Here is a 57,671-nt window from a genome sequence, read left to right as displayed (position 1 = left end):
AGCGTTTCGGCTTTATCAATGAATACCCCTGAAGGTAAGCCAGAATCTAGCTTTAAAATTTCACCGCCAGCAGGAGAGGGAGTTTGTTTGGCAATACCTGCAAGTTCCATGGCTTTTGAGTTAACCCACACAGCATGACCATCAACGCGAGAAAGCACCACAGGTTTGTCTTTTACGTATTTGTCTAAATCAGCTGCAGTTGGAAACTCACCGCCAGGCCATTGCTCTTGGTTCCAACCGCGACCAATGATCCAACTTTGTTTATCTTTGGCAAATTCAGCCAGCATTTTGCCAACCTCATCTGCCGAGCGCGTATTCCTTACATCAAGTTGTGAAAGATTATTACCTAAACCAATAACATGGCCATGAGCATCGACTAAGCCAGGTAACAATGTGGCTTGCTTGCCATCAATTGTGGTGGCGTCAGGGAAGCTATTTTTAATTGAATCATTGCCCGTTTTTATGACTTTACCGTCTTTAAAAACTAGTGCAGAAAAGTGTTGGGTTTCGCCTTTATAGGTAGGCGTATAGCCATTTACATTATAAATAACAGTGGTGTTGGCAAAACAGCTAAGTGAAGCTGTTGCGAGTAAGCTGATGATGAGTTTCATAATCTTCTAATAGTTTTTATTGATTTATGAAAACAGTATCAGAGTTGCAGTAAACTGCAACTCAGCAGAGATTAATAGTTAACTATAACTCTTTATTTGCTCGCATAAATCTTAAACTCATTGAGGGATAATTTATTATCTTTATCACTGTCGTAATTTTTAAATCGCGACCACAGAGCTGGGTCTCTCGCAGACTCTGAGCGAGTCAGGTAACCATCGTCATTACGATCAAGTTGTTTAAATTTTTCACCAATACTATCTGCAGCAAAACTCATTGTGCTAAATGCACAACTTAAAACTAGGCTGGCAAAGGTTAATTTTGACATTACTTTAACTCTTGTTTGTTAAATAGTGTTTAAACTCAAGGAGCGAGATTTGTTGATCTTTATCTGTATCCCACTGCGCTATGCGTTTTTGCAAGTGCGGTTGCGATGACAGTTCCTGCTCAGATAAAAAGCCATTTTTATCTTTATCTAGGTGATCAAAGCGTTGTTTTACGTCCAATGCTAAGCTATTGAAGCTTATAGTAATTAAGGTGCATGGAGCAAGCCAGAAAATTCTCATAATTGCCTCCTAAATAAAAGTGCTTGCCATAATTTAACTCCCAAAATTTAAATCCGTTTACACATTCCCTCTGGGATTATGGCAAGCACTTTAAGCCGTTAAGGTTTGAATTTTTCAAACTCTTGTTCAGACAAAACCTGATCGCCGTTTTCATCCAGATCGGCAAATTGCTTAAGTAAGTTATCGTGTTTGGTTGCTTCAGTTAATGAAATCTCGCCATCGGCATTTGTATCAAATTGAGCAAATCTAACATCCATTTGTGATGCTAAAACGGTGGCGCTGATAACTAAAAACATCAGCGAGAATGCAGCTAAAAGTTGTTTCATTACAATCTCCTATTGAATAAACGACTGAAACTCAGAAAATGAAATTTGGCCATTTTGATTACTATCAATTTGCGTAAAGTTGCCGTGCAACAAGGCATCTTCAGATGCTTCTGCCTCACTCAAAAAACCATTGCTGTCTTTATCTAGCTCATTAAATGTTGTCTGCAAATCAAGTGCGTAACTATGAACTGAGAACAGACTTATAAGCAGGGTGGCTACCGGGGCCGTTACTTTCATTTTGTGTCCTAAATAACTAATTTGCTTAGTACTAATCAAAATCAGTGCCAATATTAAAAGTTATTAATTATCAGGTGGTTATGGTTTTTGTGTGGTTTTGAATGCGAAATAGTTACAGGGTGTTGTGTCTTTTTTGCAACGATTTTCAGGTGTTAAAAGTTTATCTATTTTATTTCAATGAGTTAGTTTGTTGCCAAATAGCAACTTTGTATCGGTTTTTGGGGGGAAATCAGTACTTTTTAAGGTCGGATTCAGCGAGTGTCTAAGTTTGTTCACTAATAATCAGCATCTGCAATTATGTTGAGAGTGAATATGCAAAATAAAGTAGCGATAAAAATAAAACAGTTACTCAATTGGCGACCTAGTCTTATTGGCCAGTTTGTTTGTAGCATTTTGCTGTCTTTACTACCGTTATCTTTGGTGGTGATTTTATTTTTAAATGCGCTTAATAAGCAGCTTGCGGTGACTCAAGAAATCGTTGGTGACAATTACGAGATAACTAAAGCATTTAATAACCTCAAACAAGACTTAAACAGCCTAGAAAGGGCAACTCGACAAAACTGGGTGCTTAAAAGTGAATCCCTCGATAGCTTGATTGCCAACAAGTGGCAATCGTCATTGCAAAGTGTTGATGAGCTCATTTTCTTAAGCCCAACCGCTGATTATGTCTCGCAGTGGCGGCAATTGGCTGAGGTATTACAATTTGCGCATCAGCATTTATTAATAGAACAAAAGCAAGATGGTGAGCTGTTTGCACCCGCTAGTAAGCTTATCAGTGAGCAAACAAATTGGCTCAAAGAGCAAAATGAATTGCGCATCACAAAAAATCAGCAGCAATTAAAAGCACTTCAAGCTTCATTTATTAATTGGTTAGTTGCGTTAATTCCACTCACGTTATTGGTCGGGGGCGGCTTTCTTTGGCGGATCAGCGGGCGGCTCAGAGAACTCACACATGTGATTGATAAACTTGGACAAGGTCACTGGCAGCAAAAAATTCAAGTTCGCGGCTCGTCAGAGTTAGTTGAATTAGGTAATAAATTAGAGTGGGTTCAAGCGCAGTTACATATGCTTGAGCAGCAAAAAGATACGTTTTTACGCCATGTGACACATGAATTAAAAACGCCCCTAGCTTCGATGGTTGAAGGCACAGACTTACTCGCAGATGAAATTGTTGGTCCTATCAATAGCGAGCAACAAGCCGTTCTTGAGCTAATAACGCAAAGTATGGTGCGACTCAGAGCCATGATTGAAAGCTTATTGAGTTACAACGCCATTCGCACGAGTAAGCAAAGCCTAAGCGAGCTTAATTTTAACTTGATGATGAATAAAATTGAGCGTCATTTTGAGCACCGATTATCAGCGCGTGACTTATCCATTGTGTGGGTGAACGAGTTACCAAATAAAGCCTTGTTTATCTCAATTGAGCTACTTGAAATGGTGCTCATTCAGCTGACTTCAAATGCGCTAAAGTTTTCGCCAGAACATGAGTCAGTGACAATAAAAGCAAGCTTAAAGCAGGGACAGTTAATTTTGAGTGTCAGCGACTTAGGGGTAGGGATAGAGGATACAGAAAAAGCCGCTGTGTTTGGGGCTTTTTACCAAGGTAAGAATGCAAAACAACATACTGAAATGGGCAGCGGGCTTGGTTTAACCATAGTTAAAGAAACCGTTGAACAATTAAACGGTAAGCTCTCTATTACTGATAATGAGCCGCAAGGATGTGTATTTACAGCCATTTTACCAATTCAATTAACCCAAGGAGTTAACTGATATGGGCTTAGCGAATAAAGCCAGTTTTATGCTTGTTATAGGCACACTTTTTATAACAGGGTGCACGATCACGCAAAAGCATGTTGAGGCAGAGCAAATAGAGCCGACAGCAGATGTGAAATCTCAAGGGCAACCTAATCCAAAGCCTCGGCCGAAAAGTGAGCCGTTATACCCGCCTGCAAGTACAGTCATTGCTTGGCATGCTGCCAAGTGCGGTGGCTTTAAAGCAAGCTCTGATAAAGCAAATTATGTTGGCGAAAATGAGCTAAAGCGTCTGTTTGAGTCGATTTGTTTACTCGGTGCTTCAGAGCCAGAAAAAGCTCTTAGTCAGCTTGAAAAAAGTGATCACGCTTTTTATTGGCCAGATGATATTAAGCAGTATCTATGGTTACAAAAGCAATATTTACAACAGAATTTAGCAGCAAAACAAGCTAAGCAGGCGCTAAGTGATGAAATGGAAAAAACCTTATCGTCGCTTGCGACTATCGAACAACAACTTCTGCTACGTGAAGAAACCAAGGAGCAGTAACCATGAATGAAGTAACAAAACCACGGGTTTTATTAGTAGATGACGATGCGAGTTTATTAAAGTTACTGGCGATTAGAATTGAGTCTAAAGGCTATTTGGTAAGCACAGTCGAAAGTGGCATTGAGGCATTACAAACGTTAAAAAACCAAACCTATGATGCGGTGATCACTGACTTAAGAATGGATGAAATGGACGGCATGGCTCTACATCGCCAGTTACAAAGTCGTTACCCTTCAATGCCGGTGATCATGATGACAGCACATGGTTCGATACCTGATGCAGTGGAAGCGACGAAGCAAGGTATTTTTGCATTTATTACCAAACCAGTTGATAAAGATGAGCTGTTCGACAGCCTTGCTAAAGCTATTGAGATCCATGGTGTACACGGTGATGAAACACCGACACAAACAAATATTGTCACCCGTAGCGGCGCGATGTTGCATTTACTTGAGCAAGTTAAATTGCTTGGTCCAACGCAAGTGAATGTGTTGATCTCCGGTGCTAGCGGCACAGGTAAAGAGCTGCTTGCACAAGCGATACATCAACATAGCCATGTTAGTGATGGGCCATTTGTGGCAATTAACTGTGGCGCTGTGCCGGGGGAGCTTTTAGAGTCTGAATTGTTTGGGCATAAAAAAGGCGCGTTTACAGGCGCAGTAAAAGACCATCAAGGTTTGTTTCAACAAGCTCAAGGTGGGACCCTTTTTCTGGACGAAATTGGTGATATGCCGCTAAATTTACAAGTAAAGCTGCTGAGGGTTTTACAAGAGAAAACCATTCGTCCTGTAGGCTTTCAAGAAGAAATCCCAATTGATGTGCGGGTGGTGTCAGCGACTCATAAGAACCTCCCAGAGGCAATCAATAATCAGCAGTTCCGTGAAGATTTATATTACCGATTAAATGTGGTGAACTTAAAACTGCCTCCGCTTTGTGAACGCCGAGAAGATATTAGTTTGCTAGCACAGCATTTTGCAGGTCTAATTGCTAAACGTATGGGGCAAGAGCAAAAGCAGTTTGCCAATGATGCGATGCATGCTTTGGTGCGCTATGATTGGCCGGGTAATATCCGTCAATTACAAAATGTGATAGAGCAGGTAGTAGCCCTTACACCTGGTAAAGTGATAGCTGCTCAGTTAGTTGAGAGTGCATTAAATAGTAATGTTAGTATTGCTGAGCCACTTTCGTTAAATGATGCAAAAAAAGAATTTGAGCGAGATTATTTAATTAATACGCTGAAAATGTCAGCGGGTAATGTTGCCGAAGCCGCAAAGCTTGCGAAACGTAATCGCTCAGATTTTTATAAATTAATCAAAAAGCACAACATTAATGTTGAAAGCTTAATATAAGGAAAAACATGGCGCTTTTTTTAGTCTATCTGGGCGGTCGTATTCAAGGTTGCCACATTGAAATGCACGACGTTCGATTTGTCGTAGGCGATAGCATTGAGCAAACCTACTCAAAACTAAAAGCACAATGGGTGGGTGATAAAAGCAACGTACACATGGATAGCTACATGCAAATTCAGCACATTGATGGTTATCAGGTCGAAGTGGTTGATAGTGCGCATCACCAAGCCGAAAAACTGTATTTTGTGAACTTAGGTGCCTATAGAGCTGATAGCCTTGCAGAGCAGCATGATTTTGCATTGTACGTTGCGCGTAGCAGTGAAGAAGCAAAGCAACGCGCTAAAGAGTCTTTATTGGCGGGAATGACTCATCTTCATAAAGATGATTTACACGATGTAGACGATTGTTTTGCGATTGACTTGTTAGATAGCAACTTATCAATCAAATTAACGCCAAGCGGGCAAGCACAAGCAATGAAGCCCGATTGGTTTGGCTATCACGTGTTGTGATCTATTCTTGGTTATCGTTTTTACTGGCAACTTTAAAGGCGATAATCACCAATCCAAACAAGGCAAATGGCAGTGCAGCGAGTAAATACTCAACGGTATGGCTGTCTTGATAGTTGGGCTGGAGTAGGAAGTGACCTGCAACACAAAGTAAAATAGCCACGAATAAAACGGGCAGTAAAATCAGTTCTTTTTTAGGTGAGTGTTTTTTCATTACAAAGCGTTATATTCCAAAGGTGCGCCATTGTAATGATCTCAGCTTACTCAGGTCAAATAAGTTGCTTTGTAGTTTGCTTTATATTGCGCTGTATCAACTTTTTTTGTGTCAGCTTTTACAGGCTGCTTTTTTGGAGCCACTGGTTTATCGGTTGCTTCATTATAGCTAAATAGCCCCATAATGAATTCAATCTCTTCACGTTGTAATCCAGATCGCATGATGCCCTCCAAAGAATAATTTGCCTTTTGTATTACAAATATTACGTCCTGTAATCTGAATTATCGGTGAATACCTAGTCATTAAACTGTAATCATATGTAACGCAAATATGCTTATTTAATAGGCAACTCCACAGTAAACACAACACCTGTGCCATCATCTAAATTTTCTGCCAATACTTTACCGTGATGGTAATCGCAAATAAGCCTTACAATATAAAGACCTAAACCCAAGTGTGGCTGCTGCTGATGTTGCTGACTTCTCACCGAGACCATTGAGTCGAAAATGTGTTCAACTAAACCGTCAGGGAGCAGAGGCCCTTGGTTGCTGATTGTTAATAATGCATGCTGCTCTTGCTTGGTTAAGCTAACTGAGATAGTGCTTTGTGAAGTTTTAAACTCAAGTGCGTTGTTGATGAGCTTATCGAGTAATTGGGCAATAAACTCTGGTGCGCCACTAACATTTAACGGCTCTTTATAAAGCGACAAGGTAAATAGGCTTTCACCGTAGGTTATTTGATAGCCCTGCATGCAGCCAGTGATCACCTTGGTCAGGTCAAACTCTTCTGCCTCGGCACTTTGAATACTTTGTTCAAGGCGCGTTGCTTCACTCATGGTGGTAATAATTTTACCTAACCGCTCAACCCCTTCACTGGCACGGTCGAGGTATTTTTGACTCAGTTCAGATTGCGGCTGCATTTGTAAATTTTCAAGCGATGAGCGCACAACAGCCACGGGCGTACGCAGTTCATGGGAGAGTCGTGATGACATATTTTCTAAGTAATCAGTATAACCACTTAAACGGCTAACAATGTTGGCAAAGCTGCGAGAAAGATCGCCAATTTCGTCATTCGAATCGGCATAAGTAATTTTGCCGGTGATCCGCCCTTGAGCATCAATGGCTTGTTCGGCGTTGTCACGTAAGCGGCGAATACGGCTGGAAATTCTTGAAGCAAAAAAGAACAGTGTCACAGTACCAACAAGCATCACCGCTAAAATGACATTAAATAGCTTTTCTAACGATTTATTACGCAGAGTACGCACGCCGTTGGTGGTTTCTTCTGCGATTACTGCACCTATTACTTTGTCTTGGATCCAAATAGGGTAGGCCGCCGATAAAATAACGGCTTTGTTATCTGGGGTTAAGCGCCATGATGATGCGGGTTTACCATTTAAAGCGCTGGCTATGTGTGTACCTTGCATCGCTGCGACATCATGTAAGGTATCAATAAACTCATTTTCTGGGCGAGTTAAAATTTTATAGTAAAGTGGGTGTAAGTAATCTTGCTCAAAGCGTTGCCACCAGGTTGTTGCGGGCGCATCTTTTAGGCCGTCTGCCCAAACGCCATCGGCATGATGAATTGAGCCAGATTGTGCAAGTACACGATGATGGTTATCGACGACCCAAATTCGGCTGCCACTGTGGCCCATGCCTTTCAAGATACGGTTAATTTCTGGCGAAGGCACTAAAACAGAGCCGATATCATTGGGGTTTTGTAGATTTGAGGTCGACATAAGCTGAGGCTCAACCTTGTCTTCATCCCAATCTTCAATAGCAAAACCAAGCTTATTACCTAGCATCGAAAGTGGAAAACGCAGCTCTATGTTGTAACCCGCGTTGGTGCTTTTAAAATAGCCTTGGATTTTAGTGACCGGCTCTTGTGTAGCAGCATCAAAGGCATTAACCCAACCATCTTGGCGGGCGGCCACCACATAACGTTTAAATTCACCTTCAGGTGTTTTTAACATGATCTGTAAGTGATCATTACGGGTAAAGCTAAGCACATTTTTAGCACGATACACCAGTGAGCTGTCAGTGACTTTAAAAGCCGCATAGAGGTAGTTTTCGTATTTGCCCACCATATGATCAAAACTTAGATCACTATCATGATGCTCATGGCTTAACCCCTGTAAATAGCGCTCGTCGTAATGCCAAAATAGGTTTTGATAAGGCTGCCACTCTGACAATTTACCATCAAGTTGAATCGGGTTATTTAGGTTATAGGCATATAAATCTCGGCCTTTTACAACTTGATCTAAAAAGTTGGTTTGCGAGTCAAACAAAGCAGGGCGCTCATGTAATGCGGTTGCGAGTGCGCGGGTGGTGCCCACTAAGGTTTTTTCTTGCCCTTGTCTTAAGAATTTTTCCATTTCCCAAACATATTCATAGCCAAGCCAAGGCAATAAAAATAAAAAGCAGGATAAGAAAATAAACTTTGTTCTAAGCCCCAAACGCAGCATTAAGCTTGCTCCCAGCGATAACCCATACCGTAAACGGTATCAATGCAGTCAAATGCACCATCTAAAGCAATAAACTTTTTACGAATGCGTTTTACGTGTGAGGTAATAGTGCTGTCATCAACATAAATTTTCGCATCACTCATTAATTCGTTGCGGCTTTTTACATGGCCTGGACGCTGTGCAAGTGAATGTACCATCCAAAATTCTGTCACAGTTAAATCAACCAGTTGCTCTTGCCAAAAAACCTGCATGCGCTGGGTATCTAACTTTAACGGGCCACGATGCAAAAGAGCAGTTTGATCGGCGGGTTGATCGAAAGCATCAAGGCGTCTAAACAAGGCACCAATGCGAGCAGCAAGATGCGCCATACTGATGTCTTTGGTTAAGTAATCGTCAGCACCCATGCGCAGGCCACATACGGTATCAATTTCACTATCGCGGGCGGTTAAAAATATAATCGGTAAGGTTTTAGAAAGACCGCGTAATGTTTGGCAAAGTAAAAAACCACCATCTACTTCATGGCCAAGGCCAATATCAACAATGGCTAAATCTGGTAAAGATTGACTAAATGCTAATTCAGCACTGGCTCTGTCAGCAAAGCCTACAACCTGATAGCCCTGAGCGCTGAGCATTTCTGTGTAGTTTTCGCGGATTGCTGTTTCATCTTCAACGATTGCTATTTTCTTCATTGTTAATACTTACTTAAATTCTTTCTATAGCGAACTATACCTAATTTTTTGCCTTGCGTACTGGCAAAAACGCGATTGCCATTTTTCTGCCACAATTGCTCAGCAGTTTGCCTTTTTTGCTCCCCTTTATTGCCATTTCGACTTGTTTTAATAGCTCCATACCAAGTTCGCAACACCAACCAATGTTGCCAAGCAATTAAGTAGAAAAAGGATTAAACCATGAAAAAATTAATTATTGCCGCTGTTATCACGTCTGCTGTATCTGTAGCCCCTTTTGCAGACGCTGCGAGTCAAGCTAAACAAGAAACACCAAAAGAAACAGCCATTGGCTTAGGTGCAGGTGCCGTTGTTGGCGGCCTAGTCGGCGGCCCAGTGGGTGCATTTATTGGCGCGTTTGCTGGTGGCTTAATTGGCGAAAAAGAAGCGGCAGACAACACCATTGATGAACAAGCACACGCATTAGTTGTAATGAAAGAGCAAACCGCTGATTACCAACAAGTAATTGCCGATAACGCCGCCTTAAGTGAGCAGCTTGAATTATTAGCTGACGAAAAAGAGCAGTTACTACAAGCCCAATTGAACACCTTATTGGCCATGACGGTACAGTTTAAAACTGGCTCTAGCGAAATTGCCCCACACTTTGCTAACCAGCTCAATAAAGTCGCACAGTTACTTATTGCTCAGCCAAATCTGGCTATCGACTTAAATGGCTTTGCAGATCAGCGTGGTGATGAGTTGGCTAATTTAATGCTCTCAAAACAGCGTGTAAATGCAGTGCAAAGCTACTTAATTAAACAAGGTGTGCCTCATACGCGCTTAACCGCTACCGCCTTTGGTGAGCAGCAAAGTGTTGCCGATTCAAATAACTACGAAGACAACGTGTTTGACCGCCGCGTAACCTTAACGACACGCCCTGTTTCACAAAGCAGCTTACGCACAGCACAAAGTAACCACTAATTCATCGGTCGATGGAGTGACATATTATGTTGAGTAACCGTACCAAAAGGCTCCTTTTTGGGAGCCTTTTTATCCTCTTATTAGGTTATGCAGTTAACCCTGCATTTGCAGCCAATGCCAGTGCCGAACTACGTTTTTATGATGATTCTAATAGCCAAGTGTCGTCAGGCTTATTAGTGAAAAACGATGTCACTATGACGCTCACTGGGCTTATTAATCATGTTGTTGTTAAACAGCGTTATCAAAACCCGCACCCGTTTGCGGTTAATGCCCGATATGTGTTTCCGTTACCAGATGAAAGCGCAGTTCATGCCATGCAAATGCAAATTGGTGAGCGCATTATCACCGGTAATATTGTCCTTAAGCAGCAGGCTGAACAGCAATTTGAGCAAGCCCAAAAACAGGGTAAACGCGCCGCTTTAGTACGTCAGCAACGCGCGAACATTTTCTCTACTGATGTAGCAAACCTTGGAGCAGGGGAAGAGATTGAAATTACCTTGCAATACCAAGAGATAATCGGTTTTCGAGATGGTGTGTTTTCACTGCGTTTTCCAACCACTATTACTCCGCGCTACGAACCTTTAACGGCAGAACTGCAGCAAAAAGTGAATCTAGAAACAAAAGACACAGAACAACAGAGCGACGCAACAGCTGATACAGCGCAATTGGCATCAGCGTGGCTAAAGCCTGTTTTTCATCGTGCACAAAGCCAAGAGTCTGATGCGAGCCTAAACCTTGCTATTTCGATGGATATTGGCCTTGAGCTGAGTGATATCAGCGCTAATTTAGCGGGCATGCAAATCGATAACCCAAGCTTTGGTCGGTACCAGTTATCACTTAATCGTGATGTTCCAATGGGTAGAGACTTTGAGCTGACATTTAAGCCCCTTGATAAAGCCCACTCTCAGGCTGCATTTTTTACCGAAACAGTAGCAGGGCAAGAATATGGTTTACTGATGTTAGTACCGCCAAGCGATCACTTTACTTCGCAAGCTCGTCTGCCTCGCGAAATGGTGTTTGTTGTAGATACCTCTGGCTCAATGCATGGCCAATCAATGGAGCAGGCTAAACAAGCCTTGTTTTATGCCCTTTCATTATTGGATGAAAATGACAGTTTTAACATCATAGGCTTTGATAATGAAGTGTCGGTATTAAGTGACACGCCAATGATTGCCAATGACTTTAACATTCGCCGTGCAGAGCGCTTTATTTATGGCTTACAAGCCGATGGCGGCACCGAAATAGCAAAAGCACTGACTCAGGTACTTGATGGTAAACAGCATGATGGCTTTGTACGCCAAGTGGTGTTTTTAACCGATGGCAGTGTGGGTAACGAAACGCAGCTATTTAAACAAATTCAAACAGATTTAGGTGACAGCCGACTCTTTACCGTCGGTATTGGTAGCGCACCTAATAGCTTTTTTATGACCAGAGCTGCTGATATTGGCCGTGGTACATTCACTTTTATAAGTAGCACCAGCCAAGTACAGCCCAAAATGCAGCTGCTATTTGATAAATTAGCGCATCCCGCGGTTACAGAACTTGCACTTGAAGGCGACAAAGCAGCCCTTGAGTATTGGCCATCGCCATTACCTGACTTGTATTTTTCAGAGCCGGTTTTGGTTGCTGTGAAGCTTGATGGCAGTCAGCACTTAACATTAAAGGGGCAAACAAACACAGGGCCAATGACGATTAATTTAGCAACGGCCAATGCCGCAAACGGCGAAGGTATCGCTAGACTCTGGGCAAGACAAAAAATTAAGTCACTACTGCTCTATAATGAAAAGGATGCGGTACGCGCAGAAGTCGAGACATTAGCACTTCAGCATCATTTACTTAGCCCTTTTACAGCCTTTATTGCAGTTGATAACTATGCGGATAATGAGATTGCAGAGCGTTCAATGCAAGTGAGAAACAAACTTCCTAACGGCATGACGCTACCGCAAACCGACGGACAAAGCCGCGTGTTTATGCTAATCGGGTTACTATTACTCGCTTTTTCGTGGTTATGGCAATGGCGACGCTAAAAAAAGTGCTGCCAGTTTGCAGCGCCTTACTTGGCATGGCATTGTTTGTGAATGGTGGCTATATGCAGGCGAAAGCTTGGCTGGCTCAGGCTCTGATTGAATCTGCTTGGCAGCAAGCTTTGCAAAGTCCTAATCAGCAAGTGAGGCCTTGGTTTTACGCCGATGGTTATGTCACTGCACACATAGAATGGCCAAGCCAGCAGCAAGAATTGACTGTACTTGCTGGTGCATCGGGGCGAAACCTCGCGTTTGCCCCCGGGCATTTTTTGCCAAGCGGTGAACTTGGCAGCACAAATGGGGTGTTGATTGCGGGTCATAACGACACCCACTTTGCATTTCTAAAACATGTCAAAGTGGGTGAGCAATTCAGTATGCAATTGCAAAATGGCCAAATTGAGCACTATCAAGTTCGCAGCGTTGATGTTATTCATCAAAGCGAGCAAGGGTTTTTAGCACAATCAGGCCTTTATTTATTAACCTGTTACCCTTTTGACTCGTTAGCTTCTGGGACTGAGTTTAGGCTATTGGTGTCGGCTGATAAATTATCGTCTACGTCAACTTTGAGTTCTTGATGACGTTGGCTAACAATAACACCGGCAAATACCACCGCAATACTCACCCATTGCCAAAGTGTGAGTACTTCGCCAAGTAAAATGGCAGACAAAATTAACGCAAAAATTGGAATGAGGTTTGAGTAAGCAGCAGCGGTTAATACCGACACCTTACTGATGGCGTAATTGTACATGCCATAGCCGCCTAAAGTGACACATGAGCCTAAATATAAAATGCTCAGAAGGGCACTTAAATCGTGCTGATTTTCGCTGGGTAGTTCGATAAATAATAAAAAAGGCGCAAAGAATAAGCTACCGCTAAACCCTTGTATTGCTATTAAGGTCAGCGGTGAGTAACGTGCGACTAAGTGTTTTACGCTCACGGTATAAAACGCGGCGCACACCATTGCCATCAATTCTAAAAAGTTACCAAGTAGTGGGTTAGGGGCTTGCTCAGTACTTGGTGATAATAGCGTTAATAAAATACTGCCGCCAATACATAAGGTAAAACCAACGACAATGGCTTTACTGATGTACTCTTTTAAAATTAAGAACGCCAAAATAGCGACGATAATTGGTAAACAAGAGACAATCACCCCAGCTTGCGATGCCGAAGTGTATTCAAGGGCATGCCCTTCAAATAAATAATAAAAGCAAGGCTCAGCCAGTGACATACCAATTAAGTACTTCCAGTCGCCTGGTTTGAACTCAAAGCGGATTATATAGCGCCATAAACATAAGCTAATCAATAGGGTGGTTAGCATTCTTAAAAAAATCACTAACACAGGATCATAAACATTGATTGCATGCTTTAAAGCAATGTAAGAGCTACCCCATAAAAAGGTCGCGATAATTAAGCATAAACTGGCTGGCATAGGTGTCGCTATTGAGTAAAAAAACGAGAGCGCGATCCTAGCATGAATTTTTTTAACTTGTTCAAAAACTGTTAGCTGGTATAAATATACCCAAACTACCTCAATATGCAGAATATAAGAATCAAATGCAAAGGCCACACGTCGTTGTTGTAAAGCTGGGCACAAGCGTGCTGACAGGCGGTACCGACAAATTAGATAAAGCACACATGGTTGAACTTGTTCGCCAATGTTGTGAATTAAAAAAACAGGGTTATCAGGTTGTTTTAGTATCAAGTGGCGCGGTTGCTGCTGGTCGCGAGCAACTCATTACCCCCTGTGGTCGCTCTTTGATTGAAAAACAAATGCTTGCCGCAATTGGCCAAGGGCAGCTTATTCATATTTGGCAGAGTCTGTTTGCTTTGTATGGTGTGAATGTAGGGCAAATGCTACTGACCCGCGCCGATGTCGAGGACCGTGAACGTTACTTAAACGCCCGCGATACCTTAAATGCACTACTCGCTCACAATGTGGTGCCAATTATTAACGAGAACGACGCTGTAGCCACCGCCGAAATTAAAGTGGGTGATAACGATAACTTATCTGCTTTAGTCGCAATATTAGCGAATGCTGAAAAGCTGTTATTGTTAACTGACCAAGAAGGCTTATTTACAGGCGATCCTCGCTCTGATGCCAATGCAACACTTATCAATGAAGTTGAGCATATTAATGATGAGCTTAGAGAGCTCGCTGGTGGCAGTGGCACCACCCTAGGTACCGGTGGTATGGCAACCAAACTGCAAGCAGCCGATATTGCACGTCGCGCCGGTGTTGAGGTAATTATTGCCAAAGGCGCAGGCAAAAATGTGATTTTAAATTGCATGGCCGACAAGCTCCCTGGTACACGCTTTTTAAAACTCACCGCACCAAAAGATGGCCGCAAAAAATGGTTACTTGCAGGGCCTAAAAGCACGGGGCAATTAGTGATTGATGATGGCGCAAGCCTTGCGCTTAGAGAACGTGGCGCAAGCTTACTGGCAAAAGGCGTAAAGACTGTGAAAGGGCAGTTTGAGCGTGGTGATGTGATTGAAGTGGTGACCTGCCAAGGGCAATGTATTGCTAAAGGCCTTGTTAACTTTAACCATCAAGAAATTGATCAAATTAAAGGCTGTCATTCATCGCAAATAACTGAGTTGCTTGTATTTGCACCAAGCAGTGAAGTCATTCACCGAGATGATATGATTTTGTTATAGTTTTTTAGTAATTCTAGCAAACTTAACTAAACTAAAGTTATGTTTTATTTTTGGGGCTTCTAAATGGCTTCTAATGCTTGCGGGCATGACTGGGTAGTCACTATAACGCAACAGGAAGAAGAGCCTGAGTTAGACAGTGCACTGATAAATGCTGTTGCTGAATTAGGTGAGTTTACACGTTTTGCAATCTATATTAATAAAACCTTTAATATTGGTCTTCCCGCACGGCTGTTAAATAAGAACACAGCCATTGAGGAGCTTAGCGAGCAAGAAGTCCTAGACTTATTGGCAAAAGTCAGTCGCAATAAAATTCGGATTAGCCGTGATTGTGGGGTGATATCGACATATGTGCCAATTTATTACACTGGCAATGTCGTCGGTATACTTGTTGTTGAATCTGATAAAGAGTTAACCGAGCGCTGCAGTATGCTAGCTATTTATATGCTGAATATCTATGCGAATCAGCTCTCTTTATTACATAAATCACAGCAGGATCCACTTACTGAACTTCTTAACAGGCAAACATTTGATAAAAAAGTGATTGAGATAGCTACCAATACAGCGGTCGAGCATGACTCTAAGCAGTGTCATTGGTTCCTTGCTATGGTCGATATTGATCATTTTAAACGTGTTAATGATAACTATGGTCATGTAATTGGTGATGAGGTTATTTTACTTGTGGCACAGCTTTTAAAAAATAACTTTCGTATTGAAGATTACGTTTTTCGCTACGGCGGCGAAGAGTTTTCTGTGTTATTTCAAGCAAGTGACGAGCTAGATGCACGAAATGCACTTAATCGTTTTCGCTCCTGTGTTGCTCAATACCCATTTCCTCAAGTAGGCAACTTAACAGTGAGTAGTGGTTTTATGCCAATCTACGAGTTTGAAATGGTTGCCAGCCTTGTGCAAAAAGCCGATCAGGCCTTATACCATTCTAAAAACAGCGGTCGTAATTGTGTCACTGCCTATTCCGAACTAGATATTCAACAAAGCCAACCTCAAGATGATTCAATTGAGCTGTTTTAAGGTGTTGCAGCGCGCTTAGCTGTGTTAAAATTGCTCACTATTTTTTTGAACCCTATGAGAAGGTAAGATGAAGTTTGTTCGTTGGTTGTTAGGCCGCATCATTTTGTTTTTTGATTTTGTATTCACGCCACGTAGTAAAAAGCGCCCGGCAGCAGAGCAAGCCGCGCTTGATTCAGTGACATCACAATTTAAACTATATCAATTTAAAGCCTGTCCATTTTGCGTGAAAGTACGTCGTGCCATAAAACGTCAAGGCCTTTCAGTTGAAACCCGTGACGCCAAAGATAACGAGCAATTTCGCCAAGAGCTATTAGAGCAGGGCGGAAAAGTAAAAGTTCCTTGTTTACGTATTGAAGAAAACGGCCAAGTGACTTGGTTGTATGAATCAAACGATATCACTGCTTATTTAGATAAAGTCGCGGCATAAAGCGGCTTTTCACTTCGATTATAGCCCGTGCTGTGCTAGCATTTGGGCAAATTTTTTAATTGTCTTTTGAGAGATATAACCATGACAATTCGCACCCGTGTTGCTCCGTCACCGACTGGCGACCCGCACCTAGGTACTGCATATATCGCATTGTTTAACTACTGTTTTGCTAAGCAGCAAGGCGGTGAGTTTGTGTTACGTATTGAAGATACAGACCAAGTTCGTAGTACGCCAGAATCAGAGCAAGCTATTATGGATAGCTTACAATGGTTAGGCTTAAACTGGGATCACGGTCCAGATGTAGGCGGTGAGTTTGGTCCATACCGTCAATCTGAGCGTAGCGATTTATATAAGAAATTCGCGCATCAGTTAGTTGAACAGGGTAAAGCTTTTTACTGTTTTGCTACGAGCGAAGAACTAGACCAAATGCGTGAAGAGCAAATGGCCGAAGGCCTACGCCCTAAATACGATGGTCGTGGTTTAAATCTTTCTGAAGATGAAATTAAAGCAAACCTTGAAGCGGGTAAGCCTTACGTAATCCGTATGAAGATCCCAAGCGAAGGCACGTTTAAGTTTAACGACTACCTACGTGGCGAAATTGAGATCCCATGGGAAAATGTAGACATGCAAGTGCTACTTAAAGCAGATGGTTTCCCAACTTACTTCCTTGCCAACGTTGTTGATGATCATCACATGCAAATTAGCCACATTTTCCGTGGTGAAGAGTGGATCAATTCAGCGCCTAAGCTATTAAAATTATATGAAGACTTCGGTTGGGAAGCGCCAGTACTAGGTCACTTACCGTTACTGCGTAACCCAGATAAGTCAAAATTATCGAAACGTAAAAACCCAACTTCAATCAACTACTATAAAGAAATGGGTTACCTTCCAGAGGCACTATTAAACTATTTAGGCCGTATGGGTTGGTCAATGCCTGACGAGCGTGAAAAGTTCACCTTAGCAGAGATGATTGAACACTTTGATATGAAACGAGTGTCGCTTGGCGGCCCAATTTTCGATATCGATAAGCTTAGTTGGTTAAACGGTATGTGGATCCGTGAGAACTTATCGGATGCAGAGCTAATGCAGCGTTTTGTTGATTGGAAATTTAATACCGAGCTATTCGCTAAAGTATTGCCAGAAGCAAAAACACGTATTAATACGCTTTCTGACATGGTTGACCTTGCGGGCCACTTTGTAGGTGGTATTCCAAGTTATGATCCTGCGCTATTAACAGCAGGTAAAGCTGATGAAGATGTAATCCGTCAAGCATTACAGTTCTTCATCTGGCAATTAGAAGGTTTACGTAGTTGGGAAAAACCAGCGATTTTTGCTATCGCAAAAGAAGTAGCGACTTTCCATGAGTTGAAGATTAAAGACTTCCTAGAGCCAATCTTTGTGGCTATCACAGGTAAGACATCTTCAACATCAGTACTTGATGCGATGGAAATTTTAGGCTCTGACTTATCGCGTGCTCGTTTACGTGTTGCTTTAGCACATCTTGGTGTGTCTAAAAAGCAAGCGAAAAAAATTGAGCGTGCATACCGCGATTATCCGCAAGCTTAATCATCCTTTAGTTTTATAAACCGAGCTTTATGCTCGGTTTTTTTATATTTAAATCAAAGTTACCCCAGATTTAACTTGTAAATAGGGACTGCTCTAATAGTATTAAACATGCACAATTTATCACTTGTATGAATATCTTAAGAAAGCAGTATAAGGTGACTGCAAGCGAGGGGTTTTTGAAGCTAAGGCAAATGCTTTAGTCAGTTTTCAAGGAGAAAGTGATGTTTAAATACATACTGGCCTGCGTGGCCATTTTAGGCTTAAGTTTACCAAGTGTCGCTGCAGAAAAACCCAATGTACTTGTTATTTGGGGCGATGATGTTGGTATGTGGAATATTAGTGCTTACCATCGAGGTATGATGGGAGGCAGTACCCCAAACATAGATAGCATTGCGAATGATGGCATGATATTTATGGACCATTACGCACAGGCCTCGTGCACTGCTGGCCGCGCTGCATTTATTACTGGTCAGTATCCTATGCGTACAGGTCTCAGTACCGTAGGTCTTCCTGGCGCACCACAAGGTTTGCAAGAGAAAGATCCAACCTTAGCAACCATGCTCAAATCAAAAGGTTATGTTACAGGCCAATTCGGTAAAAATCACTTAGGTGATCGTGATGAACACTTACCAACTAATCATGGCTTTGATGAATTTTTTGGTATTTTATATCACCTCAATGCCGGTGAGTATCCAGAACAACAAGACTATCCTCAAGATGCCAAAACACAAGAAAAGTTTGGTTTAAAAATGCGTGGAGTCATTCATTCAAAAGCGCTTGGAAATGGCAAACAAGAGATTAAAGATCTTGGCCCATTTGGGAAAGAGCGTCAGCGTAATTTAGACCAAGAAGTACTTGTAGAGTCAAAACGCTTTATTCGTGATGCAGTAAAACAGAATAAACCTTTCTTCGTGTGGCATAACACAACTCGAATGCATTACCAAACTAACCTTAATAAAGCTTATGACGGTAAAACTGGCTTTGGTCTATATGCTGATGGTATGGCCGAAATGGATGATGATGTAGGTGAGTTACTTAACTTACTTGATGAACTTAAAGTCGCTGATAACACAATAGTGATGTTTTCTACCGACAACGGTGCCGCATCAAACTCATGGCCAGATGGTGGTAATCAGCCATTTCATGGTGAAAAAGGCGTTGGTGGCTGGGAAGGTGGCTTCAGAGTACCTATGGTTGTTAAATGGCCGGACCATATTCCTAAAGGTGTGAGCACAGGTGAGTTCATGACAATGGAAGATTGGATGCCAACGATTATGTCGTGGGTTGGCGATAAAGATTTAAAAGCTAATTTATTAAAAGGTACCAAAATCAACGGTCAAAAGTATAAGGTTCATTTAGATGGTTTCGATCAAAGTGATATCTTACTAAACAATGGTAAAACAAAGCGTAAAGAGTTCTATTACTTCACCGAAACGACCTTTCATGGAATGCGTTACGGTGACTGGAAGTTAATCTTTACTGAACAAAATCATTGGTTTAGGTCTACACAGCAAGCTCTTACTTCACCTTACATTATTAACTTAAAAATGGATCCATTTGAGCGTTTCATTGATGCTAGGGGGTATGATGAGTGGGCTGAAAACCGTAGTTGGATTTTAGGCCCTGCAGGTAATCAAATTTCAGAGTTTGTAAAAACCTTTAAGGCATTTCCGCCTAGTCAAGAGAGTATGTCAGTACAAGTGGGTAGTGTTGCTGAAATGATTTCTCAGCAAGCGTTAAACCGCTAAAAACGATAGGCTTTACCAGAACACAATGTTGCAAAATGACAGTTTTGCTCATCGCTGGTAAAGCCTTTACTGCTTCGAATTTGAAAACCATGAGCCAGCTCAAGTAATAGTTGCATAAGAATTATGCGATTTACCACTGCATAATCATAATTAATTGATTAATAAATAAATTTTATCTTCATTTCTTACCTAAATAAAATATGCTACTTCTATTTTGTACTCAGAGATATTGTATATAGAAACGCTATATTAGCCCACCTTTGGTAACTTTAATGTTAACAGTGTGTACAAAACGCTACACGAATGTACGTCATTTTTGATTCTCCCTGTGGTTATATTGTTACTACAAGCGTTGAAATGGAAATTCAAAAAGCTTGAATAACTATTCAAACTAACTATCCAGGGGATACTTTATGAAAGTCAAAACACTTTCGATCGCTGTTGCTGCAGCTCTCTATAGTGCTAGTGCTGCACATGCAGTCGGTGTTGAGAACAATCAAGTTAAGCACCAATTAAAAGCACCAAATATTACATTTGAAGAAGTGAAAGCATTTTCCAAAGAGTTCGAGCAAGGTAACTCTTCAAGCATGCTACAAAACGATGGTTTAAATGTTCAATTAAATAGCCAAGCAAGCAAATTTAAAGAAGAAGGTCTGGGTGGCGAACATATTTATATTATTCGTTTACGTGATAACTCTGTTGCTCTTGAAGCTAGAGACTTAACTTCGTCTTTATCAAAATCTATGCAAGCTCAAGGTATTACCAAAGTTTTTGAAAAAGGTCAGGCTGCAATTTCAGCCGTTACAGAATATCAAAACAAGCTTTATTCGAAACAACGTGCTGTTATGCAAAACGTAACGGCAGTTACAGGGCGTACAGAGATGCGCCGTCAATTCACTAAAGCGCTAAATGGTTTCTCTGTAAAAATGACAGAGCAAGAGGCATTACAGGTCGCTTCGCTTGGCTCTGTTGTATCAGTAATGCGTTCTAAAAATTATGATTTACTTTCAGATGAAGGCCCTAAGCACATCGGTGCTGATCAAATTTGGGATGGAACAAGTGTTCCAAGTGGGATCAAGGGCAAAGGTGAAGGCCAAATCATAGGTATTATTGATACAGGTATTAACTCAGATCACCCGTCATTTGCAGCTGTGGGTGCTGATGGTTATGAGCATGAAAACCCATTTGGTGCGGGCGTTTATGTTGGTGACTGTGTTGAAGAGCCAGAAGAGATTCAATGTAATAACAAACTAATTGGTGTACGTTCTTACGATGTGATCACAGATGCGTTTGATGCCATGATCCCAGGCTGGCCGGCGATTGGTGAAGATTATCAAGGTCATGGTTCGCATGTTGCGTCAACTGCGGCAGGTAACGTAGTCAAAGACGTTCCATATATGCTACCTAGTTTTGGTGAAAATACTGATGGCAATATCTTGAAAGAGGGTTTATTCCCTGAAATCTCAGGTGTTGCACCGCATGCAAATATTATTTCTTATCAAGTATGTTACCCATCAAGTGAAGAATACGCAGGTTGTCCTGGTGAAGCGTTAGTTGCTGGTATTGAAGATGCAATTTCTGATGGGGTTGATGTAATCAACTTCTCAATTGGTGGAGCCGACTCAAACGTTTGGGCCGATCCAGTACAACTTGCATTCTTAGCAGCGCGTGAAGCGGGCATCAACGTTGCCGCGGCAGCAGGTAACAGCGGTCAGGGGTGTGGCGCAGCTGAATGTTTTGGCTATTTAGATAACTCGTCGCCGTGGCTTGCGCAAGTTGCAGCAACAACACATGGCCGTACTGTTGTCGTTGAAACTGCAGTTGAATATGCGGGCTTTGCTGATGAAACGATGGGTTCTGAAGTACCAAGTTGGTCAGATATGGGGTTAGTTGGCGGTGCCATTAATAGCGAAGAAATTACCGGCGTTGTTGTCTGGGCTAAAGACTATGAAGACGTCAATGGCTTTAAAGACTCTGATGGATACTGTACTGCCGATTATCCTGAAAATACGTTTAATTTCTACAAAGATGGGACAGAAATAGCTGGTGCGGCTGATGGCAGCACGAATGTTATTGTAATCTGTCAACGTCACTCAGCTACAGATACAGCTGCCAATGCCCGTACCGCAAAAGTAGATCATGTAAAAGCCGGTGGCGCTGATGGTTTCATTATGTTTAACCGTGACAGTGATCAAGCTACAGTACCTGAGGCTTACTCATTACCAGGCGTTCATTTTACCTATGATCAATGGAATGGTGTGTGGCCCGATGACGGTTTAGAAGATTGGGTTGATAGCACATCAGAGAAAGGTCATATGATCACTATTAAGCCAACAGTGATTGAGCGCCGTGTTGATGCTGAAGATGCTGATTGGTTAGCAACCTTCTCATCGCGTGGTCCATCTTATTCGAATGTTGAAGTACTAGCTCCAACACTTGCAGCTCCTGGTGTTGATATTTATGCGGCATACTCTGATGAGCATCCTTTTGTGGCACCACATGGTCAAGATTATGCAGCGATTAGCGGCACGTCTATGGCATCACCTCATGTTGCCGGTGCAATGGCATTACTGCGTCAGATTCATCCTGAGTGGAGTGCAGCCGAGATTCAATCTGCACTATCAATGACTGCCGAAAACGTAGTTAAGTACCATCGTTTAAACAGTGAAAATGATGTTGTTGCTGATGCTAAAATTTACCGTGCTGGTGCAGGTCGAATCAATGTTGCATTAGCAGCTGAAGCTGGTTTTGTTATGGACGAAACAGCCGACAACTTCTTAGCGGCTGATCCATATAATGGCGGTACACCTCACAAACTTAACTTACCAAATTTGGTTAACTTTTCTTGTGCACCAGAGTGTCAATGGGTTCGAACTATCAAAGCAACAGAAGATGGAACCTGGACTGTAAGCCATGAAGATGTTGAAAACTGGGCATTTGATGTTAATTCACAAACCGCTCAAAATGGTGTGAATATTGATATCTTCCCGAAAACTTTCTCACTGAAAAAAGGTGAAACGCAAACAATCATTGTTAAAGCATCAATCATGGATACCCAAGATTGGTTTAGTAACTCAGAAGTTGAGCTTCATACCAACCTTGTGTTCCAAGCTGAAGAAGCTGGTATCCCAGATGCACATTGGCCAGTAGCGTTTAAATATGACCGCGGTAATTTACCATCTTCATTAGAAACAACTGCTCATTCAAATGTAGGCACTTATGTTGCTAAAGGTATTGTATTACCGAGTGTTGAAGCACCTGTTGCACGCGCATATGAGCCGGTTAAAGCAGATATCACGACAGTAACTTTGCCAAAAGATGATGAGCGTACTTTCCCGTGGGCCATGAATCGAACAGAAGAAGTTGATGCTAGTGATATTCTAGATGAAGCAACATTTACTAAGTTTGTAACAGTGCCTGCGAACACAAAACGTTTTATTGCTGAAACTGTTGGTGTTGAATCAGAGCTAGAAGGTACATTGAATGTGGGTAACCCAATTATCTATGTAGGTAAAGATTATAACGGTGATGGTATTGTTCAGCCACAAGACGAGATCTTATGTGTATCTAACCATTTAATTTATAAAAACTTCTGTAATATCAACAACCCTGAAGAAGGTGAGTACTGGGTTGTAGTTTATAATACGAATAAATCGTCTGTTGATGCTGTTGAAGAAACCTTTGAACTTGCTACAGCGGTTGTGTCTGATCAAGTAGCTTCTGGTGTGACAGCCAGCCTTCCTAGCAGTGATGGCCAAAACACAGTTGAAATGACTGTTAATTGGGATATGGAATTTGATTCAGACAGCGTTTACTACTCTTTGCTTGATGTGGGCACATCGGCCGTAAATCATGGCAACCTAGGCTCTGTTCCATTTAAGCTTAACCGTGGCAATGATGTTGCTCATCTTGATGCGCCATATACAGGTGCAAAAGTGGGTGATATGGTGCCTTACACATTTGAAGTATTAGCGAATAACTCAGGTATAGATCGTGAGTTCTCACTAGAACTTGATATTCCTGCTGGTCTTGATATCAAAGCAGAAAATGTAATGGTTTCAACAGCATCTGAAATCAACGTTGAAATTGCTGATGGTAAAGTTATTGTAACGGGCACACAAGCGGATACCCGAGATGTAGAGCCAGATTACATCGTCACTGATAACATCACTGATGAAATGTGTCGTACGCCTGATTTTGGTAACTCAAACCCAGGCGGTTATGTCGACTTATCTGAGTTTGGCATTATGCCTATGCTTTCAGGCTTCGATGAAAGTAATCTATATAATTCACGAAGTGGTTATTCGTTACCAATAGCAAGCTTTTACAATGGCGCATTTGACACATTCAGTCTCTATAACAATGCTGATAATACAAATATCCAAAACTCGATAATTCAAATTCGTGGTATGGGGACAGTGAATACAAGCGGTAGTCGTTACTTCTTCCCAGTGCATAATCCGTTTCCTTATGAAACATTCCCTTATGAGAATATGGGTCCATTATGGCGTGGTTGGGAGTTTGCTGAGAGCGGCTTATTACGTTCAGTAATGTCAGTGGGTTTATCGTCTAACGAAGGGATCTCACTTGCAAGTACAACAACAGGTTGGGGTATTATTGAGTGGGATAACGCGTCAGATTACGACAACCCTGTTTATGATCGTGAAACGGGTCAATATACTTACACTAAACGTGATAACTCATTTGACTTCCAAGTGCTGTTTAATGCCAATACGCGCTTTGGTAAAGGCGAGCATGAAATTTACTATGCATACGATAATTTAGATTTTGGTACTACTCGTCCTGCTGGAAGTATCGGTTTACAAGGTTTCCGCGGTGCACAATATCAATACGGTCCTCTTGAAAGCTATCGCGGTATTCAGATTGCTTATAACAACTTAGATGAAGTAATCAGCGATGGATACGTAGTATGTATGGACTATGTTGGTCCAGAGTCATCACAATTTGAAGTCACCGCATGGGCCGAAGTTATGCCAACCGCTACAGGTCAAACACTTGAAGTTGCGGCTAAAGCAGCAATCTCGGGTCTGAATGACATGACTTCAACTGCAACACTGGCGATCCCTGGTAACATCACAGTGATTGCACTTGATGATATGGTGACAACTGAGGAAACACCGATTAGCTTCGACGTTCATCACATTGATGAAAAGAACTCGAAGAATGAAATCTCGGTAATTTCTGATGATGTAAGCTACGAAGTTGATGGCGATACAGTAACTATTACACCAAATGAAAACTTCTCTGGTGAGACAGAAGTAACTGTAAAGGTGTCTGATATTGAATACCCATCAGACGCAGCAAGCACAACCTTTATGTTAACAGTCGAGGCAGTAAACGACGCACCTGTTGTGGTTGTTGAAGCAAGTTCTCAGCAAGTCACTGAAGGCAGCGTTATTACCCTAGATGCCTCAGCATCTCATGATTTAGATAACGATGAGTTAACTTTCTCATGGCAAGGCCCAGGTACTATCGCAAGTCCAACATCAGCAATCACTGAAGTATCAGGTCTAACGGCTGGTGAGCATCAGTTTACCGTATTGGTAAGTGATGGAATAGAAGCGATGGGACTAGGAGTTGCTGTGACAGTAACGGCTGAAGAAACAACGGTCGTTCCTGAAGAAGAAGCGCAATCAAGCTCTGGCTCAAGCGGCTCTTTAGCATGGATAACAGTGTTATTAGCTGGTTTTGCCGGTCTTCGTCGCCGTATGAAACGAGACTAAACACTCCCTAAGTGTGTTATGTAGCAAAGGGCCTTCGGGCCCTTTTTTTGTCATTGAGTAAATTAAATAATGGAATTTAATAACTAAAACTGAAAACCTATGTAGCAAAATGTACAAGCTATTTAATATTTCTTTCAGTATGTTAGTTTGACGATAGTAGATAAAATAAGTCATTTTACTGCGTTGTGTGGCAAAAAAATTATACAAAAATGTATGCAAACGCTATGATCGCCCCAGAACAGAAAGGGCTAAAAGAGTTTTAGTTTATTAAGTTAGTATAGTAGTCGTTTATTACGGCATTAAGGTGAGTTACGTTAATGAAAAGGTTGTTTGGTTCAATGTGTTGCTTAGCTGCATCAACTGCATTTGCGCAGGATGATGTTAAGCAGCCGCAATTGATTAAAAAGTCTACTTTTCATGCAAGCGTTACGCTAGGCTACGGTGGTATTGAAAACCCAGTACTTGATGCCGATGATGTTATTTCGCCAATTCTGCCAAGCTTGGCTTATTATGGTGATAGCTGGTATTTCGATGATTTTTCTATTGGTTACAGCTTATTTGAATCTGAGAAATTTTATATTGATTTACTGGGGCGCTTTAATGATGATGGCTTTTTCTTTGAGTTAGATGGGGTAGATAAACTCTACGCGACAGGTGTGGTACGTTCTAGTTCAGGTCGACCTACAATTCCAAGTGCTTCACCAATTAACTTAACACCGATAGAGCGTAACCTTTCTTATATGGCTGGCTTTTCATCAGCTTTAAATGTTTATGACGACATTTGGTTGAGTGCGGCATACGTGCACGATATAACCAATGTTCATAATGGCTATGAAATCTTATTCAATGGCTACCAAGCATTTACACTGTTTTCCGGTATTGCTGGCATTGAGGCTGGTATAAACTACAAAAATGAAGAGTTAATTGACTATTACTACACGGTTAGCCCCACAGAGAGCAAAACTCGCTTATTAAGTTATAATTTAGAAAGTGCCACCAATTACTATTTAAAAGTAAGCTACGAGTATCCGATCAGTGATAATTTTAGTGTTGATTTCAAACTAAAGCACACTTGGCTTGATAGCAATTTAGCTAACTCACATATGATTAATAAAAATGGCTATTTCTCAGGTTTTACTGGCATTACATACCATTTTTAGGCCAACTGATTGAGATTTGAGCGCCGCCGGTTTCGAGGTTATTGGCTAAACCAATTTTACCGCCATGCCAGCTAGCAATACGATGCACGATATAAAGTCCTAATCCATAACCACTCGCCAATTTATCTCCTTCACCTTGTTTGAATGGTTCAATTAACGCATCAGCATTTATAGGCAACCCTGGTCCATCATCTGTGACGCTTATCAAGTAATTACCTGCTTTCTCTTCAGTGCTTATATAAATAGTGTGCTTTGCGTATTTTGTGGCGTTGATCAGTAAGTTTTGTACCGCGATTGCCATAAAGCTTGTTTCGCAAAAAGCAGCGTCAACCCCAAGAGTTGGAATAAATTTGAGTTCTTTGTATAAATCAAATTTAGCTATTTCCGTGTTGATCAGTTTAGTTAAGTTAACTTTTTCCTGGTTAAACACACTTTGTTGATGCTCTAAACGAGCAAACGATAAATATTGTTCTAAGCGCAATTCAATCTCATCGATATCACGCTCTATTTGGCTACTTTCTAACGAATCTAGTTCTGCGATTGATAACGCAAATCGCATACGCGAGAGTGGGGTACGAATTTCATGAGAAATAATGCGGGATAAATCGCTATGAAGCTGCACAAATTTGTTGATACGCTCTGACATATCAGTAAAGGTGTTTGCAAGCGGTGCAATGGATGAATTTGGCTTTATATCGAGCTCTATTCGTTGCGGTTTTTTGCTGAAGCGGTAGGCTGCACGTTGCAATAAGCTCAAATCACGAAACACTGGGCGTATAAACAATAAAATCATCACACCAAGCAAAAAATAAAAGGCGAAAAAAGCAAACCAGTCAGTTTTTGCGTGTGAAATCAGGTTAATGGGGCCAACTTTTTGAATGCTACCATTACTGCCCTTGAGATATATAAATTGCTGATTATGCTCAGTGACACTGATAATACCGTCTTGATTAAACGTGTCGAGCAAAGAATCAGGCAATGCAATTTCACTTATGCTTAGGCTACTGATCCGCGAGTCTTTTTGCTCTGCTATTTGCGTAAGTTCAGCAACACTAATTTGTATACTCGGCACATGCTTAGAAAAAAACTCATTATAAAGCTGACCAAACGCAAGAACTAAAGCAATTAAGCTTACTGTGATAATCAGGTAAAGCTTAAAAAATTGCTGCTTCATAGTTTTGAAATATCCAAACTGTAGCCTTTGCCTCGCACCGATTTAATATCCAACGAATTTTTGTGGCTGCTTATCGTATCTTTGAGTTTTTTACGTAATCGGCTCACTTTTAAATCTATAGCGCGGTCTAGTCCGTCATACTCACGGCCAATGACATGTTTAAACAGCACTTCGCGAGAGACTGGCTGCGGCATATTCTTCGCTAGATAGGCGATAATATCAAATTCACTCTCGTTTAGGTTCAGAGCAGTATTATGAAAGTAGATATCACGCTTTTTACTGTCTATGCGTAAACAGTCGCTGTGATCTGAAAAGTTATCTTGGCTTACAGTGTGGGCGATGATTGTTTTAATTTTCGCTAATAATAGCTCAGGTTTAATGGGCTTTATTAAGTAGTCGTAAGCACCTAAGTTTAGGCCTTTAATTTGTGATTGCACTGAGTCTAAAGCTGTTAAAAAAATAACAGGACAGGTGTATTTTTCTTTTAGTTGTGAAATTAATTCAAAACCATTGCCATCAGGTAACATCACATCACAGATAATCAATGAGGGAATAAAGGTAATTTCACTACTACGGTAATCTTCAGCTGTATTAAATACATCAATGGTATAGCCGTGTTTTAATAAAAATGTTTGAATTAAATTGGCTAGTTTCACATCATCTTCAATTAAAAAAATATGCTGCATCATAAACTCCAGCCAAAGCGCCGCTTTATACGGTAATCTTTGGCTTCATAGCTAACTATTGAGAGACGCTGCTGTTTAACAACGTTGCTGCTCAAAGGGTTAATTAACTTAACGGTAAGAGGGTATTCTGTTTTGATTAAAAACTGTTTGGCTATTAATCCTGTTTGCGTGTAGCACTGAGTGTAATGAGGGCGTTGGGTTACTTCTAAACAAAGTTCTTCATAAGGAGCAACTCGAAAATGAACTTGCACATTAAACTCGCAGGCTTTTTGTTTTGCTTCTGTCACACAGACTGTTGGTGAAACTTTAAAAAAGACCTGTTCAGCTTTATCTTCAGCTTGAGAGTAGCAGCAAAAACTAAAAAGCAGAGCCGCCCAGCTTAATCGGTTTATCATTTAACCAAGTCCCTGAGCGATTGGTCGTCTAAATTTCAAAGCAATATTTACCATTAAAAACAGATGAAACCATTCAAAATCATAGTGAGTATTCATTTATTTACCGCTTATTATCATTATTATTTATGCAGTCTATATGAGTTATTTCATGATAAAAAAGCGCGCTTATCATACCTCATTTATTTCATTAGCTACAAATTGCCTTACATTAAAGCTTGTGTTTCAGAGTTTTTTGTAGTGCCTCGTTCAGATCTTTATTAGCTTGTTGTTTTAAAAGATAAAGTGAATTTATATTTGTTTTTATGTAATAATTTTTCACTATATAAATGCGCTATTAGTTTTTACTATTCACGCTTATTTGTTAATTGTTTCGTACAAATTGATACAATTTGGTGCGCGCTCTGAAAGTAATTAGTTTTTCACAAAGTTAATATAGAAAATGATACTCAACAGATTCGACCTCTGTTTGCTTTTTTTCTGATAGTATAGATAGGTTATAAGTAGTTTAAGCAGTGAACAAATATGTTAAGTCCTTATTATCAGCAGCATGCTGATTACGTTTCTATCTCACGCGAGCAAGGCTGTCGCTTTGCTAAGTTAGTGGCGGATGATTTCAATCCGTTACACGATAAAGATGCTAAAAAGTTTTGTGTGCCGGGCGATTTACTTTTTTCGCTGGTTTTAAACCGCTATGGTATTAGTGAAAAAATGGAGTTCACTTTTGCCGGTATGGTTGATGAAAATTCAAAGCTGACTTTTCCTGAAGGTGCTGATGAGTTTGCTATCACCGATGGCGAAAAAGTGATGCTAAAAGTAAAGCGTGAAGGGGCTGTTAGCCAATGTCCTGAGTTAACAAATAGCTTAATAAAAAACTATGTTGAGTTTTCTGGTACTACCTTCCCACATGTCATCATTCCATTAATGGGCAAGCAAGATGTGATGATCAACCCAGCCCGCCCAATGGTGATTTACGAATCAATGTTGATTAACCTTGACCGCCTTGATATCAGTGCACCTGAATTAGAGTTTGCTGAGCCTGATTTTGAGTTTACTGGCAAACGCGGAAAAATTACGCTTCGCTTCAACCTGTTAGAAAATGGCGAAAAAGTAGGGGCGGGTGAAAAGCACATGCTTGTATCTGGCATTCGTGATTATTGCCAAACAACGGTTGATGACCTAATTAGTTTTTATAATCACCGGAAAGAGTCACTTAAACCGGCGTAATCTTTACAATTACGACAAAGGGCGCTTATTGCGCCTTTTTTGTTGCTGATGTTCCGCGTACAATAGCGTTTTTATAGCTAAATATACTTCAGACTATGTCAGTAGCGACCTTTTCAGAGTTAAATCTTGCACCTGCATTGCTAACAGCCTTGCAAGAAGAGAATTATCACACACCCACAGCAATTCAAGCGCAAACCATCCCACTTATTTTAGCGGGTGCAGATGTAATGGGCAGCGCACAAACTGGTACGGGTAAAACTGCTGCCTTTGTTTTACCACTACTGCACAATTTGTTATCTGCTGAAGTACTCCCTGATGCTGTTAAAGTCCTAATTTTAACGCCAACCCGAGAGCTCGCACAGCAAGTTTTTGCAAGTGTAGAGCGTTATGCTGCGCATACTGAAATAAAAGCGGCACTGGCTTATGGCGGCGCTAGTATTGGACCACAAATTAAAGCCATAAAAGGGGCGCAGGTTGTTGTTGCAACTCCGGGGCGTTTACTTGATCATCTGATCAAAGGCAGTATTAAACTTTCTAGTATTAATGCTTTGGTATTTGATGAAGCTGATCGCATGCTTGATATGGGGTTTATTGACGAGATAAAACGTATCTTGCGTCATATGCCAAAAGAACGCCAAACCTTACTTTTTTCAGCCACATTTGACGACAGCATCTTTAAACTTAGTAAGCAGTTATTAAATGATCCTAAATTAGTTGAAGTGAATAAACGCAACTCAGCAGCGGTTGAAGTTGAGCAGCTAGTTTATGCGGTTGATGAAGACCGTAAACGCGAGCTGGTATCACATATGATTGGCATGAAAAATTGGCAGCAAGTACTTATATTCACTCGTACTAAACAAACCGCTGATGTGCTTGCTAAAGAAATGTGTAAAGATGGCTTAAAAACCGAATCAATTCATGGTGATAAAAGCCAAGGGGCGCGAGATAAAGCATTACAAAACTTTAAATCTGGTGTAACTCGGGTATTAGTCGCGACGGATGTGGCCGCTCGCGGCCTTGATATTGCCTCTTTAAAATATGTCATTAACTATGAGCTACCTTATGTGGCTGAAGATTATGTGCATCGAATAGGTCGTACAGGTCGTGCTGGCGAAAAAGGGTTAGCTTTGTCGCTAGTTAGCATTGATGAACAATGGTTATTAGATGAAATAGACATTTTACTGGGCACCAGACTTACTCCTCAGTGGTTACCGGGGTATGAGCCAGATTTAACGAAAGAGCCTAAAAATATAAGAAAAAACACTAATAAAGCTCGTCGCTCGCGAGATAAAAAGCGTATTTTGGGTCAAAAAAGTATGAGACACCGTAAAAAGTGACGTATATTTATACTATCCACTGACTAAAATAAGTGTGTAGTATGTTAGAAGTTAATAAATGGTCATTTTGTCAGCCTGACAACCAGTTTTCTTTGCAAAAATGGCAAAAAACAGTCGATTTAATGACCGAGTTATTCTCAGCGCCTGCAGGCTTTATTGTTCATAAGACAGATGAAGCATACCGCATAATTGTTTCTAGCGAACAACGAGAAAACCCTTACCATGCTGGAATCGAGTTAGCCATTGACGACAATATCTTTTGCAAAAAGGTATTAAAAGATATGGCTCCTTTATACATTCCACAAGTTAGTCTAGATAATCAATGGGATGATTGTCCACTTACTGTCGATGGCGTTGAATCCTATTTAGGTGTGCCTATAACTTGGCCGAACGGGGAACCGTTTGGTACTTTTTGTGTAATGGATTTTAAGAAAACTGATTATCAGCATAGTCTTTTAGAACTCATCGAACAGCTTAGGGATATGGTGGAAGATGATTTAGCTCTACTTGATAATTTCACCCAAATGCGTGAAATTGCGATGCTAGACCCCCTCACAAATATTTATAATCGCCGCGCACTCAATTTACTTTGCCAACATAAATTAAATCTTGCCGCCCGGTTGGGCTTTAATATCTGTTGTTTGTTTATCGATATAGATAACTTTAAACCACTCAATGATAAGCATGGTCACGAAGTAGGAGATAAAGCACTGATATGTCTGGCTGATACATTGAAGCAATATCTACGAGAGGCTGATATTATTGGCCGCTTAGGAGGAGATGAATTTATTGCGGTTCTGCAAGTGAAAAGTAACGACTGTATCGAAGCGATTAGCTACAAACTTAATGAAGCGTTTAAAGAAAACCTTAAACATATGGCAATACCTGAACTTAATTTGAGTATAGGCTCAGGTATTGTAGCTCAACCTAAAGAAACATTTGCTGAGCTATTAAAGCGGGCTGATGAAGATATGTATGAGAAAAAGCAAGCCTCTAAACTTGCCCGCTAAGCTATTTGCTTTTCAGCTAGGTTTAATTCCATGGTTGCTTTAAGTAGACGGTAAAGGTTAATTGACGCATCAATTTCTTCTTTACGGTTAGTTAAGCTCTCAATATTTAAACCTAGCGGTACATCTAAATGCGCACAGCTTTGTAAAATTAAATCGAGATTCTCACGGCAAATACGCACTGATTCACTCAATGTATTTGCAGAATCTAACATGCGATACTTAGTTGCTTCTGGTACCGAAATTCCTAACCACTCCATAAAGTCTAAGGTTTTTTCACCACCACAAGGGGTAAACGTTAGAATAATGCGTTTTGGTGTTGTGCCTTGTGCTTTACAGCTACGCGCATAGCTGGTGATCAAATCAATCGTTGCTTGGGCATTGTAAACGGCTTGTGAGATGAAAAACTTACAACCTTGTGCTGTTTTTTCAACTAAACGCTCATGTTCATTGCGTTTGCTAGCGTGACGTTCGGCAATGGTAACGCCACCTAAAAACACATCACTGCTTTGCTTTGCAAGCGTTTTATATGCATCAGGAAGGCTTAGTTTGATATCGCCATGAGATGATGGACTACCCACTAACACTAAGTTTTTTAATTCGAAGTCGTTACGTGTTTCGTTTAGCCATTCGGTAAATTCAGCTTCACCTCGTTGCGCTACGCTTTTGTATGTGATCACATCTAGTTGTGACAAGCTGCGCAGTAATTGACTGTATTCACGTGGATCCACTGTTTCTTTAAATGGGAAAGGACGCGGCTTTGCAATGCGGCTACTTTCATCTTGAATGTCGTAAATAATCACGCCATCGTATTCAATTTCGTGTAAACGACCAAGTAGCTTTTGGGCAATGGTTTCAAGCTGTGCTTTATCAGTCCCTGACTTTGGAGGTGTGGTACCGATCAGGTAGACGCCTTGGTTGGTGTCTTCAATTTTTTCTTGTAATGATAAAGCCATAATCCTCATTCCAGCTCGTGCTAATGTTTATGACAAATAATATAGCAGCCATTTAGACGTCTAGATAGATTTTTTTCATGAAAGTTTTTCAATGACTATGAATTTTACTCAAGTTTAAAGCTGAGCGTTTAGTTAAATTGACACACCTGTTTACATAAATTGTTGCTCTGACCCTCATATTTTCTAGCGCTTTGATGCATAATCAAGCAGCAATGATTATGAGAAAAATAACTAATAAGGGAACATTATGAAATTTAGATTATTAGCAACCAGTGTTGCTGTAACACTGGCGCTGAGTGGCTGCGCAAGTAACTCACAGTCAACTATGGTTAAAGAAGTCGAAATTGAGCAGCGAGTCAGCCAAGGTGATAACCGTGTATTTAGCCAAGATTACCTATTAGAAGAGCTTGAAAACGGCCTTCGCGTGATGGTCGTTAAAACGGATTACCCAGATGTTGTGTCACTGCAAATTCCGGTATCGGTTGGTTCACGTAATGAAGTTGAAGCAGGTAAAACCGGTTTTGCCCACTTCTTTGAGCATATGATGTTTAAAGGCTCTGAAAAATTCCCGCAAGATGTGTATTCAGATATTTTAAAGAACTCGGGTGTTGATAATCGCGCGTATACGACCAACGATTACACGAACTATCACTTAAACTTCTCAAAAGAGCACTTAGATAAAGTACTTGAAATCGAAGCTGATATTTTCCAAAACCTGACATACAGCGAAGAGCAGTTCCGCACCGAAGCGCTGACTGTAAAAGGTGAGTATTTAAAGAATAATGCTAGCCCAATTCGTAAGTTACTTTCTGCAGTTCGTAACGAAGCATTCGAAAAGCATACGTATAAGCACACTACAATGGGCTTTTTCGAAGACATTGAAGCTATGCCTGATCAAATGGCGTACGGTAAAGAGTTTTTCGCTAAATTTTATAAACCAGAATATGTATCTTTAGTCATTGTTGGTGATGTTGATCCACAAGAAACCATGGCGATGGTGAAAAAGCATTGGGGTAACTGGAAAAAAGGCGATTACCAAGCAGACATTCCTGTTGAGCCAAAGCAAAAAACAGCAAAATATGTACATGAGAAAAATGATGGTTTACCAGGCCACTGGTTGCTTGTGTCATACAAAGGCACGGCATGGGATCCTACTCAAAAGGACCGTGCCGCTCTTGATTTGATCTCACAGCTGTATTTCTCTAATAATTCGGCACTTTATCAAGAACTTGTTGTTGATAAACAAATTGCCAGCCAAATGTTTACCTATAACCCAGATACTAAAGATCCAGGTTTATTACATGTTTTTGTAAAAGTAGAGAACGAAGCGGACCTTGCTAAAGCCCGTGATGCGATTAACCGTACCTATGCACAAGCGCGTACTGAGTTAGTAGATGCGCAAAAGTTAGCTGATTTAAAATCAAACCTAAAATATAGCTTTATTAATGGCTTAGATTCATCGCAGTCAATCGCTTCAACACTTGCAAGCTACATGCACTTTGAGCGCGACCCAGAGGTGATTAACCAACTTTATGCCACGGCTGATAGCATCACGCCTGAGGATATCAAAACGGTAGCAAACAAGTACTTTGTTGATTCAAGCCGTACCACGGTGACAATGTCGGCGCTTGATAAAGTGGCTGGTTTTGAGCAAGAAGTTGATTTAAATGCGGCAGTTGCCAGTATTGAGCAAGCCCCAACAGAGCGTCACTTTAAAGTACTTGATAAAACAAATAGCTCACCATTGGTTGATGTGAACTGGTTATTCAATACCGGTGCAGCGGCTGATCCCCAAGGCAAAAAAGGCTTAGCGGCATTAACAGCTGCAATGCTAGCGCAAGGTGGCTCAGAAACGATGAGCTACAAAGATATTCAAAAAGCGCTATATCCACTAGCGGGAAGCTTTGGCTATCAAATCGATAAAGAGATGATTTCTTTACGTGGTCGTGTACATAAAGATAATGCTGCGCAGTGGTATGCACTTGTTAGCGACCAGATGTTAAACCCAGGCTTTAGAGAAGATGATTTTAAACGCCTGAAAAAAGAGCTTATTGATAGCATTAAAGCAGGCCTTAAAGCATCTAATGACGAAGAGCTAGGTAAAGAAGTGCTTTATCATCAACTTTATAAAGGCCACCCGTATGAAAGCTATAACTATGGTGATTTATCAGACCTTGAAGCACTGACACTTGACGATGTAAAAGCATTTTATGCTAATCAGTTTACCCAATCTAAGTTAACAGTGGGTCTAATTGGTGCGATCCCGAGTGATGTTAAATCGACTATGCTGAAAGATTTAACATCGCTTCCACAAGGTAAAGAAAGCCGCTTAACGATCCCTGATGCGCCAGTGCTAAAAGGTCATCATGCAACGATTGTTGAAAAATCAGCGCAATCTACCGCAGTGTCATTTGGTTTCCCAATCGATACAATTCGTAGCAGTGATGACTGGACTGCGCTTTGGTTAGTGCGCTCTTACTTTGGCGAACACCGCAGCTCAAACAGCTTCTTGTATCAGCGTATTCGTCAAACCCGTGGTATGAACTATGGTGACTATGCATACATTGAGTACTTCCCGCGTGGTATGTTCCAAACTAAACCAGATGCTAACTTAGGCCGTTCCGAGCAAATTTTCCAAGTATGGTTACGTCCGCTTCGTTCTAATAACGATGCGCACTTTGCAACACGTACGGCATTATTTGAACTTGATAAGCTAATTAAAAATGGCATCAGCAAAGAAGATTTTGAAGCGACTCGTAACTTCTTAATTAACTTTGTGCCACAAATGGTTGCAAGCCAAGACCGCCAATTAGGTTATGCCCTTGATAGTGAGTTCTATAACACTGAGAGCTTTGTTGACTATGTGCGCGGCAAGCTTGAAAAGCTAACCCTTGATGATGTTAACCGTGTTATTCGCGATAACCTGCAAACAGAGAATATCCACTATGTGTTTATTACTGGTGATGGCAAAGATATGCAAAAACGCTTAGCTTCAGAGCAAACATCACCAATGGTGTATAACGCTGAAAAACCAGCAGAACTTGTTGCTGAAGATAAAGTCATTGCAGACTATAAGCTCGCAATACCAGCAAAAAATATTAAAGTACTTGATGTCGAAAAAGTATTTCAGTAATAACTGGATAAACAAGCTCTAATCAATGCCCCTAATTAGGGGCATTTTTCTAGGTTTAATGGCTCGATGTTATCAGCAACCACAAGTTGATTTCGCCCTGCTTCTTTTGCTTGATAAAGCGCGCTATCAGCCATTTCAATGAGTAACATGGCATCACTATCGCTACTAGGGTAAATAGTAGCTAAACCAATACTAACCGTTAATGGATGACCTGTAAGTTCAGCTAATTGTAATTTACTGATCATATCTATTAAGCGTGTTACTAGACTTTGTGCTTGCTTACTTTGTGTATTGCCAAGCACCAGTACAAACTCTTCACCACCGTATCTGGCGCACAAGTCACCGGGCCTGCGAGTAAATTCAGGCAGTAGTTTTGCAACTTCTTTTAGACAGCTATCACCAACTAAGTGACCAAATTTATCATTTAGCGTTTTAAAATTATCAAGGTCAATCATAGCTAACGAAACAGGTAAATTTAATCTCGAGCAACGACTCCATTCTTGTAAAATAAAACTATCAAAAAATCGTCTATTAGCTATTTGTGTTAGGCCATCAATTCTAGCAAGTTGTTGGACTTGTTGTTCAGCAAGCTTTCTTTCGGTGATATTTAAGTGACTTATAACGATAAAACGCTGATTATCATAAAAAAGAGAAGCTGCTCGCATTAAAAACCAGCGCTTTTCCATGTCGCTATGGCATGGATATTCAAGATAGAACTCTTCGCACTGATGGTTAATTACTTGTTTTATTCCATTAAACGCTTTTGCTCCAAACTCATCGTTTTGGCAAGCCGCTGACCTACAAATTGCGAGGTAATTTTGTTGTTGCCATTGCTCATTGCACGCACAGTTATTTTGTTCGCCAAATGTTTGCCAGCTGCGATTTACAAATTTGATATCGCCTTCGGCGTTGATGACAACAATATGCTCAGGGAGAGTATCGAGTATTAACCTTAAAAATTCCTTTGACTCAAGCACACCAATTCCTGCTTTACACTTTTCTAAAGAGTAGCAATAAATTATTAGATTGCATGGTTAAAAGTAAAAAAGAGTGTGATTGAATAAATTTTACAGATGATAACTTACGAAGATTTATGTGTAGTTTAATTTATTCATGCTCATCAGTGAGTAAGTTAAGTATAACTTCAGTCATTATTTTTGAGATTGAATCAATGCGTTCGGGCATAGCTTGTGCGGTGATTGAGTAACCTTCTACAAATGGGATAAATATAGATACAGCTCTAGAAACGTTTGAGTCTGAGTGAGAAATAGGTCGCAATTTATCAGCTAAGATCAATGCCATTTCTTCGTAGTAAAATTTTATATGTTGATTGATAACTTCATTTCGTGTCGATATAGCCCAATACTCCCTAAATATTCTGCACATTTGGGTTAATTTCAAACCATGACTTAGAAAGCTCTCTAGCAGCGAATGGAGCTCATTGCTTGGGTTCTCTAGGTTGCTTATTGGATCCATTTGTCTCATATCGTCAAGACATGATTTGAAATAGCGATCTGCCATCGCCTTTAAAAGCTCATCTTTATTTTTGAAATAATATTGAACATTGCTCAAAGTCATACCAGCTTCGTTGGCAACTTTTCTCATTGTCACGCCATAATCACCTTCGTGTCTAAGAATATGCAAAGCCGTATCTATTATTAAATCTGTTTTGGCATTTTTCTTCATTAAAATCTCAAAGTATTTCTGCTTAGTAATCAAACCTTATCATTTTACGAGTACTCAACAGTTAAATTCAATGTTGACATTGTAGGTCATCTGACCTAAATTTTAATTAGGTCACTTGACCTAATTGTTTTTATTGTTGAGGAATAGGCATGATAAATAGTAAACGCACACCACAAAGTAGCTTTGATAATATTAAAGATTATCCTTTTAAAGCTAATTACTTTAGTGACTTGAATGGATATGAAGGCTTGAGGGCTCACTACCTTGATGAAGGTAATCCTGACTCTGAAGAAATTTTTTTATGTCTGCATGGTGAGCCTGCTTGGAGTTACCTTTACAGAAAAATGATCCCTGAATTTGTTAACGTCGGAGGCAGGGTGATAGCCCCAGATCTTTTTGGCTTTGGTAAGTCAGATAAACCAATTGATGAGAATGTTTATACGTTTGAGTTTCATCGTAACTACTTAATCGAACTTATTAAGAGGTTAGATTTAAATAATATTACTTTGGTTTGCCAAGATTGGGGAGGGCTTTTGGGTCTTACATTGCCTCAAGATATGCCAGAGCGTTTTAAAAGATTAATCATCATGAATACAGGGTTGCTGGTTGAGCCTGTGAGCAGTCCTGAATTCTTAAAATGGCATGACGATATCGTTCTGCCAAATGAATTAAATCTCGCTAGTTTTTTCAAAAAGTATGCGCCAACAATTGACAGCGATGAAGCGAGTGCATATGCATCTCCATATCCAGATGCAAGTTATCAAGCTGGCGTCAAAAAGTTCCCTAAAATTGTTGCTGCGCCAGATCCTCAGTGCGTAAAAATTTCAACTCGAGCATTTCAATTTTGGAAAAGTGAGTGGCAAGGCGAATCATTCATGGCAATAGGTATGAAAGACAAAATGTTAGGACCTACAGTTATGAATTTTATGCAAAGCGTAATCAAAAATTGCCCTGAACCTCTAGAAATAAATAATGCAGGGCATTTTGTGCAGGAATTTGGAGACACCGTTGCTGTTGCAGCACTTAAACTTTTTAAATTAATAAAGTAAGGATCTTTATGAAAATCTTACACTTAGTATTTCACCCCGATCTCAACGCATCACGAGTCAATAATACTTGGAAGAAGCAATTAGAGCAGTCAGGTAAAGTAGCAACAAGTAGAGATATGTATTTGGAATATCCTGACTTTAAAATCGATATCGAAAAAGAACAAGCGTTGTTGTTGTCTCATGACAGAATCGTGATTCAATTTCCTATCTATTGGTGGTCAATGACTCCTCTTCTTAAGAAGTGGCTTGATGATGTTTTACAATATCAATTTGCATACGGAAGCAAAGGAGACAAGCTTAAAGGCAAAGACTTACAAATAATTTGCTCTGCTGGAGGACAAGCAAAAAATTACAATGGCTTTCATATGTTCGCTACTGTACCTGAGGTTTTAAAACCATTTCAGCTTACAGCCAACTTAGCCAAAATGAATTATTCTCAGCCATTGTACATGTTTAATGCAGATGCTTGTGGTGAAGACGAGGTTGTTAAGTATGGGCAAAAATGGGTAGAGGTCATTGATGACCCTCGGCGCGCCGATGGGCTTGAATACGCAAACGCAAAAATACATGAAGAACTAATAGATGTATATGCGCAACTAGGCCTTTAAAATCTTAAAGAAGTAGGGGAGTGGTTAGTTGAAAACGCTAGATTTTTTATCTGAACATATCGGTATTTCTTTCCAGCAAAGTGATAGCTATGGCGATTGGCTAGGTTTTGAAATTGATTCAGTCAAAAAGGAAGAAAATAAAGTTATTACATCATTATTAATTAGACGTGATCATGTCTCACCAACAGGGGCTGTTCATGGTGGTGTTGTCTCTGGGTTTCTCGATTCAAGCTTAGGCTGTGCGATGGTAACGATTATGGATAAAGGCCAAATGTGCAGTACTGTTGAGCTTAACGTAAAGTTTTTTAAACCACTTTCTCCAGGAGATAAAATTATTGCCGAGTCAGAAGTGATCCATAAGGGAAGAACCTTATGCACGGTTATTGCGAATGTTTATAAATCAGATGCGCCTGATATACCTGTTGCGTTAGCTACTGCAACCTTTAATCGCTATCAATTAAAGCAGTAACATAAATACAGCCCAGCCGTGATGTAGCTGGGCTCTATATTGACCTATTATCAACTAAAGTAGTGAGCTAACTTTAACAGCTAGCGCAAAGAGTATGGTTGTTATTACAAAGCCGATAAGTGTAGTGTGGCCGCGTTGTTCTTTGGTCATCTTCCACTCCTAAAAAATAACAAATACGGTTGCCATACCTAGGGCAAAACTGACAAACGAAGATGCGGCTACAATTGCAGCGAGATTTTGCTTACTCACTGCATGTGTTGTGGTTGGTTCAGATACTTCGTCATCGAGCTTAATGAGCTCACCTTGGCGTACTTCAAACACTGCACATAGACTCATGGTAGTTTCTTTTGATGCCGCGCCTTCTTTTTCAACTCGTTGAATGGTACGTAAGCTTACATCACAGGCATCTGCCAATTGTTGCTGCGTCCAATCGAATTTAAGTCTGAGTGCTTTTATTGTATTGGGGTTCAGTTGCATTACTTACTTCCCAAGCAATGGTTCAATAAAAGTAACGACTGCATAACCTGATATTGCGCCACCGATAAAACACCCCAAGGTAACCAAAGCCACTTGTTTTGGGTTATCAGTAAGTGAGGTTTGTGTGCTCTGTTTAACTAATTTGCCAGTTTTGTAAAACGAACATTCAAGCTTGCCGGTAAGTATATTTTGCATCGCAAAATCGACTGCATAAGCATTACCTTGGTAGTTAAAGTCGTGACGACTTTTAAAGCCAAAGCTGCGCTTTTCACTAACCAATTCGTCGTTTACATATATTTTTTCTTTACCACTCATAATGTGACCAAAGCATGCGATTTGGTTGTCACCATCTTGAAAGTAAAATTTATAACCTAGTTTATGTGAGTTTAGTACGTCGTTTTTCATCATCGTTTCCTTGTTAAGTTGATGATGTAAATTTAATGATTATTTTTGTTTTTTACGCCGTCAGCGATATGTCAGTGCCTATTTTGGCATATGACAGATAAGATGTCATATCTGTTTTGTTATTGAAAAATAAGCACTTTAGCTGGGTTTTTCTTGCGGCGTACGAGTTTGCTACTGTCATATGTGGTTGGCTAAAAAGCACAGCAAAAAGAGTAAAAATAGGTGTAGTTACTCTGGTTATTAGATATAACCAGAACAAATAAACAACGGGTTAGTACATCTTGCTACAAATCCGTTAAACTTAAAGCTTAGCAGTTAGGTACAACCAGAAAGGCAATATTATGCGTCATGAAATTTGGCAAAAGCTTCGAGAAGAAGCAAACGAAGTCGTTTCCCGTGAACCGCTTTTAGCAAGTCACGTTTATTCGTGTGTGTTAAATCATGAATGCCTAGGTTCGGCGCTCAGTTTTATTGTCGCTAATAAACTTGCTGATGCAGTAGTATCGGCGTTTACAATCCGCGAATTATTTGACCAAGCCTTTGTTAAATGTGACCTAATGCTGACGCATGTGGCTCATGACATAAAAGCAGTTAAAGATCGTGACCCTGCGGCCGATAGTTACTTAACTGTTATTCTGAATCTTAAAGGCTTCCATGCAATACAAGCACACCGACTCGCAAATTGTTTATGGCAACAAAACCGCAAAGAGCTTGCTCGCTTCATTCAGAGCAGAACCTCAGAAGTATTTGGCGTTGACATCCATCCTGCTTGTAAAGTTGGTCATGGTATTATGTTTGACCATGCAACTGGGATTGTAATTGGTGAAACAGCAGTTATTGAAGATAACGTCTCTATTTTACAGTCTGTAACCTTAGGTGGTACAGGTAATGAGCAAGGTGACCGCCATCCGAAAATTCGCGCCGGTGTATTGATTGGTGCGGGTGCTAAAGTACTGGGTAACATCGAAGTAGGAGAGGGGGCACGTATTGGTGCAAACTCTGTCGTGTTAAGTGCGGTTCCAGCGCACACAACTGTGGTTGGCGTGCCAGCTAAAGTGGTTGGCAAACCGAGCTGTCCGTGTCCTGCCGAAAGCATGAACCAAAACTTTTTAGATGATGGCGCGACTACCGCTAGTAATGCCTCCCACACCAGTGCTATGTTGTAGTTTTACACTTTAAAAGAGCAATGGAATTGTCTAAATTATCCTTCGGATTAGCTGTTGCAGCGTCATTTATTTGTGGCGCTGTCACTATGTCACTTTTTCAATCAGACCCACAACAACAGCCGCAAACTTATCAGCAACAATTTGTTGAAGAACACATACCTCAAGCACCAGAGCAGCAAGCCACTGCTGTAGCGCCTGTTATTAACAAACAAGTCGCTGAAGTGAATTCAAATAGTTCAGCAATTGTTAGTAAAAGCGATCTTGAGCAACAAGTAGCAGAGCTTAAGTTGCAAGTCGAAAACCAACAAGCGGTGATTGCCAGTTACCGTTCAAGTGCAATACCTCCACAACAAATCGATTCGCATCTAGATGAGCTTTATACCTTGCTAGAAGAGCAATCTCGGGATGAGGCGTGGGCCTACCAAGTTGAAACAGCCATGAGCGATTTTTTAATCATGGCAGATTTACCAGTGCAACCACAGCTGAGTGTCTCTACATGCAAAAGCTCTGTGTGTCAGTTTAAGCTATTGCAACCTGAGGGGAGTGATGACTTGCCAAGTCATTATTGGCGTAACATGACCGATAAGATGATGGAACAAAGCTGGTGGAAGCAATTTAAATTTACCTCCACCACCTCAAGTGACGATAGTCTAACCATTATTGCAAGCACGGAGTAATTTTATACAACTTTTGATTGCAGTTGACCATCAGCAAGCTCGGTAGTTATAAGCTCACCAGAGCTTACATCGTTAACTGATTTTACAACGCCACCGTGCTGATTTTTAGTAATGCTGTAACCACGCGCTAACACACTAAGCGGACTCACAGAATCTAAACGGCTCGCTTGTAAAGAAAACTGGTTTCGAGAACTTGAAAGTTGCTGTTGCATCGCCTGTGTAAGCCTTGCATGTAATTGCGCCAGTTGATGCTCGCTTTTCGCTAACTGCTTTTCGGGTGAACGTTGCATTAAGCGTGGTGTTAAGTTAGCAAGTACTCGCTCATATCGCTGGATTTTACTACTCATCGCGCCATGTAAGGCCAAACTAAGCTCATCTAACTTTTGCGCTTGTTGATTGAGTTGATTACGCGGATGGCATAGCTGCAAGCGATGCTCAAATTGAGTGGCAGTACTTCGTTTTACAGCTAAAGCGTGTTTAAAGGCATGATTTAAGTGCCTAACTAACTGCGTAATTTTGTTATATAGCTCTTCGGTATTTGGGCTAACAAGTTCTGCGGCTGCAGAAGGGGTTGCTGCGCGAATATCGGCAACATAATCACTAATCGTGGTATCAACTTCGTGACCAACAGCGCTAACAATAGGTAAATGACTTTCAAAAATAGCGCGAGCTAATTGCTCATGGTTAAAACACCACAAATCTTCGAGTGAGCCACCACCGCGACCTAATATAAGCACATCTACTTCGTTGCGTTGATTGGCGATGTTTATTTTTTCTATTAATTGACTGTGTGCATCTGCACCTTGCACCATCGCTGGGTAAATCACGACTTCAAGCTGCGGAGCACGGCGTTTAAGTACCGTTAGAATATCGCGTATAGCCGCACCTGTGGCTGAGGTGATCACCCCAACGCGATTAATATTGGTTGGTAATGGTTTTTTGTGGGCTGAGCTAAATAGGCCTTCGGCAGCTAAACGCATTTTAAGCGCATCGAATTCTTGTTTTAATAAGCCTTCGCCAGCAGGGGCCATATGCTCAACAATCAGCTGATAATCACCACGAGGTTCATATAAAGATACGCGGGCACGCACGGTTACTTGTGCACCATTGCTCGGGCGAAAAGTTTGGCCGCGATTATTGCCGCGCCACATTGCTGCTTTTACCTGTGCTCGGTCGTCTTTTAAGGTAAAGTACCAGTGTCCAGATGCAGGGGCTATAAAGTTAGAAATTTCACCATTTAAGATAAGCGATGAGAAGCCTTGTTCAAGAACATGGCGAATTTCCTTATTTAGGCGCGAGACCGTGTAAACAGGCTGTGTTGAGTGCGTAAAAGCCATTAAAAACCCCAGTAAAAAATTCTCTGCGTACTTTAACACAAATAAATGAATAATTTTATTTACTCATGCTCATAACGCTGATAAAATTTGGCCGCAATTCCTTATACTCAGATCCACATGTGAGAAGTTGCACTATGCTAAGAATCGCTAAAGAAGCTCTTACCTTTGACGACGTACTTTTAGTACCAGGTCATTCTACTGTTTTGCCACACACGGCAAATATTTCAACTCGCTTAACGCGTGGTATCAATCTTAACTTGCCGCTAGTTTCAGCATCTATGGATACTGTAACAGAAGCACGCTTAGCGATTGCTCTAGCGCAAGAGGGCGGTTTAGGTTTCATCCACAAAAACATGACAATCGAAGAGCAAGCTAAAAACGTTCGTAAAGTTAAAACTTACGAAGCGGGCATTGTTTCTTTCCCTGTTACTGTGACTGCGGATCTTACAATTGCTGATGCTATCGCGCTTTCAGAAGACAAAGGTTTTTCAGGTTTCCCTGTAACCGACGCTGACAATAACCTTGTTGGTATTGTGACAAGCCGTGATATGCGTTTTGAAACGAAACTTGAGCAACCTGTTTCTACAGTAATGACGAAAAAAGAATCGTTAGTGACTGTTAAAGAAGGTGCAGACCGTGATGAAATCTTAGGTCTAATGCACGAGCACCGTATCGAAAAAATTCTCGTAGTTGATGATGCATTTAAACTAAAAGGCATGATCACTGTAAAAGACTATCAAAAAGCACAAGATAAGCCGCATGCATGTAAAGACGAGCAAGGTCGTTTACGTGTAGGTGCAGCTGTTGGTGTTGGCGCAGGTACTGATGAGCGTATCGCAGCCCTAGTTGAAGCAGGTGTTGACGTATTACTTATCGATACATCACATGGCCACTCACAAGGTGTTATCGACCGTGTTGCACAAACACGTCAAGCATACCCAGATCTACAAATTGTAGCAGGTAACGTTGCAACAGCTGAAGGCGCGATTGCCCTTGCTGATGCGGGTGTTGATGCTGTTAAAGTTGGTATCGGCCCTGGTTCTATCTGTACTACTCGTATCGTAACAGGTTGTGGTGTTCCACAAATTACTGCTATTTCTGACGCAGTTGAAGGCTTAAAAGGCCGTGATATTCCTGTTATTGCTGACGGTGGTATCCGTTTCTCTGGTGACATCGTAAAAGCACTTGTTGCCGGTGCGTCATGTGTAATGGTGGGTTCAATGTTAGCCGGTACTGAAGAAGCACCGGGTGAAGTTGAGCTATATCAAGGTCGTTACTACAAATCATACCGTGGTATGGGTAGCCTTGGTGCTATGGACCAAAAAGAAGGTTCATCAGACCGTTACTTCCAAAAATCGAACGAAGCAGACAAGCTTGTTCCTGAAGGTATCGAAGGCCGTGTTGCTTATAAAGGTCCTATCGCGACAATCATTCACCAACAAGTGGGCGGTCTTCGCAGTGCAATGGGCTTAACAGGCTGTGCAACAATTGAAGAGTTAAATACTAAACCTCAATTTGTTCGCGTGACTTCAGCGGGTATGGGTGAGTCACACGTTCACGACGTGCAAATCACTAAAGAAGCGCCAAACTACCGCTTAGGTTAATTACCTTAAGGTATTGAAATTACATGGGCTAGCATTTGCTAGCCCTAATTTATTGATCATCTCCCTTTGGGAGAGCAGTTCCTGACTAACGAGATACTCCATGAGCAAAGACATTCACGATTCACGAATTCTCATTTTAGATTTTGGTTCGCAATACACACAGTTAATCGCACGTCGTATACGTGAGATTGGTGTTTACTGTGAGCTATGGGCATGGGATGTAACTGAAGAGCAAATCCGCGAATTTAATCCACAAGGTATTATTTTGTCGGGTGGCCCTGAGTCTACAACACTTGAAAACAGCCCACGTGCTCCTGAGTATGTATTTAACGCAGGCGTTCCAGTACTTGGTATCTGTTACGGCATGCAAACAATGGCAACGCAACTAGGTGGTAGCGTACACAGCTCTGATAAGAAAGAGTTTGGTTATGCACAAGTTGAAAAAGTAGGTAACTGTGCGTTATTCGATGCTATCGAAGACCACATTACTGACGGCGGTGCAGGCGTACTTGACGTTTGGATGAGCCATGGCGATAAAGTGATGGAAGTGCCAGAGACTTTCAAAACAACGGCTAAAACTTCAACATGTCCACATGCTGCAATGTCATGGGAAGAAAAACGTTTTTACGGCGTACAGTTCCACCCAGAAGTAACTCATACTCACCAAGGTTTACGTTTACTTGAGCGCTTCGCGATTGATATCTGTGGCTGTGAAAAGCTATGGACACCAGCAAAAATAATCGACGATGCGATTGAGCGTATCAAGGAAACTGTAGGTGATGACGAAGTTATCTTAGGCTTATCAGGTGGTGTTGATTCATCTGTTGTTGCCATGCTTATTCACCGTGCAATCGGCGACAAGCTAACGTGTGTATTCGTTGATAACGGTCTTCTTCGTTTAAACGAAGGTCAGCAAGTTATGGATATGTTCGGCAACAAGTTTGGCCTAAACATTGTTAAAGTAGATGCTGAAGATCAATTCTTAGCAGACTTAGCAGGTAAGTCAGACCCAGAAGATAAGCGTAAAGCGATTGGTCATACCTTCATTAAAGTATTCGATGAGCAAGCTAAAAAGCTGAAAAGCGCTAAATGGTTAGGTCAAGGTACTATCTACCCAGACGTAATCGAATCTGCTGCATCAGCAACAGGTAAAGCACACGTAATCAAGTCTCACCACAACGTAGGTGGTTTACCAGACGATATGGAAATGGGTCTTGTTGAGCCGTTACGTGAGCTATTCAAAGATGAAGTACGCAAAATTGGTCTTGAGCTTGGCCTACCATACGACATGCTTTACCGTCACCCATTCCCGGGTCCTGGTTTAGGTGTTCGTGTACTTGGTGAAATCAAGAAAGAGTACTGTGACTTACTACGTCGCGCAGATGCTATCTTCATTGAAGAGCTACACAAAGCTGAGCTTTACCACAAAGTAAGTCAAGCCTTTACGGTATTCTTACCAGTTAAATCGGTAGGTGTAATGGGTGATGCGCGTAAATACGACTGGGTTGTATCACTACGTTGTGTAGAAACAATCGACTTTATGACGGCACGTTGGTCACACTTACCTTATGAGTTCTTAGGTGTGGTTTCTAACCGTATCATCAACGAAATCGATGGTATCTCACGTGTTGTTTACGATATTTCAGGTAAGCCACCGGCAACAATCGAGTGGGAATAATCCACTGTAAGCTAGTCACTTGTACTGAATATTTATAAAGACACAAAAGCCCGCTTTTTTGAAGCGGGCTTTTGTTATTTAGACGGTTAGCATTTGGTGTGAGTTAAGTCTAGTCCTTGCATATAGAGTTGACTGAGTTGATCTGCGGATATACTTGGTGCATCTGTGGTTGAATGAGATGACTGTTGAAAGATATGCTGAGCTATTAGTCTACCAATGTTTTGGGCGCTGGAGGTTTTATGAATACGAGTTTCATATAGCTTTTTCAAAATAACATTGAGGCTACATCCTGTCTTAAATAATTGAGCTAGGTGCCAAACATCTTCAAGCGCTTGGCTAGCACCTTGCCCCGATGTGGGTAAGGAAGCATGTGCAGCATCTCCAATAATAATGAGATTCTCCTTGTGCCAATAGGAGAGTGGGTCAATATCATGTACAAATATGCGTTTTAAACTGCGTGGGTTATAGTTATTAAGTACCTGCTGAACTGTTTTAGGCCAATCCTGAAAACGCTCATGCATCTCTTCAAACCACTGCTTTATTGGTCTTGTATTATCAAGGTCACTAGGCCATGCCGCAGCCCAGTAACAACATTGATTTGCAACGGGTACTATACCAAAACGCTCATTATTATCTCTAAAATCATGAATTGTCTGCTCAAAAGGATTCAGATCAATTTCACAGGTGCCTATTATATTTATGAAGCCGTGGTATTTAGTTGGTATAGGTACTTTATACATATACTCTCGTGCTTTCGAATTCATTCGTCCATCGCAGCCCACCACAAGATCAAACTTATCTTTTAATTGCGCAATGTCTTGAGTATTGATGGTTTGATTGAAGTGAATAGTGGCATCCAGTTTCTCTAGTCGCTCAGCGAGTATCTTTATTAAGTCACGACGTAATATGCTAATAGTTGGAAAGCCACACAGAGAGTTTAGTGTTTGAATGTTAAACTCACCCCGTTGAGTGCCTTGTTTATCGTACTGCCGCATAGCAACTGGCAGACCACCATATTGGGTGAAATCATCTAATAGACCCAACTGTTTAAGCACAAAGGTCGCATTAGGCCATAACGTAACACCGGCACCGATTGTAGAAAAGCTATTGTTTCTTTCGAATAATGTGACCTTGATGCCTTGTTTTCTTGCAAATATCGCTAAAGCAAGGCCTGCAACTCCCGCACCTATAATGGCTATATGTTTAACTGAACTCATTTAAATATCCTAGTTGCTAAGAAAAAAATGATTGTTACTGATCTACTAAATAGGATAAATGTGGTAATTTTGGTTTGTAAATCCCATTTGATGAGATAGTTTTGATAAGCAATATTGAATTACAGTGGCTTCTAAGCTTCCAAAAAGTATATGAACAATTAAGTATTAAGCGGGCCGCTGAGCTAAGCCAAATTCCAAAATCAAATGTGAGTCGTCATGTTGCACTTTTAGAACAAGCGTTGAATGTAAGATTATTGGAACGTACGACACGAAAAATGGTTGCAACAGAAGCAGGGGAACTTCTTTACCAGAACTTAACTCCGTTGCTTGTTGCTATGGGGGATGTTTTACAAGAAAGCTATCAAAGTAATGATTTAGTTTCCGGCCACTTAAAAGTCATTACGCCTGATTTGCCGTTTTTGGCGGACGCTATAGCTGAGTTTTGTCATAAATACCCTAACATTCAGTTAAGTTGTGATACTCAGCTTAATCCCGAAGAGGGGCTATTAGAAGGATTTGATATAGTAATACGTTTTGGGCGAGGCCCAGTGGAGGATTCTGGATGGGTTGCAAAAGAGCTCGTTCGTTGGCCAAGTTGTGTAGTAGCTTCTCCTAGTTTACTAGATAAACATCCTAAACCAAACTCAATGACTGAACTCGTTAAGCTTCCCTGTATTACAAGCCTATCAGTTCTACAAGGCATGCCATGGAAATTCAAACGAGCTGGCACGGTTAACGTTTCATCTCGTTATAAAGTAAATAGTGGACATATGGCAAAGTCAGCTGCCCTTAAAGGGTTAGGTTTTGCGATACTCCCTTATGACGCGTGCGGACAAGAGTTAGAGGAAGGACTGTTAATAAAAATAGATTCCTTAGCTGATGAGCCTGAAGATTTAGTTTTGTACGCTTTTTATTCTGGGCGTCGATATCCGTTCAAAAAAGTAAAAGCATTTCTTGAGTACCTGCAACTTGTGATTCAGCAACATTACCTTTCAGCATAGTGAAGCTATTTAAATTATTATAACTGTGTTTGGCTCTTTTAATTATCCGCAGATAACTTGGGTATGTTTAAAAAAAGCTTTGATAGCTTGCTAATTCGTCGTTTTGTTTATTTAAGAAGCAGTTAAACTAAAAACTGTGTTTTTTTACTTTACCTTTGAAAAAAGCTCTATATAATTCGACGACATTGCAGGGGCGTAGTTCCAATTGGTAGAACAGCGGTCTCCAAAACCGACGGTTGGGAGTTCGAATCTCTCCGCCCCTGCCATTTCTTCCTTCTTTACTTTAATCGCAAATCTTCCTATATTACTTGCTCTTAATCATGATTGAGTTGTTATGAATCCAAGTTACGCTGCGATATTCTCTGTACAATCTTTAGAGTTGAATCAACACTATCGAACTGCGCCTGCTACTTCTGGCGAACAGATGCCAAACACTCAACAAGAAACACTGACACTCCCGTTACAGTTTCACCAAGACCTCGAAAAGGCATTTGCGCCGTTAGTTATTACTCAAATCGTTAAAACAGCAAATATTAGCTGGCAAGAGGGCTGCTTAGGCTTACCAAGCGATAAGCTGAATGGCGAACAGAAAAAACAACTTTGGTCTTTAATCGGTGAACAACTTGATAAGCTTTAAACCTGTCGATGCAACCTATATTAGCCAGTTAATGGCTATCGAAAACGCCTGCCATAGTCACCCGTGGACAGAGAAAACCATGCTGTCGTGTTTAGCTGGCCGTTATTTTAACCTGGCCGCTTTTCAAGGTGATGAGATGCTAGGTTTTTATATTGGTGAACAAGCGGGACCAGATTACACTTTAATGGATATTTGTGTTGCGCCGAAGTACCAAGGGCAGGGCATTGCTAAGCAGTTGTTAAATGCATTTATTGAGCACGGCGAACAGCATCAAGCTGAAAACCTATTTTTAGAAGTGCGTGAGTCGAATGCACCCGCTATTGGCTTGTATGAAAGCGCTGGTTTTTCACATATGTCGGTGCGCAAGAACTACTATCCAACCGCAACAGGCAATGAAGACGCTATTTTGATGGGTATGAGCTTTAGCCTTTAAGATGCTTCTTCAAGGGCATTGATAAGTGCATCGTAGCATTGCTCTACCTGTTCAGTTTGATTACTGCGTAGCGCATTTTCAAGCTGACCTGCAGTCTTGTGAATAGCTTCAAAACTAAAACACCCCGCACTGCCTTTTAAGCTGTGTGCTAATGAACGTAACGCTTCCCATTCTTTAGCGCGATACAAGTGCACGACTTGGCTTAAATAATCAGGTAGTTTTGAGCGATAGTTGTCGTTAATTTGTTGGAACTTCTCACTTTTCAGTAAGTTTTCCCACTTGTTTTGACTGTCTTTTTCGATATGTAAGTAGCTTACAAGTACTTGCTCTAGGGCATCTTTGTCGATTGGTTTGGCGAGTGCTTCATCACAGCCCGCTTCAATATAGGTATCAACATCGGTCTTCATTACATTGGCCGTGAGCGCAATAATAGGGCCATCATAGGCTGCGTGACGTAGCATTTGCGTTGCTTCTAAGCCGCCCATGACTGGCATCTGCATATCCATGATGATCAGCTGATAATCATTAACTAATGCCATTTCTACTGCTTCTGCACCGTTTTTCGCGATGTCAGGCTCAAGTCCCCAAGTTTGTAACAGTAGTTTGATCAGCAACTGGTTATCTGGGTTATCTTCGGCTACTAGTATATTGGCATCAAAGCTATTCGCTGCGAATGAAAGCTGAACGTCTTTACTTGGTGAGAGTTGCTCGTAGCTATGAATAAACGCCTCTGCTTGTAACTGCTCGGGGTTTAAATGAGCAGCAACTTGTATGGTAAAACAACTGCCGTTTCCAGGTTCACTAATAAGCTGTACATCACCGCCTAGCAACTGGGCTAAGTTCTTTGAAATACACAAACCAAGACCTGTGCCGCCAAAGCGGCGAGTTGTCGTCGTATCGGCTTGTTCAAACGGTTTGAATACCCTTTCAACCTCACGCTCTGACATACCAATACCTGTGTCTTGAATCGCAAACTCTAAATGTTGTTTATTGCTGTTGTAGCTAATATCAATTGAGATGCTGCCTTTCTCAGTGAACTTAACTGCGTTGCTGGCAATATTGATCAAGATTTGTTTTAAACGTGTGGTATCGCTATTAATGGTTTTGGGTACTGGTAGTTGGTAGTTAATATTAAATGTAAGTTGTTTTTCATTAGCCAGAGGGCGAATAATTGAATCAATATCATGTATAAGCTGCACTACATTACATGGTCCGCGTTCAACGGCGAGTTTTTCAGCTTCTATTTTTGATAAATCAAGAATGTTGTTAATAAGCTCAAGCAAGTGCTTAGAGTTACGTAAAATAGTGCTTAAATGTTGCTCATCATTCACCGCATCTTTGTTGTGCAGAAGTTGCTCTGTAAAGCCCATAATTGCGGTAAGTGGAGTACGAATTTCATGACTCATATTCGCTAAAAAGCGACTTTTCAGTTGGTTTGCTTGTTCAGCTTGCGCAATGGCTACTTCTAGCTTGCTGTTCATTGCTTCGAGTGCTTTCGTTCTGCTCTCTACTTTTTCTTCTAGGTGATGTTTATATTCTTCAAGCTCGTCTTGGTAATGACGAATTTGGTTCACCATGTGATTAAAATCGTTGAAAAGCACGCCTACTTCATCGTTTGTGTGGGCTGGCAAGTACACAGATAAATCACCATCACCAACCCGATGACTTGCCGCACCTAATAGTTCAACTGGGGTCAGCAGTAAGTTGCGTACCACAATATAGATAAGAATAGGCAGCGAAATCACAGAAATAATAACTATAAGTGCTGTGATTAAACTAATGGCTTTACCTGACTGGTAAAGTAAATCTTTAGGGGTGGTTGAGATCAAATAATCGCCATCAGTCATTTCAACTGCGTAAATTATGCGCTCTTCTTTATCAATACTTGAAAGTTCGATATTGGCAAGTTTGCCGTAGTTAGCGAGTTGTTTAATTTGCTCAAGCTCATATTCACTTAAATAATTGCCGCGTAAGTCATAGTCGGAGCTAAATAAAATCTGCCCCTTAGTCGTTAAAAATAAATTTAGCGTGTTATTAAATGGTGCTTCTAGAATACTAGCATTCAATATTGATGGTTCTACATGCACAACAATAAACCCCAGTTGCTGCGGCTGTTTTAAGTAGTAATCAATATTATAAATGGGGTGCACAAAGTAGAGGCTAGTAGAGCCATCTTCTTTGGGGATCATGAATTGTTGCTGGCGTAAATTCGATTGTAGCACTTGCTCAAAAAACGGGTAACTTTTAGGTGCTGGAGTTAATTGACTTGAATAAAACGCATCGCTTTTACCGTCTGGGGCAACATAATTAATGCTAACAATATCTGGGTAAGCTTCTGAATAGCTTGCAAATACATTCATCAACTCGCCAAGACGTTCAATGTATTGGTTTTTTGAGTCAGGTTCGCGGGCTAAAAAGTCTGCTAATACAGGAGAGGTTGAGAGTAGCTTAGTAATCGAGTGAAATGAGTCAATGTAATTAAAGATTTTTTGTTGCTGTTGCTCAACAAATCGACTGACAATAAGTTCAGCTTGTTTTTTTGTTGAATTGGTCACATTTGTTAATGTAAAGCCACCTAAAAACAACAAAGGTAAGATCACTAATGGTGTGATATACCACAATAATCGAATACTGAGCTTACTGGTTTTCATGACCTAAATTGACATCCCTCCGTGCAATTTATCAATAGTATGCGTTACAACTTGATTACACAAGCCTAGCAAAAAAGTGAACAACGAAAATACCCAACTAAAAGGGAGTAATTACTCGCAATCGCTGCTTTTTTGGCTAAGACAAACAAGGTATAATGCTCGGCAATTCTATTTTATTTTTACAGTGCGCACCGAGCTTTATAATTTATAAGGCAGTTAAGTGCGCTTTGTTATGACTAAAAGCAGCTTACATGTCTAATTTAACTACCGAAATTAATAAACGACGCACCTTTGCGATCATCTCGCACCCGGATGCGGGTAAAACCACGATTACAGAAAAAGTTCTGTTATTCGGACAAGCGATTCAAAAAGCGGGTACCGTAAAGGGTCGTGGCTCAAACCAGCACGCAAAATCAGACTGGATGGAAATGGAAAAAGAACGTGGTATCTCGGTAACTACGTCTGTTATGCAATTTCCTTACAATGAGCGTCTAGTTAACTTACTTGATACTCCGGGACACGAAGACTTCTCTGAAGATACTTATCGTACACTGACTGCGGTTGACTCATGCCTAATGGTCATCGACGCAGCGAAAGGTGTTGAGGATCGTACTCGTAAATTAATGGAAGTAACACGCTTACGTACCACACCTATCGTAACTTTCATGAATAAGTGTGACCGTGATATTCGTGATCCAATGGAGTTATTAGACGAAGTTGAAACTGAGCTAAACATTGCCTGTGCGCCGGTAACTTGGCCGATTGGTTGTGGTAAAGAGTTTAAAGGTGTGTATCACATCCACCGTGAAGAAACGATTTTGTATAGCACAGGTCAAGGCCACACAATTCAAGAAGTTCGCGTTATCAAAGGTTTAGATAACCCTGAGCTTGATACTGCGATTGGTAGCGAACTTGCTGAGCAGCTTCGTGAAGAGCTAGAGTTAGTAATTGGTGCATCACACGAGTTTGATTTAGATCTGTTCTTAGCGGGCGAACTATCACCAGTCTACTTTGGTACAGCACTTGGTAACTTTGGTGTTGACCATGTTCTTGATGGCTTAACTGAGTGGGCTCCTGCGCCATTACCACGCGAAACAGAAGACCGCCAAGTTGCTGCAACAGAAGATAACTTCTCTGGCTTCGTATTTAAAATCCAAGCGAACATGGACCCTAAACACCGTGACCGTATCGCCTTTATGCGTATTGTATCTGGCAAATATAGCCAAGGTATGAAGATGAACCATGTGCGTATTGGTAAGCAAGTGAGTATTTCTGATGCGGTAACCTTTATGGCTGGTGATCGTGAGCGAGCGCAAGATGCTTACGCAGGTGACATCATTGGTTTACATAACCACGGTACAATTCAAATTGGTGATACTTTCACGCAAGGTGAAAAAATGAAGTTTGGTGGTATTCCTAACTTCGCACCAGAATTATTCCGTCGTATTCGCTTAAAAGATCCATTAAAACAAAAGCAATTATTAAAAGGCTTAGTTCAGCTATCTGAAGAAGGTGCTGTGCAAGTATTTAGACCGCTTATTAATAACGACCTTATCGTTGGTGCGGTCGGTGTACTACAGTTTGACGTAGTTGTTGCGCGCTTAAAAGCAGAATACAACGTTGATGCGATTTACGAAGGTGTGAGTGTTAACACTGCACGTTGGGTAAGCTCAGACGATACCAAAAAGCTTGAAGAGTTTAAGCGTAAGTGCGAAAGCAACTTAGCGCTTGATGGTGGCGATAACCTTACTTATATCGCGCCAAGCCGTGTAAACCTAAACTTGTCGATGGAACGCTATCCAGACATCAAGTTTAACCACACGCGCGAAAACTAATACGCTAAGTCTGCTTCAAATTTAAGTGCCCGTACAGCGGGCCATAAAGGTAAAAATTACAATGAATATTCGTACTCTTTTAATCGACAAAGCAATTGCTGCTATGGTTGCAGCAGGGTTACCTGAAGACACTAATCCAGCGGTAACACAAAGCACACGTCCACAGTTTGGTGATTACCAAATCAATGGCGCAATGGGCGCGGCTAAAAAATTAAAATCAAACCCGCGTGAACTTGCGCAAAAAATTATTGATAACCTAGACCTTGCAGATATCGCAGAAAAAACAGAAATCGCGGGCCCTGGTTTTATCAACATTCACTTAAAGCCTGAGTTTTTATCAGCTAGCTTAAAAGCAGCAAACGAAGACGAAAAGCTAGCAGTTGCGCCACATGCAACAGCACAAAAAGTAGTTGTTGATTACTCATCACCTAACCTTGCTAAAGAAATGCACGTAGGTCATTTACGTTCAACCATCATTGGTGATGCGGTTGTTCGTGCCCTTGAGTTCCGTGGTGATGAAGTTGTTCGTCAAAACCACATGGGTGACTGGGGGACTCAGTTTGGTATGTTAATCGCGCACTTAGAAGATCAAATCAACCAAGGTGTAGACTTAGAGTCTGTAGCGCTGGCCGATCTTGAAACCTTCTACCGTGATGCGAAAAAACGCTTTGATGATGAAGAAGGGTTTGCCGACAAAGCCCGTAATTACGTTGTTAAATTACAAAGCGGCGACGCACACTGCGAAAAGCTGTGGAAGTTATTCATTGCCACTTCTGTAAAGCATTCTGAAGAAGTTTATAAGCGTCTAAACGTAACACTTACGCAAGATGACATCATGGCAGAAAGTGCTTACAACAGTGAACTTGCAAACATCATCGCACTATTGAAAGACAAAAATATTGCCGTTGAGTCTGATGGCGCACAAGTCGTGTTCTTAGATGAGCTTGCTAACAAAGACGGCGAGCCTTCAGTGTTTATCGTACAGAAATCAGGTGGTGGTTTCTTATATGCGACAACTGACTTAGCTGCTTGTGATTACCGCTCAAATAAACTGGGTGCTGATCGCATCTTAATCTTTGTAGATGCACGTCAAAGCTTACACTTCAATCAAGTTGAGCTAACCGCACGTAAAGCAGGTTTATTACGTGATGAAACAAGTTATGAGTTCTGCCCATTCGGCACCATGATGGGTGAAGACGGTAAGCCATTCAAAACACGTACTGGCGGTACCGTTAAGCTTGCTGATTTACTTGAAGAGTCAATCACTCGTGCAGCCGCTAAACTAGCTGAGCGTGAGTCAGACTTAAGCGACGAAGAGCGTAGCGAAATTGCCCGTAAAGTAGGTATTGGCGCAGTAAAATATGCGGATCTTTCTAAGCACCGTACTAGCGACTATATCTTCAACTGGGACACAATGCTGAGCTTTGAAGGTGCGACAGCGCCTTACTTACAATATGCATATACACGTGTTCGCAGTATCTTCCGTAAATCAGGTATTGATGCGGCGTCATTAACAGCAGACGTTGCAATCAACGAGCCGCAAGAAAAAGCGCTGGCACTTAAACTTCTTCAGCTAGAAGAAGTACTCGATCTAATGATCAGCGAAGCGACACCGCACGTATTATGTGGATACCTATACGAACTAGCAAGCCTATACATGACGTTCTACGAAGCATGCCCAGTTCTAAAAGAAGGCGTAGAGCCAAATGTTCGCGACAGCCGTTTAGTACTGTGTAATTTGGTTGCGAAGACACTGAAGTCAGGATTGGATCTTTTAGGTATCGAAGTCATGGAGCAAATGTAATCTGCTTCGTGTAGTTCGCTTTAGCTGCGTTAATGAGTTTATTTAGCCTAAGTCACATACAAAACACGTATGCTCCTTGGCATAAATAAACTTATTGCCTTGCTAGCACTCCTACACTTGCAGAACGTTTAAGAACTCGTAGGGATAACTCGGTTTTCCGCCTTGTCTTAGGCTAAACTACTTAGGTGAATTCTGCTTCGTAGGTTGGGTAGAGCGCAGCGAAACCCAACATAAATCGCAGGCCCTAGACTCTAGGCGCTAGGGGAGTAGCTTGTAGAACCTAGCTTCGTAGGTTGGGTAGAGCGTAGCGAAACCCAACAAATTGACAGCTCAATAACCTTGATTAATCTTTAGCTGATAGCTGATAGCTGATAGCTGATAGCTGATAGCTGATAGCTGATAGCTGATAGCTGATAGCTGATAGCTGATAGTAGCGATAGTGGTTATTTTATCAGACTGGAT

The 57,671-nt window shown here is 41.1% G+C and carries 51 protein-coding genes and 1 tRNA gene (1 of these 52 running past the window's edge); 31 read left to right on the top strand and 21 right to left on the bottom strand.

What is annotated here, in order from left to right; translation table 11 throughout:
- The 5 genes from CWC02_RS03075 to CWC02_RS03055 all read right to left on the bottom strand — a co-directional run.
- On the bottom strand, positions 1–611 hold the 5' end (the start) of the coding sequence (locus CWC02_RS03075) for an amidohydrolase (protein WP_138616376.1). 1,030 nt of this gene lie to the left of the window's left edge; 611 of the gene's 1,641 nt are visible here — the first part of the coding sequence; it begins with the start codon at positions 609–611; the stop codon falls past the left edge of the window.
- 92 nt (positions 612–703) lie between these two features.
- Positions 704–937 (bottom strand): EF-hand domain-containing protein, encoded by a 234-nt coding sequence (locus tag CWC02_RS03070; RefSeq protein WP_138616374.1) that lies wholly within the window; start codon positions 935–937, stop codon positions 704–706.
- Positions 938–941: 4 nt separating this feature from the next.
- A complete protein-coding gene (locus tag CWC02_RS03065; protein ID WP_054551188.1) occupies positions 942–1,175 on the bottom strand; it encodes an EF-hand domain-containing protein in 234 nt (77 codons plus the stop codon).
- A gap of 98 nt (positions 1,176–1,273) precedes the next feature.
- A complete protein-coding gene (locus CWC02_RS03060) occupies positions 1,274–1,501 on the bottom strand; it encodes a PLC family EF-hand domain-containing protein (RefSeq protein ID WP_138599601.1) in 228 nt (75 codons plus the stop codon).
- Positions 1,502–1,510: 9 nt separating this feature from the next.
- Positions 1,511–1,738, bottom strand: a complete 228-nt coding sequence (locus tag CWC02_RS03055; RefSeq protein WP_054551190.1) for an EF-hand domain-containing protein — start codon at positions 1,736–1,738, stop codon at positions 1,511–1,513.
- 312 nt (positions 1,739–2,050) lie between these two features.
- Between CWC02_RS03055 and CWC02_RS03050 the strand changes: the two genes are divergently transcribed.
- Genes CWC02_RS03050 through CWC02_RS03035 form a run of 4 tightly spaced genes read left to right on the top strand, consistent with a single transcriptional unit; the run spans position 2,051 to position 5,892 of the window.
- The gene (locus tag CWC02_RS03050; protein WP_138616372.1) at positions 2,051–3,508 is read left to right on the top strand and encodes a HAMP domain-containing sensor histidine kinase; all 1,458 of its coding nucleotides are present in this window, start codon (positions 2,051–2,053) and stop codon (positions 3,506–3,508) included.
- Position 3,509: 1 nt separating this feature from the next.
- On the top strand, positions 3,510–4,037 hold the full coding sequence (locus tag CWC02_RS03045; protein WP_054551192.1) for a hypothetical protein: 528 nt from the start codon (positions 3,510–3,512) through the stop codon (positions 4,035–4,037).
- A 2-nt stretch (positions 4,038–4,039) separates the two neighbouring features.
- A complete protein-coding gene (locus tag CWC02_RS03040; protein ID WP_063527941.1) occupies positions 4,040–5,383 on the top strand; it encodes a sigma 54-interacting transcriptional regulator in 1,344 nt (447 codons plus the stop codon).
- An 8-nt stretch (positions 5,384–5,391) separates the two neighbouring features.
- The gene (locus CWC02_RS03035) at positions 5,392–5,892 is read left to right on the top strand and encodes a DUF1543 domain-containing protein (RefSeq protein WP_054551194.1); all 501 of its coding nucleotides are present in this window, start codon (positions 5,392–5,394) and stop codon (positions 5,890–5,892) included.
- 1 nt (position 5,893) lies between these two features.
- Here the strand turns inward: CWC02_RS03035 and CWC02_RS03030 are convergent, their stop codons facing one another.
- The 4 genes from CWC02_RS03030 to pdsR all read right to left on the bottom strand — a co-directional run bounded on the left by CWC02_RS03030 (position 5,894) and on the right by pdsR (position 9,253).
- Positions 5,894–6,103 carry a hypothetical protein gene (locus tag CWC02_RS03030; protein WP_054551195.1) on the bottom strand — a complete coding sequence of 70 codons (210 nt, stop codon included), beginning with the start codon at positions 6,101–6,103 and terminating at the stop codon, positions 5,894–5,896.
- Between the two features lie 50 nt (positions 6,104–6,153).
- Positions 6,154–6,324, bottom strand: a complete 171-nt coding sequence (locus CWC02_RS20725) for a hypothetical protein (RefSeq protein ID WP_160316762.1) — start codon at positions 6,322–6,324, stop codon at positions 6,154–6,156.
- A gap of 113 nt (positions 6,325–6,437) precedes the next feature.
- Positions 6,438–8,564, bottom strand: a complete 2,127-nt coding sequence (gene pdsS, locus CWC02_RS03025) for a proteobacterial dedicated sortase system histidine kinase (RefSeq protein WP_138616370.1) — start codon at positions 8,562–8,564, stop codon at positions 6,438–6,440.
- The gene (gene pdsR / locus CWC02_RS03020; RefSeq protein ID WP_138616368.1) at positions 8,564–9,253 is read right to left on the bottom strand and encodes a proteobacterial dedicated sortase system response regulator; all 690 of its coding nucleotides are present in this window, start codon (positions 9,251–9,253) and stop codon (positions 8,564–8,566) included. Before pdsR ends, pdsS begins: the two co-directional genes overlap by 1 nt.
- 219 nt (positions 9,254–9,472) lie before the next feature.
- Here pdsR and pdsO point away from each other — a divergent pair, with 219 nt between their 5' ends.
- The 3 genes from pdsO to CWC02_RS03005 are packed head-to-tail and all read left to right on the top strand — an operon-like array spanning position 9,473 to position 12,809.
- Positions 9,473–10,210 (top strand): sortase-associated OmpA-like protein PdsO, encoded by a 738-nt coding sequence (gene pdsO, locus CWC02_RS03015; protein WP_054551198.1) that lies wholly within the window; start codon positions 9,473–9,475, stop codon positions 10,208–10,210.
- Positions 10,211–10,236: 26 nt separating this feature from the next.
- Entirely contained in the window at positions 10,237–12,237 is a 2,001-nt protein-coding gene (locus CWC02_RS03010; protein ID WP_138616366.1) for a marine proteobacterial sortase target protein, read from the top strand.
- Complete coding sequence (locus tag CWC02_RS03005) at positions 12,225–12,809, top strand: class GN sortase (protein ID WP_138616364.1); 585 nt, start codon at positions 12,225–12,227, stop codon at positions 12,807–12,809. Before CWC02_RS03010 ends, CWC02_RS03005 begins: the two co-directional genes overlap by 13 nt.
- On the opposite strand, the gene CWC02_RS03000 is transcribed toward CWC02_RS03005, so the two are convergent.
- A complete protein-coding gene (locus CWC02_RS03000; RefSeq protein WP_138616362.1) occupies positions 12,719–13,663 on the bottom strand; it encodes a DMT family transporter in 945 nt (314 codons plus the stop codon). The genes CWC02_RS03005 and CWC02_RS03000 overlap by 91 nt on opposite strands.
- A gap of 125 nt (positions 13,664–13,788) precedes the next feature.
- Here CWC02_RS03000 and proB point away from each other — a divergent pair, with 125 nt between their 5' ends.
- The 7 genes from proB (at position 13,789) to CWC02_RS02965 (ending at position 26,563) form a co-directional block, all read left to right on the top strand.
- Entirely contained in the window at positions 13,789–14,892 is a 1,104-nt protein-coding gene (gene proB / locus CWC02_RS02995; RefSeq protein WP_054551200.1) for a glutamate 5-kinase, read from the top strand.
- A 63-nt stretch (positions 14,893–14,955) separates the two neighbouring features.
- Positions 14,956–15,918 (top strand): GGDEF domain-containing protein, encoded by a 963-nt coding sequence (locus tag CWC02_RS02990; RefSeq protein WP_138616360.1) that lies wholly within the window; start codon positions 14,956–14,958, stop codon positions 15,916–15,918.
- Positions 15,919–15,985: 67 nt separating this feature from the next.
- Positions 15,986–16,345: a glutaredoxin domain-containing protein gene (locus CWC02_RS02985; protein ID WP_138616358.1), complete on the top strand. Its 360-nt coding sequence runs from the start codon at positions 15,986–15,988 to the stop codon at positions 16,343–16,345.
- Positions 16,346–16,426: 81 nt separating this feature from the next.
- Complete coding sequence (gltX, locus tag CWC02_RS02980) at positions 16,427–17,911, top strand: glutamate--tRNA ligase (protein ID WP_054551203.1); 1,485 nt, start codon at positions 16,427–16,429, stop codon at positions 17,909–17,911.
- A gap of 221 nt (positions 17,912–18,132) precedes the next feature.
- Positions 18,133–19,659 carry an arylsulfatase gene (locus CWC02_RS02975; protein ID WP_138616356.1) on the top strand — a complete coding sequence of 509 codons (1,527 nt, stop codon included), beginning with the start codon at positions 18,133–18,135 and terminating at the stop codon, positions 19,657–19,659.
- Between the two features lie 413 nt (positions 19,660–20,072).
- The gene (locus CWC02_RS21050) at positions 20,073–25,403 is read left to right on the top strand and encodes a S8 family serine peptidase (RefSeq protein WP_138616354.1); all 5,331 of its coding nucleotides are present in this window, start codon (positions 20,073–20,075) and stop codon (positions 25,401–25,403) included.
- A 317-nt stretch (positions 25,404–25,720) separates the two neighbouring features.
- Positions 25,721–26,563, top strand: a complete 843-nt coding sequence (locus CWC02_RS02965; RefSeq protein ID WP_138616352.1) for a MipA/OmpV family protein — start codon at positions 25,721–25,723, stop codon at positions 26,561–26,563.
- Here CWC02_RS02965 and CWC02_RS02960 read toward each other — a convergent pair.
- Genes CWC02_RS02960 through CWC02_RS02950 form a run of 3 tightly spaced genes read right to left on the bottom strand, consistent with a single transcriptional unit; the run spans position 26,547 to position 28,818 of the window.
- Entirely contained in the window at positions 26,547–27,737 is a 1,191-nt protein-coding gene (locus CWC02_RS02960; RefSeq protein ID WP_138616350.1) for an ATP-binding protein, read from the bottom strand. The genes CWC02_RS02965 and CWC02_RS02960 overlap by 17 nt on opposite strands.
- Entirely contained in the window at positions 27,734–28,426 is a 693-nt protein-coding gene (locus tag CWC02_RS02955; RefSeq protein WP_138616348.1) for a response regulator transcription factor, read from the bottom strand. Before CWC02_RS02955 ends, CWC02_RS02960 begins: the two co-directional genes overlap by 4 nt.
- Positions 28,423–28,818: a DUF3019 domain-containing protein gene (locus tag CWC02_RS02950; RefSeq protein ID WP_138616346.1), complete on the bottom strand. Its 396-nt coding sequence runs from the start codon at positions 28,816–28,818 to the stop codon at positions 28,423–28,425. Before CWC02_RS02950 ends, CWC02_RS02955 begins: the two co-directional genes overlap by 4 nt.
- Before the next feature lie 522 nt (positions 28,819–29,340).
- Here CWC02_RS02950 and CWC02_RS02945 point away from each other — a divergent pair.
- From CWC02_RS02945 to CWC02_RS02935, 3 genes are all read left to right on the top strand, one after another.
- Positions 29,341–30,042, top strand: coding sequence for a DUF3581 domain-containing protein (locus CWC02_RS02945; protein ID WP_138599615.1), 702 nt, complete (start codon positions 29,341–29,343; stop codon positions 30,040–30,042).
- Between the two features lie 95 nt (positions 30,043–30,137).
- A complete protein-coding gene (locus tag CWC02_RS02940) occupies positions 30,138–31,379 on the top strand; it encodes a DEAD/DEAH box helicase (protein WP_138616344.1) in 1,242 nt (413 codons plus the stop codon).
- Positions 31,380–31,420: 41 nt separating this feature from the next.
- On the top strand, positions 31,421–32,389 hold the full coding sequence (locus CWC02_RS02935) for a sensor domain-containing diguanylate cyclase (protein ID WP_138616342.1): 969 nt from the start codon (positions 31,421–31,423) through the stop codon (positions 32,387–32,389).
- Here the strand turns inward: CWC02_RS02935 and CWC02_RS02930 are convergent.
- A complete protein-coding gene (locus CWC02_RS02930; protein WP_138616340.1) occupies positions 32,386–33,342 on the bottom strand; it encodes a methylenetetrahydrofolate reductase in 957 nt (318 codons plus the stop codon). The genes CWC02_RS02935 and CWC02_RS02930 overlap by 4 nt on opposite strands.
- 247 nt (positions 33,343–33,589) lie before the next feature.
- Here CWC02_RS02930 and CWC02_RS02925 point away from each other — a divergent pair, with 247 nt between their 5' ends.
- Positions 33,590–36,475 carry a M16 family metallopeptidase gene (locus CWC02_RS02925; RefSeq protein ID WP_138616338.1) on the top strand — a complete coding sequence of 962 codons (2,886 nt, stop codon included), beginning with the start codon at positions 33,590–33,592 and terminating at the stop codon, positions 36,473–36,475.
- A gap of 35 nt (positions 36,476–36,510) precedes the next feature.
- Here CWC02_RS02925 and CWC02_RS02920 read toward each other — a convergent pair whose 3' ends face one another.
- Positions 36,511–37,452: a sensor domain-containing diguanylate cyclase gene (locus tag CWC02_RS02920; RefSeq protein ID WP_138616336.1), complete on the bottom strand. Its 942-nt coding sequence runs from the start codon at positions 37,450–37,452 to the stop codon at positions 36,511–36,513.
- A gap of 130 nt (positions 37,453–37,582) precedes the next feature.
- Positions 37,583–38,161, bottom strand: coding sequence for a TetR/AcrR family transcriptional regulator (locus CWC02_RS02915; RefSeq protein WP_138616334.1), 579 nt, complete (start codon positions 38,159–38,161; stop codon positions 37,583–37,585).
- A gap of 149 nt (positions 38,162–38,310) precedes the next feature.
- On the opposite strand from CWC02_RS02915, the gene CWC02_RS02910 reads away from it, so the two are divergent.
- Genes CWC02_RS02910 through CWC02_RS02900 form a run of 3 tightly spaced genes read left to right on the top strand, consistent with a single transcriptional unit; the run spans position 38,311 to position 40,287 of the window.
- Positions 38,311–39,210 carry a haloalkane dehalogenase gene (locus CWC02_RS02910; RefSeq protein ID WP_138616332.1) on the top strand — a complete coding sequence of 300 codons (900 nt, stop codon included), beginning with the start codon at positions 38,311–38,313 and terminating at the stop codon, positions 39,208–39,210.
- A gap of 8 nt (positions 39,211–39,218) precedes the next feature.
- Positions 39,219–39,818, top strand: coding sequence for an NAD(P)H-dependent oxidoreductase (locus tag CWC02_RS02905; protein WP_054551218.1), 600 nt, complete (start codon positions 39,219–39,221; stop codon positions 39,816–39,818).
- 28 nt (positions 39,819–39,846) lie between these two features.
- Complete coding sequence (locus CWC02_RS02900) at positions 39,847–40,287, top strand: PaaI family thioesterase (RefSeq protein WP_054551219.1); 441 nt, start codon at positions 39,847–39,849, stop codon at positions 40,285–40,287.
- A 159-nt stretch (positions 40,288–40,446) separates the two neighbouring features.
- Here CWC02_RS02900 and CWC02_RS02895 read toward each other — a convergent pair whose 3' ends face one another.
- Positions 40,447–40,764: a helix-turn-helix transcriptional regulator gene (locus CWC02_RS02895; RefSeq protein WP_138616330.1), complete on the bottom strand. Its 318-nt coding sequence runs from the start codon at positions 40,762–40,764 to the stop codon at positions 40,447–40,449.
- A 3-nt stretch (positions 40,765–40,767) separates the two neighbouring features.
- The gene (locus CWC02_RS02890; RefSeq protein ID WP_138616328.1) at positions 40,768–41,172 is read right to left on the bottom strand and encodes a hypothetical protein; all 405 of its coding nucleotides are present in this window, start codon (positions 41,170–41,172) and stop codon (positions 40,768–40,770) included.
- Between the two features lie 338 nt (positions 41,173–41,510).
- Here CWC02_RS02890 and cysE point away from each other — a divergent pair, with 338 nt between their 5' ends.
- Positions 41,511–42,335, top strand: a complete 825-nt coding sequence (gene cysE / locus CWC02_RS02885; RefSeq protein WP_054551222.1) for a serine O-acetyltransferase — start codon at positions 41,511–41,513, stop codon at positions 42,333–42,335.
- A 26-nt stretch (positions 42,336–42,361) separates the two neighbouring features.
- Positions 42,362–43,012, top strand: coding sequence for a hypothetical protein (locus CWC02_RS02880; RefSeq protein WP_138616326.1), 651 nt, complete (start codon positions 42,362–42,364; stop codon positions 43,010–43,012).
- Positions 43,013–43,014: 2 nt separating this feature from the next.
- Here the strand turns inward: CWC02_RS02880 and xseA are convergent, their stop codons facing one another.
- Positions 43,015–44,349, bottom strand: coding sequence for an exodeoxyribonuclease VII large subunit (gene xseA / locus CWC02_RS02875; RefSeq protein ID WP_138616324.1), 1,335 nt, complete (start codon positions 44,347–44,349; stop codon positions 43,015–43,017).
- 134 nt (positions 44,350–44,483) lie between these two features.
- Here xseA and guaB point away from each other — a divergent pair, with 134 nt between their 5' ends.
- Positions 44,484–45,953, top strand: coding sequence for an IMP dehydrogenase (guaB, locus tag CWC02_RS02870; protein WP_054551225.1), 1,470 nt, complete (start codon positions 44,484–44,486; stop codon positions 45,951–45,953).
- Positions 45,954–46,053: 100 nt separating this feature from the next.
- Complete coding sequence (gene guaA, locus CWC02_RS02865) at positions 46,054–47,631, top strand: glutamine-hydrolyzing GMP synthase (RefSeq protein ID WP_054551226.1); 1,578 nt, start codon at positions 46,054–46,056, stop codon at positions 47,629–47,631.
- Between the two features lie 86 nt (positions 47,632–47,717).
- Here guaA and CWC02_RS02860 read toward each other — a convergent pair whose 3' ends face one another.
- Positions 47,718–48,848, bottom strand: a complete 1,131-nt coding sequence (locus CWC02_RS02860; RefSeq protein ID WP_054551227.1) for an FAD-dependent oxidoreductase — start codon at positions 48,846–48,848, stop codon at positions 47,718–47,720.
- A 101-nt stretch (positions 48,849–48,949) separates the two neighbouring features.
- Between CWC02_RS02860 and CWC02_RS02855 the strand changes: the two genes are divergently transcribed.
- The 4 genes from CWC02_RS02855 to rimI all read left to right on the top strand — a co-directional run bounded on the left by CWC02_RS02855 (position 48,950) and on the right by rimI (position 50,919).
- Positions 48,950–49,849 carry a LysR family transcriptional regulator gene (locus CWC02_RS02855; protein WP_138599628.1) on the top strand — a complete coding sequence of 300 codons (900 nt, stop codon included), beginning with the start codon at positions 48,950–48,952 and terminating at the stop codon, positions 49,847–49,849.
- Positions 49,850–50,038: 189 nt separating this feature from the next.
- Positions 50,039–50,115 (top strand) — tRNA-Trp (locus CWC02_RS02850).
- Positions 50,116–50,183: 68 nt separating this feature from the next.
- Complete coding sequence (locus tag CWC02_RS02845; RefSeq protein ID WP_138616322.1) at positions 50,184–50,486, top strand: hypothetical protein; 303 nt, start codon at positions 50,184–50,186, stop codon at positions 50,484–50,486.
- Positions 50,473–50,919, top strand: coding sequence for a ribosomal protein S18-alanine N-acetyltransferase (gene rimI, locus CWC02_RS02840; RefSeq protein ID WP_054551230.1), 447 nt, complete (start codon positions 50,473–50,475; stop codon positions 50,917–50,919). Before CWC02_RS02845 ends, rimI begins: the two co-directional genes overlap by 14 nt.
- Here rimI and CWC02_RS02835 read toward each other — a convergent pair.
- Positions 50,916–53,570 (bottom strand): hybrid sensor histidine kinase/response regulator, encoded by a 2,655-nt coding sequence (locus CWC02_RS02835; protein WP_138616320.1) that lies wholly within the window; start codon positions 53,568–53,570, stop codon positions 50,916–50,918. The two genes, rimI and CWC02_RS02835, sit on opposite strands and share 4 nt — an antisense overlap.
- Before the next feature lie 251 nt (positions 53,571–53,821).
- On the opposite strand from CWC02_RS02835, the gene prfC reads away from it, so the two are divergent.
- Together prfC and argS are read left to right on the top strand one after the other, a co-directional pair.
- Positions 53,822–55,405 carry a peptide chain release factor 3 gene (gene prfC / locus CWC02_RS02830; protein ID WP_054551232.1) on the top strand — a complete coding sequence of 528 codons (1,584 nt, stop codon included), beginning with the start codon at positions 53,822–53,824 and terminating at the stop codon, positions 55,403–55,405.
- Positions 55,406–55,466: 61 nt separating this feature from the next.
- Positions 55,467–57,209: an arginine--tRNA ligase gene (gene argS / locus CWC02_RS02825; RefSeq protein WP_138616318.1), complete on the top strand. Its 1,743-nt coding sequence runs from the start codon at positions 55,467–55,469 to the stop codon at positions 57,207–57,209.
- The last annotated feature ends 462 nt before the right edge of the window (positions 57,210–57,671 follow it).

The sequence above is a fragment of the Pseudoalteromonas sp. S2721 genome, assembly GCF_005887425.1.
Classification (GTDB): domain Bacteria; phylum Pseudomonadota; class Gammaproteobacteria; order Enterobacterales; family Alteromonadaceae; genus Pseudoalteromonas; species Pseudoalteromonas simplex.
Note: the sequence above shows the minus strand (reverse complement) of the source record. Positions and strands in the feature narration are given on the sequence as shown.

Bases quoted from the DNA above. Each gene is read 5' to 3' on its own strand.
- CWC02_RS03070 (WP_138616374.1), bottom strand. From the start codon at position 937: ATGTCAAAATTAACCTTTGCCAGCCTAGTTTTAAGTTGTGCATTTAGC.
- CWC02_RS03065 (WP_054551188.1), bottom strand. From the start codon at position 1,175: ATGAGAATTTTCTGGCTTGCTCCATGCACCTTAATTACTATAAGCTTC.
- CWC02_RS03060 (WP_138599601.1), bottom strand. From the start codon at position 1,501: ATGAAACAACTTTTAGCTGCATTCTCGCTGATGTTTTTAGTTATCAGC.
- CWC02_RS03055 (WP_054551190.1), bottom strand. From the start codon at position 1,738: ATGAAAGTAACGGCCCCGGTAGCCACCCTGCTTATAAGTCTGTTCTCA.
- CWC02_RS03050 (WP_138616372.1), top strand. From the start codon at position 2,051: ATGCAAAATAAAGTAGCGATAAAAATAAAACAGTTACTCAATTGGCGA.
- CWC02_RS03045 (WP_054551192.1), top strand. From the start codon at position 3,510: ATGGGCTTAGCGAATAAAGCCAGTTTTATGCTTGTTATAGGCACACTT.
- CWC02_RS03040 (WP_063527941.1), top strand. From the start codon at position 4,040: ATGAATGAAGTAACAAAACCACGGGTTTTATTAGTAGATGACGATGCG.
- CWC02_RS03035 (WP_054551194.1), top strand. From the start codon at position 5,392: ATGGCGCTTTTTTTAGTCTATCTGGGCGGTCGTATTCAAGGTTGCCAC.
- CWC02_RS03030 (WP_054551195.1), bottom strand. From the start codon at position 6,103: ATGAAAAAACACTCACCTAAAAAAGAACTGATTTTACTGCCCGTTTTA.
- CWC02_RS20725 (WP_160316762.1), bottom strand. From the start codon at position 6,324: ATGCGATCTGGATTACAACGTGAAGAGATTGAATTCATTATGGGGCTA.
- pdsS (WP_138616370.1), bottom strand. From the start codon at position 8,564: ATGCTGCGTTTGGGGCTTAGAACAAAGTTTATTTTCTTATCCTGCTTT.
- pdsR (WP_138616368.1), bottom strand. From the start codon at position 9,253: ATGAAGAAAATAGCAATCGTTGAAGATGAAACAGCAATCCGCGAAAAC.
- pdsO (WP_054551198.1), top strand. From the start codon at position 9,473: ATGAAAAAATTAATTATTGCCGCTGTTATCACGTCTGCTGTATCTGTA.
- CWC02_RS03010 (WP_138616366.1), top strand. From the start codon at position 10,237: ATGTTGAGTAACCGTACCAAAAGGCTCCTTTTTGGGAGCCTTTTTATC.
- CWC02_RS03005 (WP_138616364.1), top strand. From the start codon at position 12,225: ATGGCGACGCTAAAAAAAGTGCTGCCAGTTTGCAGCGCCTTACTTGGC.
- CWC02_RS03000 (WP_138616362.1), bottom strand. From the start codon at position 13,663: ATGCCAGCCAGTTTATGCTTAATTATCGCGACCTTTTTATGGGGTAGC.
- proB (WP_054551200.1), top strand. From the start codon at position 13,789: ATGCAAAGGCCACACGTCGTTGTTGTAAAGCTGGGCACAAGCGTGCTG.
- CWC02_RS02990 (WP_138616360.1), top strand. From the start codon at position 14,956: ATGGCTTCTAATGCTTGCGGGCATGACTGGGTAGTCACTATAACGCAA.
- CWC02_RS02985 (WP_138616358.1), top strand. From the start codon at position 15,986: ATGAAGTTTGTTCGTTGGTTGTTAGGCCGCATCATTTTGTTTTTTGAT.
- gltX (WP_054551203.1), top strand. From the start codon at position 16,427: ATGACAATTCGCACCCGTGTTGCTCCGTCACCGACTGGCGACCCGCAC.
- CWC02_RS02975 (WP_138616356.1), top strand. From the start codon at position 18,133: ATGTTTAAATACATACTGGCCTGCGTGGCCATTTTAGGCTTAAGTTTA.
- CWC02_RS21050 (WP_138616354.1), top strand. From the start codon at position 20,073: ATGAAAGTCAAAACACTTTCGATCGCTGTTGCTGCAGCTCTCTATAGT.
- CWC02_RS02965 (WP_138616352.1), top strand. From the start codon at position 25,721: ATGAAAAGGTTGTTTGGTTCAATGTGTTGCTTAGCTGCATCAACTGCA.
- CWC02_RS02960 (WP_138616350.1), bottom strand. From the start codon at position 27,737: ATGAAGCAGCAATTTTTTAAGCTTTACCTGATTATCACAGTAAGCTTA.
- CWC02_RS02955 (WP_138616348.1), bottom strand. From the start codon at position 28,426: ATGATGCAGCATATTTTTTTAATTGAAGATGATGTGAAACTAGCCAAT.
- CWC02_RS02950 (WP_138616346.1), bottom strand. From the start codon at position 28,818: ATGATAAACCGATTAAGCTGGGCGGCTCTGCTTTTTAGTTTTTGCTGC.
- CWC02_RS02945 (WP_138599615.1), top strand. From the start codon at position 29,341: ATGTTAAGTCCTTATTATCAGCAGCATGCTGATTACGTTTCTATCTCA.
- CWC02_RS02940 (WP_138616344.1), top strand. From the start codon at position 30,138: ATGTCAGTAGCGACCTTTTCAGAGTTAAATCTTGCACCTGCATTGCTA.
- CWC02_RS02935 (WP_138616342.1), top strand. From the start codon at position 31,421: ATGTTAGAAGTTAATAAATGGTCATTTTGTCAGCCTGACAACCAGTTT.
- CWC02_RS02930 (WP_138616340.1), bottom strand. From the start codon at position 33,342: ATGGCTTTATCATTACAAGAAAAAATTGAAGACACCAACCAAGGCGTC.
- CWC02_RS02925 (WP_138616338.1), top strand. From the start codon at position 33,590: ATGAAATTTAGATTATTAGCAACCAGTGTTGCTGTAACACTGGCGCTG.
- CWC02_RS02915 (WP_138616334.1), bottom strand. From the start codon at position 38,161: ATGAAGAAAAATGCCAAAACAGATTTAATAATAGATACGGCTTTGCAT.
- CWC02_RS02910 (WP_138616332.1), top strand. From the start codon at position 38,311: ATGATAAATAGTAAACGCACACCACAAAGTAGCTTTGATAATATTAAA.
- CWC02_RS02905 (WP_054551218.1), top strand. From the start codon at position 39,219: ATGAAAATCTTACACTTAGTATTTCACCCCGATCTCAACGCATCACGA.
- CWC02_RS02895 (WP_138616330.1), bottom strand. From the start codon at position 40,764: ATGCAACTGAACCCCAATACAATAAAAGCACTCAGACTTAAATTCGAT.
- CWC02_RS02890 (WP_138616328.1), bottom strand. From the start codon at position 41,172: ATGATGAAAAACGACGTACTAAACTCACATAAACTAGGTTATAAATTT.
- cysE (WP_054551222.1), top strand. From the start codon at position 41,511: ATGCGTCATGAAATTTGGCAAAAGCTTCGAGAAGAAGCAAACGAAGTC.
- xseA (WP_138616324.1), bottom strand. From the start codon at position 44,349: ATGGCTTTTACGCACTCAACACAGCCTGTTTACACGGTCTCGCGCCTA.
- guaB (WP_054551225.1), top strand. From the start codon at position 44,484: ATGCTAAGAATCGCTAAAGAAGCTCTTACCTTTGACGACGTACTTTTA.
- guaA (WP_054551226.1), top strand. From the start codon at position 46,054: ATGAGCAAAGACATTCACGATTCACGAATTCTCATTTTAGATTTTGGT.
- CWC02_RS02860 (WP_054551227.1), bottom strand. From the start codon at position 48,848: ATGAGTTCAGTTAAACATATAGCCATTATAGGTGCGGGAGTTGCAGGC.
- CWC02_RS02845 (WP_138616322.1), top strand. From the start codon at position 50,184: ATGAATCCAAGTTACGCTGCGATATTCTCTGTACAATCTTTAGAGTTG.
- CWC02_RS02835 (WP_138616320.1), bottom strand. From the start codon at position 53,570: ATGAAAACCAGTAAGCTCAGTATTCGATTATTGTGGTATATCACACCA.
- prfC (WP_054551232.1), top strand. From the start codon at position 53,822: ATGTCTAATTTAACTACCGAAATTAATAAACGACGCACCTTTGCGATC.
- argS (WP_138616318.1), top strand. From the start codon at position 55,467: ATGAATATTCGTACTCTTTTAATCGACAAAGCAATTGCTGCTATGGTT.